Genomic DNA, 57,671 nt, shown 5'->3' with positions numbered 1-57,671 from the left:
TTATGGTAGTAATCCACGTCCACCATGCTGTCGAGACGGGCGATGGCTGGGAACTCGAATTGGGTTCCGTCTTCGCGCGTAGCGACAACCGTCAATTCCTGGCCTGGCTTCACGTCGTTGCTGAGGCCCAGAATATTGAATGTCTCGCGGCCGTTCAGACCGAGGCTCTTCCAGCCGTGACCTTCCTGGAACTGGAGCGGCAGAACGCCCATGCCCACCAGGTTGGAGCGGTGGATACGCTCGAAGCTTTCAGCCAGTACAGCCTTGACGCCGAGGAGATACGTACCTTTTGCCGCCCAGTCGCGGGAGCTTCCCGTACCGTATTCTTTACCTGCGATAACGATCAGGTTCTGTCCGCCTGCTTGATAATTCATCGATGCATCATAGATGGACATCACTTCTTCCGTTGGCAGGTAAGTCGTAACGCCGCCTTCCGTACCTGGAGCTACCTGGTTACGGATCCGGATGTTAGCGAACGTACCGCGCATCATGACTTCGTGGTTACCGCGGCGGGAGCCGTAGGAGTTGAAGTCTTTGCGTTCCACGTTGCGATCGCTCAGATATTTGCCGGCAGGGCTGTTCGTTGCGATGTTGCCCGCTGGAGAGATGTGGTCCGTCGTAACGGAATCGCCCAAGAGAGCCAGCACGCGCGCTTCCTTGATGTCCTGGATGTCGTTCAGGCCGTTGCCCAGGCTTTCGAAGAACGGCGGGTTCTGAATGTAAGTGGATTGATCGTCCCACTCGTACAGCTCGCCTTCAGGCACAGGAATCTTGTTCCAACGCTCATTGGCGGTGAACACGTTCTCGTACTTGGCGCGGAATGCTTCAGCGCTCACGGACAGGCCGATCGCTTCGCGGATTTCCGCGCTCGTTGGCCAGATGTCCTTCAGATACACAGGCTCATTGTTCGGATCGTAACCGATCGGATCGTTCTGAAGATCGATGTTCACCGTGCCTGCCAGGGCGTAAGCAACAACCAGCGGCGGCGAAGCCAGGTAGTTGGCTTTGACTTGAGCATGCACGCGGCCTTCGAAGTTACGGTTACCGGACAATACGGCAGCTACCGTCATGTCGTTGTCGGCAATCGCTTCGCTCACTTCATCCGGCAATGGACCGGAGTTACCGATGCACGTTGCGCAGCCATAGCCTGCCACGTAGAAGCCGAGGGATTCCAGATAGTGCAGGAGTCCGGCTTTCTCCAGGTAGTCGGTTACGACGAGGGAGCCCGGTGTCAAGCTGCTCTTCACGTAGCCAGGCTTTTTCAGGCCGCGTTCAACGGCTTTCTTGGCTAGGAGGCCAGCGCCGAGCATAACGCTTGGGTTCGACGTGTTCGTACAGCTGGTGATGGCCGCGATTACAACCGCCCCCGTACCCATTTCGCTGGTAGAGCCGTCTTTATGGTTAACTTTAACGGTCTCTGCGATTTTCTCGTCGCTGAGTCCATATCCGCCCTTATCGATCGGCGTACGGATGATGTCGTTAAAGTTTTGTTTCATGCTGGTAAGCTCGATACGGTCCTGCGGACGTTTCGGTCCGGCCAAGCTCGGCACAACCGAAGCCAGGTCCAGTTCGATTACGTCGGAGAACTCAGGGTCCGGCGTATCGGCCGTACGGAACATGTTTTGCGCTTTATAGTAGTTCTCCACGAGCTCAACCTGCTCATCGGAGCGGCCCGTGTTGCGAAGATAAGCCAGCGTTTCGTCGTCAACCGGGAAGAAGCCGATCGTAGCGCCATATTCCGGAGCCATGTTGGCAACCGTTGCGCGGTCAGCCAAGCTGATGTTGGCGAGGCCTGGACCGTAGAATTCTACGAATTTGCCTACGACGCCTTTCTTGCGGAGAAGCTCGGTTACCGTGAGGGCAAGGTCAGTCGCGGTAGCGCCTTCTGCCAGGCTGCCTGTCAGTTTGAAGCCGATAACTTCAGGGGTGACAAAGTACAGCGGCTGGCCGAGCATGCCGGCTTCCGCCTCGATGCCGCCGACGCCCCAGCCCACAACGCCAAGACCGTTGATCATGGTTGTATGGGAGTCCGTGCCTACGAGGGAATCAGGGAAGACCAGCGTTTCGCCGTCAACGGTCTTCGTAGCCGCAACGGAAGCCAGGTACTCCAGGTTAACCTGGTGAACGATACCTGTTCCCGGAGGAACCGCGCGGAAGTTGTTGAATGCCGTTTGAGCCCAGCGGAGGAAACGGTAACGCTCCTCGTTGCGCTCAAATTCAAGCTTCATGTTCGTTTCAAGCGCTTGGTCGGTACCAAAAGCGTCGACCATGACGGAGTGGTCGATAACGAGGTCGACCGGAACGAGCGGATTGATCTGTTTAGGATCGCCGCCGGATTTTTTAACGGTGTCGCGCATGGCTGCAAGGTCTACGACAACGGGTACGCCGGTGAAGTCCTGCAGTACGATACGGGCAGGGATAAACGGAATCTCCTTGTTGTTGTCGCGTCCTTCGTTCCACTTGGACAAGAGTTTTACGTGATCTTCGGTAATCGCGCGTCCGTCAAACTGACGAACGGCAGCTTCAAGCAGCACCCGAATGGAGAAAGGAAGCTTGGACACGCTGCCATATCCTTGCTCTTCGAGCGCCTGCAGGCTGAAATAGCGGTAACTTTTACCGCCCACCTCTAGGTTGCGAGAGATGGAGAATTGATCCTTTGCTGGCATTGATGAACCTCCTTAAGTCATTTCATAAATCGAATAAAGACAGTTAGGGTTAAATCCTTTTTGGTTTCACTAGATGAAACCTAATTTCATAAATTAACTACTTTAAGTATAACGTTTTCAACTCCCCGCGTAAAGCATTTTTTATAGAAGAAACGCATTTCAAAAAGGTGAAAACAAGCCTGTTTTCTTACCGGAAAACAGCCGCTGCAATCCCGTGTTTCTGCAATCTCTTGACCGAAGTTCATAGCCTGAAGATTTGCTTCATATAGTTGTGATAGGGAACGGCGTGAATGGCAAGGTTAGAGGAGGAGAGAGGATGAACAGTTTGAAGCAAGCCGAGAAGCCTTGGAAGCAAGCTCTATATATTTACGTCAATCAATATAACCAAAATCGCGTGGACTATTCCTCAGGCCTGAAAGAGCAGATTGTGGCGGACCTGAACTACCTGGTAGAGAGAGGAGAGAGGCAGTTTCGCCTGCAATCGTGGTATGCGGAGCGGGAGGCAACGCCGCTTAAGAGCGAGACCCGTGCCCGTCTTCAGCGCATACTGAGGGAAACGGAGGATGATGTGGTCGCCGACGTGCGGCTCCACAGCGTCTTTTATTATGAAAAAAGAGGGATGACGCATCGGGAAGACACGGTTGTCGGGGAACGGCTGACGCTGATTCGGGACGGGGATGCCTGGCTGATCGTCGGCATCGAACGTCTGCAGGATGAACGCCATCCTTTGCAAAGGGCCGATATTCCGGGAGCAGGCTCGGACGCGGCCGGAAGGGAGCCGTCCACTCCTTTCATGAACGGACGCGTATACGCCGCTGGCAGCAGTCCGCGATCGGGACGTTACGAACGCGAAGCCGCGGCTGCCTATGCCGACCGTTGGTGGGATTCGGGGAATCCGGAGTTTGAGGAATTCGACGTGGATTGCACGAACTATATCTCCCAGTGCCTCTTTGCAGGCAAAGCCCCAATCCACTATACTGGTAAAAGAGAAACGGGATGGTGGTACAAGGGATACGTCAACAAACGGGAGTGGTGGAGCTACAGCTGGGCGGTGTCGAACAGCTTCGCGCATTATCTGAATGCCAGTACCACGGGGCTTCGGGCCGAGCGGGTGGAGCGTCCCGAACAGCTGATGCTGGGGGACGTCATCGTGTACGACTGGGACGGCGACGGCGCGTTTCAGCACAGCACCATCGTGACGGCGTTTGACGCGGGCGGGATGCCGCTGGTTAATGCGCATACGGTGTCGAGCCGCCACCGCTATTGGGACTACCGGGATTCCTATGCTTGGAACGATAACACCGAATACCGGTTTTACCATATTCCCGATTATTTTTAAGATGACAGCATGTCATGCTGCAATACGGACAAGAGAGAGGTTAACATGGGACAGGATAAATTGACGGTTGGTTTAGTATACGGGGGAAAATCCGGCGAGCATGAGGTGTCGCTATCCACGGCATTCGCGGTCATGAACGCTTTTGATTTTGATAAATACGAGATTGTCCCGTTTTATATTTCAAAACAGGGAACCTGGAGAATCGGCAGCAAGATGTCGGCTCCTTTCGCCCGGCAGGAGGAATTGAAGCTGGCTGAAGGGGAAGGCACGCAAACGGCGCTGAACGCCGTGTTCAGCAGACTGTACGGGGAAGAGAATCAGGCGGTCGATATTATGTTCCCGCTGCTTCACGGGACGTTCGGCGAGGACGGGACGATCCAGGGGCTGTTCGAAATGGCGGACATCCCTTACGTGGGAACCGGCGTGCTTGCATCCGCTGCCGGGATGGACAAAGTCGTCATGAAGAAGCTCTTTGCCCAGGCAGGATTGCCGCAATGCGAGTACTGCTATTTCAACCGCACCCAGTGGGAGCGGAGCCAGCATGAAGTGCTCAAGAACATCGAGGACAAACTCGGATTCCCGAGCTTCGTCAAGCCGGCTAACCTCGGCTCGAGCGTCGGGATTTCCAAGGCCAAGAACCGGGAGCAGCTGAAGGCAGCGATTGAATCCGCGCTCCGCTTCGATGACAAGATCATCGTTGAAGAGTTCGTCGATGCGCGCGAAGTGGAGGTCAGCGTGCTCGGCAATGACGAGCCGATGGCGTCCGTTCCGGGTGAAATCGTCTCTTCCAGTGAATACTATGACTACGCGGCCAAATATACGGATGGACAATCGCAGATGCAAATCCCGGCCGAGATCGACCCGGATACGGCGGATCGTCTGCGCGACCTGGCCATTGCCGCCTTCAAAGCGATTGAGGGCGGGGGCATTACCCGCGCCGACTTCTTTGTCCGCCGTTCGGACGGTGCGATACTGATCAACGAAGTGAACACGATGCCGGGCTTTACGCCGTTCAGCATGTACCCGCTCTTGTGGCGGGAGACGGGCGTTTCCTATCGCGAGCTGCTTGACCGGATGATCGAGCTGGGCCTTGAGCGGTACCATCGCAAGCAATCCCTGATTTATGAGAACCAGGCGTAAGCCGTCACAATAGGATATGAAACACCAGGGGGAGTCCGCGCTATTCATTACGGCTCCCCTTGAGTCTAATATTTTGGGATGAAAGGAAGAGACATGATATGGGATTTCAAACCGAGTTCAATTCCGTTTGTAAGTTTAAAAGCGAGCAGGAGCTCTACGAGCTGCTGGAATACGGCCGCGGCAAAATGCTGAAGGACGGGCTCCGGGTGTTTCCGACGGGACAGAAGGTCATTGCCTATACGCCGGATAACCGGGCGGTGGCCATCGTCCTGATCACCGCATGCGTATCGGAGATCAACTTCCAGGGGCGGGAGGTCACTTCAGTCGAGCTGCAGCTCATCCGCAAATTGACGGATGAGGAAGCGCGCGTACAGACCGCGCTCGCGCACGAGATGTTCTTCGGAGACCATGCATGATTGTCCGTTTCGGTTATGTGGCCATGTCCACGGTCGTGCAGAATGCTTCTCCTTCCAAGACGATGACGATGAAGAGTTTCATGAAGCTGAATGACCGTGAGGCCGGCCTGCACAAACTGGAGCGGATCGCGAATGAGAACCTACATAATACCCTTCGGCTTCTGAAGCATAATGCGGCTCACGATATCAAGGTATACCGCTTCTCGTCCAAGCTGATTCCGCTGGCCACGCATAACGACATGCGGGACTGGGACCCGTTCCCGGCTTTGCGGGAAGGCTTTCAGGCCATTGGGGAATTCGTGAAAAAACACGGGATGCGGGTTTCCTTCCATCCGGATCATTTTACGGTGCTGAGCACGCCGCGTCCCGAAGTGCTGGTCAATTCGGTTCGCGACTTGGAGTCGCACGTTCGCATGCTGCAGGCGATGGAACTGCCTGCTTCCATGAAGAATAACATTCACATTGGGGGAGCTTATGGGGACAAGCCTTCGGCAGCGGCCCGATTCGTTGAACATTTTCATGAGCTTGACCCGCACATCAAGGAACGGCTGACCCTTGAAAATGACGATAAAACCTTTACAGCCCAGGAAACGCTGGCAGTATGCCAGCAGACCGGGCTGCCGATGGTGCTGGACATCCATCACCAGTGGGTCAATAACGACGGCGAGGCGTCCTGGGAGCTGTGGCCGGATATCCTTCGCACCTGGGAGACGCCGCTGGCGCAGGCCGATTCGGAGCCGGCTCAGCCGCTCCCGCCGAAGATTCATGTCTCCAGCCCCAAGAGCAAGACCGATATCCGCAGCCATGCGGACGGGGTGGATGTCGTGCCGCTGCTGGCTTTTTTAAGGAATATTGCCGGGGTTACACCGAAAGTGGACGTGATGATTGAAGCGAAGATGAAGGACGGCGCCTTGTTTGACCTGATGAGGGATCTGGGAAATTATACGGAAGAGGGCATTACCATACTCGACGGTGCTTCCATCGAAGTGAACCCTTAACCGATAAGTTGAGCTTGTTAACACTTGCAAGTTGATGGGTTTTGGGTTACGTTGGAAGTAGCCAAACAGGGATTCCCCTTAAGATAATGACATTGGACTAAAAAGTTCGTTCTCGCCAAGCATTCAGGTGCACAGCATAGGACGGACTTTTATTGAAATAGGCGGAATTTTCGCGTGGCTGCCCTTTCGGCTACCGTAATGACGGAATAGGATGTAGAGATTTCCAAGATTACTAGATTTATATAGAAAGTAGAGTGAGTGCTTTGAACGAGAATGAAAAGATTCCTTATGTTGTCAGCAGTAAGAGCTATACCGCCGTTGCCATTAATTGCGCCGCGAAAGCGGGAGAATGGATTAAGAGCAAACTGGGCACCGTCAAGCAGCTGAACACCAAGTCTTCGGCACAGGATATCGTAACCGAGGTCGACAAAGGCGCGGAGCAGATGATCCGCAAGCTGATCCTGACGCACTTCCCGGATCATGCGATCCTGGGAGAAGAAGGGGTTGCCCCGGGTACGGATGCCTATGCGAAGGCGCTTGAGGAAGCCAAAGACGAAGAGTATCTTTGGATTATCGATCCTGTGGACGGCACGACGAACTATGTTCACGGATTTCCGTTTTACTCCGTATCCATCGCGCTGGCTCATCATGGAGAAGTGATTGTCGGCGTTATCTACGACCCTTCCCGGGACGAGTTGTTCGTGGCGGAAAAAGGCAAAGGGGCTTACGTTCACGGCAATCCGACCTATGTCTCCACGGAGGAACAATTGTCGGACAGCTTGCTGGCCACGGGCTTCCCGCTGGACAGCAAGGTCAACTTGCCGCTCAACATGGCGGAGCTTCAGGCGCTGCTGCCGATGGTACGCAATGTAAGGGCGGGCGGTTCAGCCGCGCTTCATCTTGCTTATGTGGCGGCCGGCCGGCTGAGCGGGTACTGGGAGCACGGCTTGAGTGCCTGGGACGTTGCCGCAGGCGCGCTGCTGGTTCAGGAGTCCGGCGGCAAAGTAACCGATACGGAAGGACGTCCCTACGATCTGTCGGTGCGTCATTTAGCGGCAACCAACGGGTTGATTCATCAGCGTTTTTTGGATACGCTAAAAGATGCGGGCGAGGCTTTGGTCCGCTAAACGGTCACCATCCGCAGAGAGAATGCCGTTCACTATTAACCGCTTGAAAAAAGGAGTGTGCGTACGATGAATGAGAAGTCGGATCAGGATTTGGAGCGCCAGCTCAGCGAGATGTTAACGGACGGTGAAATGGAGAAGAAGGATCGGGAGAAGGAGGAGCGCAGGCTGCTCTCTCCGAAATATGAGATCCGGATTCAGACGCAGCTCGACCCCATCGTGGAGGAGACGCTCAAATACCGCAGCATGGCAAAGGAATTGGATGACCGCTATGACAAGTATATCGATAAGGCGGTTAAGAAGGAGAAGCCTGAGGATTCAGGCGAAGGCGTGTGATAGCGCTTCAAGGAATATTGCGGTATTGGAGCGTAACATCATCCTAGTTCGGTATCAGGAATGGACAGCATGAAACAGGCTGTCCATTTTTTTGTGCAGCAATCAAGATAAGACTCTTCAAGACGGTGAATGTCGGAGTCAGGATGTGCGACCTTGTCCATATAGGGGGGAGGAGAAACAATGCGGGTTCAGCTGAAGGCTTCTCATTTTTTGGCAGGATTATCAGGTGTGGGTTCCATCCTGTTGTGGTGCATACTTATCATCTTTAATCCGTATACGGACGTTATGAACTGGAGTCCGGCCCTGAATACGTTCATTATGCTCTTTCTGCCAGGCTGCTTGGCGTTGATTGCGATGGTGTATTCGTACAGAATGCTGCTGCTGATTGCTTTTGGATGGTCGATACTGCCAAGCCTGTATATAGCAGGCACGCCAGGGATATTTGCTTGGTTTGGAGTTACCTCCATAGGTTATCTATTCGCTTATCTTCTCATGAAGCCGTCTCGTCCGGCTTGATTCGGTACCATTCGCCTGATGGTGGTGGTAAAATAAGGATGTATCAAGATATTCGACGTTAAGGGAGTGAAGTCATGTTCAAACAATGGAAGAAGGGGCTGGCGGCAGTAACCGGCAGCTTGACGCTCGCGGTGGCGCTAGTCGGACCGGGCGTTGCGCCGGCTTATGCCGATGAGGCTGCGGCTAAGCATACATATCGTATCGTAACGCTGGGGGATTCGCTGACCGTCGGGTATGAGCCGGGAATGGATCTGAACAGCAAACCGTACGGTTTTGTTGACCGGCTGTATGAGCAGGGGCTGTTCCATGGCCGGACCGAAGTCACGAATCTGGGGATCGGCGGGTTGAAGACCGACGGGCTGAACAACTACGTCAAGGCCGTCCTGGATGAACGGGCGATCACGCCGGAGGAGCTGCAGCCGGGACTCAGCAGCATCGATCCGCGGACCAAGCAGATAGGCGCCGATGCAGCGAAAGCCAAGCCGATTATCGCCGAAGCCGATCTGATCACCATTACGATCGGCGGCAATGACATGATGAGTCTTGTCAGCACCGTGGAAACGTTAAGCGATGAGCAGCTGCAAGCCAAGATGCAGGATCTGTTCCAGATCTATAAGGACAACATGTCATCCGTCATTACAGGCCTGCATTCCCTGAATCCGGATGCCGCGATCGTAGTGGCCGACCAGTATAACCCGGTTCCCAAAATCGCCGATGACGTCGCGTACGCAAAACTGCTTGCGGCATCCGGTGAGTTCACGAAGCTGGTGGACGGGGTGGCCGGCGGTTTTGCAACCCAGGGCGTAGACATCAAGGTAGCGCATGTCGCGAAGAAATTCGTGGGCTCCGAGCTGACGATGACCCATATCCTGAAGGATGACATCCATCCGAACCAATACGGATACGAAACGATGGCCAGCGTGTTTGCCGAGACGATCTGGGGCAGCTATCAGAAACCTCCTGTTCAAAATGAGGGGCAGCCGATGCGCATCGTCGTGAAAGGGCAGGAGCTGAATACGCCATACAAGCCGATCCTCCGCGACAACCTGAATTACGTAGCCATACAAGATATCGTGAACGCGGTGGGGGCGACTACCAAATGGGAGAATAAAACATCCAGCGCAACGATTACCTTTGGAGACCAGACGGTCGTGGTGAAGATCGGCGCCAAAACCGTTCAAGTCAACGGAACGGCCGTACCGATCGATACGCCGGCTTTCCTGCACAAGGTAGGAAAAGAGGATAAAACCTACGTGCCGCTCGCCGTGATTGCATCCGGCCTGGGATTTGACGTTCAGTACAGTTCCAAATTGCGTACCGCATTCATCAATTTGTAATTCCATGAGCAAGCTGCACCGGCTGGAAGGAGCCGATGCAGCTTTTTTTGTGATTCCCCCGTGACGGCCTACGAGAGAAGTTCTTTGTTTACCCCTCGTTATGGTCGACGGTTCGATAGAGGATCGGATGGGGATATCGCCTAAAGATTTGCACACAGGGTTGTGACGTTTTTAACATGAGATGCTCCCGGCAGGTGTTACAATACTACATCATTTCCCTTGAATGGGTGGTGTGACGTTGGCGCAGATTGGCCGCCCGCTCCGGACCGGAAAGTGGCAGATCCGTGAAATGGGCAGGGAAAGGTTTATCGAATGTCGAATCTTGGAAGAAACATAGATATGGCATTATAGGGGGATCAAGGAATGAATGGACCGATGATCATTACGTTGTCTGTTTTGGCCGTGGCATCCGTATTGTTCATGTCGGGAAAAGTGCGGTCGGATTTGGTCGCGATCGGCGTGTTGATGGTACTTATGCTAACGGACATTTTAAGTCCGGCTGAAGCCCTGTCGGGCTTTTCCAATTCGGTTGTCATCATGATGATCGGTTTGTTTGTTGTGGGGGGCGGGATTTTCCAGACCGGGCTGGCCAAGATGGCCAGCGGGAAGCTGCTGAAGCTGGGCGGAGGAAGCGAGACCCGGCTCTTGATCATGATCATGCTGGTGACGTCGCTCATCGGCGGATTCGTAAGTAATACGGGCACGGTAGCGGTGATGCTGCCCATCGTTGTCAGCCTGGCATACAGCGCGGAGATCAATCCGGGGCGGCTGCTGATGCCCCTTGCGTTTGCAAGCAGCTTGGGCGGCATGCTCACCTTGATCGGAACGCCGCCGAACCTTGTGATTCAGGAGACGCTGATTAACGCAGGGTACGAACGGTTGTCGTTTTTTGCTTTTCTGCCGATCGGCCTGGTGTGTCTGGCAACCGGGATTCTCGCGATATTGTTCCTTCGCCGTTATCTTCCCAGCAATGAAGAAGGAAGAACGGGGAACCAGGGCGGACGCTCGCTCAGGGAGCTGGCCAAGCAGTATCGGCTGACCCAGAACCTGTATCGGATTCAGGTCGGAGCCGATTCCTCCATTCGCTCCAAGACGCTGCGGGAGCTGGATATTCCGGCACAGTTCGAAATCAACATCATTGAAATCCGCCGTAAAATGTCGGCCAAGAATCAATTCTTCAAAACGATCAACCAGGAGATCGCAGGTCCCGGGACCGTGATAGAGGAAGAGGATATTCTGTACGTGAATGGTCCATTCGAGCGGGCATCGGAGTTTGCGGAGACATACGGGCTTGTCATGCTGGACCAGGGTGTGCCCGAGCATCGTAAACATGACGAAGAGTCGCAGTACGCCACAAGCGACGTCGGCATTGCGGAGGTGATGCTGACGCCGTCCTCGCGTCTGATCGGCCGGCTCGTCAAGCATTCGGGATTCCGCGAGAAGTATCGGGTGAACATTCTGGGCATACAGCGTAAAGAACAGTATTTGCTGCATCATCTGAAGGAAGAGAAAATGCGCTTTGGCGACGCGCTGCTCGTGCAGGGCACGTGGAAGGACATTGCCCTGCTGGCAGCGGAGCAGACGGATGTCGTGGTGGTGGGGCAGCCTGCAGAGGAGTCGCGCAAATTGACGATGGATCACAAAGCGCCGATCGCGGCGGGGATCATGCTGCTGATGGTGATCTTGCTCGTGACGGAATGGATTCCGGCGGTGGCCTCCGTGATGATTGCCGCGGTGTTGATGGTGGTGTTCGGCTGCGTGCGCAACATGGAGGAAGCCTATAAGACGGTCAACTGGGAGAGCATCGTCCTTATTGGAGGGATGATCCCGATGTCCATTGCCATCGAGAAGACGGGAGCCGCCACGCTGATCTCGGATATGCTGGTTCATTCCCTGGGCAGCTATGGATCGCTTGCCCTGCTGGCAGGGGTGTATTTCACCACTTCGCTGCTAACGCTGTTTATCAGCAATACCGCCTGCGCGGTATTATTCGCGCCGATTGCGTTATCGGCTGCGATCCAGATGGGAGCCAGTCCGTATCCGTTTCTGTTCGCCGTTTCGATTGGAGCGAGCATGTGTTTTGCGTCCCCGTTCTCCACGCCGCCCAACGCGCTCGTCATGTCGGCAGGACGTTATAAATTCAGCCATTACGTGAAGGTCGGCCTGCCGCTTCAACTGACGATCGGGCTCGTCATGATGGCGGTACTGCCGCTGTTCTTTCCGTTTTAAAAAAGGGAACCGCCACCTAACACCCGCATGTTCAATCCGATGAGGATCGCGCATGCGGGTGTTATTCCATTTTGAGGGTAGATAGCGTGGAAGACGGGCGGTCAATACTCCCTCATACCTCGACAGATCGACTCCCGCCAGACGCTCCTGCCCCTTTTGCAGGAAATCGCCAGCCGCAGGGCTAATACATCCACTTAGGGCATCCTGCCTAATCGTAAAAATGCGCATTATTTCCGTAGAAATGACTACGCAGATCCCGCTGGATTGTTGCTATGCTTGAGAAAGCCGGAGGTGCAAGGGCCGATGAAGAACCGCTTCAAAAATCCGCTGGGCCGCATGAACATCAAACAGCAGATGATTCTGCTGTTCCTGGTGCTGGTCATTCCGTTATTCGGGCTGAACGCCTACGGGAATTCCATGGCCGGGCAAATCCTGAAGCGCCATGTGACTAATGCTTATATCGAACTGAACAAACAAAATTTCAAGCTGATTAACCGGGACATTGAAACCGTCAACAAAGTAACCTCCACGGTCATCCAGAACTCGCAGATCCAGCAGCTGGATCCTTTTGCCGAGGTTACCGTACTGGAACGCGTCAAAAATTACGAGCGGCTCGAAAAGATGCTGATTTCCTTCTCCCAAGAGACGGATGAGCGTGAACCGGTCTATTACTCGCTTTATGTGTACGACCCGGACAACAGCTACTTCTTTGCCCCGTATTACCCAGACCGCAGAAAAGCAGGGGTATATTTTTTCTCCGACGAGAAGGAGAAGCCCGCTTGGTTCGATGAAGCCGTGGCGATGAAGGGGAACGGGTACCTGAAGCGCATGGCCAATCTGTCGCCGCCGGTGCAAGGACGACAGGATCAAGAGACTTTAAGCTATGTGCGGGCCGTTAACAATATCTATCGGGGCGGTACCATCGGCGTACTGCTGGTCACCAATTTGGACGCGCGGATCGGCGAGTCGTTATCGACGGTCTCGATTCCCGATGGGGAGCTGTATTTTACGGATTGGGACGATAATATCCTGACCTCGTCGGTACAGGGCATGGCGGGCAAGCTGGAATTGCCGCCCGAAGCGGATCCGGGCCATTCCACGATCGGCGTCATGGACGTGATCACGTCGGATTTCATCTATGTCATCGATTACAATTACGTGCTCCAGCAGAAGCTGGTCTACAAGGTGCCCGTCAAAACGCTGCTTGCCCAGCAAAGCGAGATGAAGCGCGTCATACAGGTCATTTCCGTCGCTTATTTTGCCGTGGGCCTCATTATCGTCTTTTACTTCTGGCAGTCGCTGATGACGCCGCTCCAGAAGCTGGCGCATTTCGTGAGGAGGTACGAACCGGGAAACGTCGTGCCGGAAACTCCTTATCGGCGCAGAAAAGACGAAGTCAGCGTCCTGATCTCCACGATCTATGACATGGCCCGCCGACTGAATGACCTGATCCATTACAAATACAATATGGATTTGAAGCAGAAGGAAGCGCAGCTGCAGCTGCTCTATCAGCAGATCAATCCCCACTTGCTGTACAACACCCTGGAGAGCATTTACTGGAAGAGCACGATGGAGGGCAATACCGAGTCCGCCGAAATGATCAAGGATTTATCCAAATTGATGAAGATCAGTCTCAGCCGGGGCCGGGATCTTATCACGCTTGGGGAAGAGCTTGAGCATGCGGGGGCTTATATGAATCTCCAGCTGAACCGTTATGATTATCAGTTTACGATCCGATGGGACGTTCCCGAGGCATTGCTGGCGAATCATGTGCCGAAGATCACGCTCCAGCCGCTGCTGGAGAACGCGATCATTCATGGCATTAAAAATATGGGCGAGGACGGAATGATCCGCGTATCGGGTCATCTGGAGGGTGATCGATGCCGGATCGTCATTGAGGATAACGGCTTCCGCCCCGTGAACTACGAATCCATTCACCGGCTGCTCCATGATGATGCACCCGATCATTCGCTGGGCTACGGCATCCGCAATATCCAGGAGCGGATCCGGCTGCATTTCGGCAGCCGCTACGGGCTGCAGTATGAACCCGGGGAAGAAGGGGGAACCCGCGTGACGATCACGATACCGCGAACAGAAGCAGCAACCATTACAGCAACCGGACAGGAGGTTTCCTGATGTACAACATTTTGGTGGTAGATGACGAACCTTTGATATGCAAGGGCTTGGCAGGGCTGTTAACGTCCTCGGGCCTTGCCATCGATGGCATAACCACGGCTTACAGCGGGCAGGAAGCGCTGGACTACATACGGATGGGGGACATCGACCTGCTGGTCACCGATATCCAGATGGGCGAGATGAACGGCATTGAGCTGATGCAGCAGGCGAAGATCGTGAAGCCTTGGGTACAGACGATCATTATTTCAGCCCATGAAACATTTCAATACGCGCAGCGGGCGCTTCAGCTCGGAGCCAAGGATTATTTGATCAAACCGCTGAACAGCGAGCAGTTTCTGGATTCGGTACGCAGCGTGCTGCTCAAGATGGACCGGCCGGCGCCCCAGGTCGAGCCGCTTCTCATGGCCGATAATGAGCATTTCCGGATGGAGGAGCCGCCGTCCGAAAGAATAGAGCGGCTGAACGAGCGGCTCTCCATGGAGCCGGATCCATCGGCCACTGCTGGTCCCGACGAGTCGGAGCTGGGCCTGGTCGGCCCCTATTTTGCCGTTATCAAAATGAAACTGGGCTTGGCGGAAGAGCGCAGCGCTTCTTTTTCCAGTCATGATATAAACCTGATTCAATATGCCGCGCTGAATATCGCCAAGGAGCTGCTGGAGCAGGAGCCGCACACCTTAGTGTTCTATTCGCCGAAACGGGACGTCAACATCATCCTTCAATGGAGCGAGCAGGAAATGGAGGAGAACGCCAGCGGGAAAATCCATCACCTGGAGATGATCGGCCGGAGTCTGCACCACCATGTGGAGCTGCACCTGAAATGGAGCTGTACCGTGGGCATCAGCCAAATATTGAGGGGCCGGGAATTTTTGAGCGTGCTCAGCCGCCAGGCGGACAAAGCGATGCTGTGGAGCGAGCAGCTGCATGATTTCCATGTCTTTTATTACGGGGATTTCAATTGGCACAATTATGCCCAGGAGACGTCGCAGGAGGTGCTTTCGAGCCAGAGCAACCGGATCGTGGAGAATACGAGGCAATATATCGATGAGCATTACCGCCAGAAGGGATTGACCATTCACGATGTAGCGAAGAACAATCACGTGAGCCCCAACTATTTGAGTTACCTGTTCAAAAAATATACCGGCAGCAGCCTATGGGAGTATGTGGTGAAGCTGCGAATGGAGGAGAGCAGGGCATTGATCCTGAACACGGATCTCCGCCGGTACGAGATAGCCGAGCGGGTGGGCTATGAATCCCCGGAACATTTCAGCAAAATCTTCAAAAAATACTACGGCGTCAGCCCAAGCGAGCTAAAGAAGTAAGATCCGTCATACTTCACATAGTTTTAGACATGTTCGAAGGCTCCCCGGCTTTTTTACAATAAAAGCTAGACATTGAATAAAGGAATGAGGGAGTCGGATGGAAGAAACGATCATGTCACAAGGCCAGGCTCTGATCGAGCCCGGCCGCCGCGCCCGGAAGGAGCATAAGCGCAAGCCGCTGTGGAGGAAGTATGTATGGGGGTATTTGTTCCTTGTCCCAGCCATAGCGATCTTTATCGTCTTTTTATGGGTGCCGATTTTCAAAGGGATCTTTTACAGCTTTTTTCATATCGATTTCGTAAAAGGCAATACCTTCGTCGGTTTGGATAATTACGCCAACGTTCTGAGCAATCCCGACCTGCTGCTATCGGTCAGAAATACGTTGTTTTTCATGCTGTTAACGCTTGTCATCGGCTTCTGGGTGCCCATCGCCGCATCCATTGCCATCTCGGAGCTGAAGCTGTTCCAAGGGTTCGCCCGGATTGCCGCTTATCTCCCGTTTGTCGTGCCCGGGGTCGTGCTCTACGGCATGTGGCGATGGATGTACGATCCGGTGGGTCCGGTCAATGCGTTGTTCGGCTTCTTCGGGGCAGAGCCGGTATCGTTCATATCGGATAGCCGCTTCTCGATGGTGTCGCTGGTCGTCATGGAGACATGGCAGCAATTCGGCTCGGCGATGCTGATCTATCTGGCCGGAGTACTGAGCATACCGAAGGATTGGTATGAAGCCGCCGAAATCGACGGTGCCGGCGTGTGGGCCCGGATTAAATACATCACGCTTCCCTCGATGCGCAATCTGATTGTGCTCATGCTGATTCTGCAGCTGATCGGCACGTCACAGGCGTATCAATCGCAGCTGGCGATGCTGGACGGCGGACCGAACAAGGCCACGCTCACCTATGCGCTCCTGACCGTAAAATATGCGTTTAACCAACTGGATTACGGGGCCGGAACCGCGATGGGCATCTTGATGTTCCTTGTGCTGAGTTTGCTGGGCATCCTGCAATTCAAGATGAACAGGGAGGAGTACTAGGATGAAAGAGAGAGGCATTCTGTCCGCTTCGGATTTGAGAAAACCGTGGAATAAGGCGGTTTACGGATTTATGGTGCTGTGCATTGCCGTGATGACCTTCACGATGCTGTACCCGATCGGCATGACGATGTTCAACGGATTGAAGAGCAATCAGGAAATCAACACGTTTCCGCCGCGCTTTTTCCCGTCGGAATGGCATTGGGAGAACTTCCCGAAGGGGTGGGCATACATCGATCTGCCGATGTTTCTGAAGAATACGCTGCTGATTTTCGGCGGTAATCTGTTGGTCACGATTCTGGTGCTGGGCATGGCGGCATTCAGCATTTCCCGCATCAGGGTTCCGTATCATCGGGCCATCTATTTCTTCATTCTGATGACCTTGTTCATTCCGGCGTCGAGTTACATGATTCCGAATTTCGTCAATTTGAAGGAGCTCGGCCTGCTGAATTCCTATTGGGCCTTCTGGCTGCCGGCCGGAGCGAACGCGTACTTCTTCCTGCTGATCAAAAACTTCTTCGACGGCATTCACCCGGAGATCTTCGAGGCGGCGCGCATCGACGGCGCTTCGGAGATGAGCAGCTTCCTGCGGATCGCCATACCGCTATCCGTTCCGATCTTCGCGACGCTGGCGATTTTTACATTCTCCACGGCATGGAACGACTGGTTCTGGCCGTCGCTCGTCATGCAGACCCAGGACAAATATACGCTGGCTACGGCCATTTACAAGTATGTCATCAACGCAAGGAGCCTGGACAGCAGCGTTAAATTTTCGATCCTGTTCATGGTGATGGTGCCGCCGATCTTCGTATTTCTGGCGTTCCAGAAATTCATCATGCGCAGCGTCAGCCTCTCGGCCGTCAAAGGGTAGGGCAGTAGCGGTACACATCGTAGCCCTGCACACGATCGTCATATGAATGCACATCGTCCTTTCCGGATTTGGCTTTTATGATGGAGAGAGGAAAGGACATCATTATTTCAATAAGGAAAAGGGGAGTATCCATGCGCAAGTTCCCAGCATTACTGATCTGCCTTATGCTGTTCAGCTCCTTGCTCGCCGCATGCGGCGGCGGCAAAGCAGCGCCGGAGGTCACGAATACAGAGGGAGGGACCGCCAATTCGGGCGGGACGGCCACGACGCAAACGGAGGAGCCGAAGGAGGATATCGCGGATCAAAAGATCACGATCAAGATTCACTATCCGCTGCCGGATGATACAACGCTGCGTCAGCAGGAGGATGATAAAATCGCCCGCTTCCAGGCGAAATATCCGAACGTGACCATCGTGAAGGACGACTGGCAGTACAGCGTCAACGAAATTGGGGTGAAGATGGCTTCGAACGAAGCGCCGACATTTTATAACACTTGGGCCACGGAGGCACAGCTGCTCGTGGAGCGGGGCTGGGTGGCCGACATTACGGAGTTCTGGAACGAATGGGAGTACAAGGACGACATGAATCCCGTGCTGCAGGATCAATTCATCGTGGACGGCAAGGTGTACGGCGTCACGCAGAACGGTTATATCACGTCTACGATCGTGAACAAGAAGCTGCTGGACGCGAAGGGCGTGCCCGTACCGCCGATGGATTGGACATGGGACGACATGTACAACACGGCGAAAGGCGCTGCGGACCCGAAGGCCGGCATCTCCGGAATCGCGCCGATGGGCAAGGGCAATGAGGCAGGCTGGAACTGGACCAACTTCCTGTTCGAAGCCGGCGGGGATATCGAAGTGAACGAGGACGGCAAAGTGAAAGCGGTGTTTAACTCGGAAGCCGGCGTGAAGGCGCTGGATTTCTACAAGAAGCTGAGATGGGAAGCAAACGCCATTCCGCAGGACTGGGCCCTCGGCTGGGGCGATGCCGTCAGCTCGTTCCAGCAAGGACGGACGGCGATGGTCATTGCAGGCGCATTTGACGTGATCCAGCCGGCATTGAACGAGGGCGGCATGAAGCCTGAGGACGTGCTTGCGTATCCGATGCCTGCGATGGAGAAAGGCGGAGCGCACCACGGCATTTTGGGCGGCAACTATCTGGTCATCAATCCGAATGCCACGAAGGAAGAACAGGAAATGGCATTCCGCTATATCACGTTTGATTATTTTACGGATGATGCGCTGAAATCGGTGGAAGATACGATCAATGCCCGCAAAGCCGAGGGCAAATATTTTGTGCCGACGCCGCTGGAATATTTCAGCGACGATTCGGAGTATGCGGCGAAGGTGAAGGCGATCTACGATAAGTACGACAACGTCTATGAATACGATCCGCAGCTCTTCAGCCTGTTGGAAGGAAAGCCTGAAGCGCAATTTGGCACGCAGGATTATTATGCCGCGATGTCCAACGTCGTGCAGGAATCGTTCTCGAAGGAAGGCACGGATTCCAAGAAGCAGCTGGACGAAACGGCCAAGCTGGTTCAGGAGAATTTCTTCGATAAGATCGAACAGAAGTAGGAAAGAGGCCATTTGATGTCCCGTGAATCTAGTAAATAAACGTAATAGAATAACCCGCCCAAGGATTATCCTTGGGCGGGTTGTTTCTGTTTCATAGGGATGACCGTGGAATCGATTAGTAGATCTCGCTCGCATCCGCCGGCAGCTGCCGGACATGCTGCAGGAAGCCCGTTACGCGCTGATCCTGCCCCATATCGTATTCAAAGCCCAGCTGCTTGGCGACATCCAGCGCGGTTCTGCGGAACATCGCTCCCATCGTAAACAGCGCCTTCCACACCTCTTCGTAGGTTCCGCGAGGGTAGGTGGACATCAGCTCGTTCCAGCTGTCCGCAGACATATAGTTTTTCAGGTACTTGCCGTTCTTGCCCACGCTGAGCGAGAAATCGGTCTGTGTGCCCACCTGCCACTCCAGCATTTTCATCAGCATCGGACGCATGATGTTGTGAAGATGGTCCTGGGCATACAGGATTTCTTCCCGCCACAAGCCTTTGGCGACATACGTGGATACCCACCAGAACTCGTTGCAGCAATCCTCGAAAAAGGCCGCCGACGGACGCTGTACCCAGAAATCCTCGTCGGACGGAGAAGGAACCTTGGGAAAGGTTTGATCTTTATCCATTAAGATCTGGATCAGTTTGTCTTCCTTGCAGTATTTCTCCTTCTCCTCGATGGGGATCAAGGTCATGTCAATCCGGTTCCCGTCGGTAAATAACATCAGGTATGAGAACCAGCCTCCGAGGTCGGGAGGGAACAGGTCCATATCTTCCGGCGTCTGCAGAATCAACCGTTCCCCGAAGACGTCAATCCAGTTTGGATCCTGGATAAAGCTCTCCATATCCGTAACATGAAAGCTGATGTCGTAATCCTGAAAAATATCCTTAGGCACGTTGGGATTCGTTCGGGAGCCTTCCAGGGTCACGGCCCGAACCCGCTCATCGCGGGCTGCATAGCCCAATACCAAATCCATCATTTCTTGCTCGCTTCTCATATGTTCGTAGCCTCCGTATTCGTATTTGGACTACCGACGATTCGAATCGAACAGGTCAGGAGGTCCACGGATCCGGATCGTAGAAGCATGGCATGGATGTGGAGCAGGTTATAACTTGTTCAACAGCTTTTTCATGAGGAAATCTCCTTTCGCGTTCTTTGAATTTATCTAGGTTAATTCTTCATGGCCTTAAAAGATTCCTCCGCGGCCTCAAGCGTTGCCTCGATGTCCGCATCCGTATGGGCCGTGGTCATGAACCAGGCTTCGTATTTGGAAGGGGCCAGGTTCACGCCGCGGTCCAGCATGTGGCGGAAGAAGGCCGCAAAGGCTTCGCCGTCGGTATCCTGCGCTTCGTCATAGTTCGTTACCGGATGATCGCAGAAGTGCGTGGAGAAGGAGCCCCGGATGCGGTTGATCGTGAGCGGAACGCCATGGCGGTCTGCGGACGCTTGCAGGCCTTCCGTCAATTTGATGGTCAAGCGCTCCATCTCCTCATACACGCCTTCGCCCTGCAATACCTCCAAGCAGGCGATTCCGGCCGCGATGGAGGCCGGATTGCCAGCCATGGTTCCCGCCTGATAAGCCGGGCCGAGCGGAGCAACCTGCTCCATCACGTGCTTCCGGCCGCCGTAAGCGCCGATTGGCAGTCCGCCGCCGATGATTTTGCCCAGAGCCGTAAGATCCGGCTGAATCGCCTCGTGATTGGCCAGACCCGCATAGGTTTGGGTGGATCCGTAATGGAAGCGGAAGGCGCTGATAACCTCGTCATAGATGACCAGCGACCCGTTGTCGTGCGTCATCTGGCACAGTCCTTCGAGGAATCCCGGCTTCGGCATGACCATTCCGAAGTTGCCGACGATCGGCTCGACCATCACGGCGGCCACATCTTCGCCCCATGCTTCGAGGGCAGCGCGCAGGCCTTCCAGATCGTTGAAAGGAACGGTAATGACTTCCGTGGCAATGCTGGCCGGGATGCCGGCGCTGTCCGGAATGCCGAGCGTGGAAGGCCCGGAGCCCGCAGCCACGAGGACCAGATCGGAGTGGCCATGGTAGCAGCCGGCGAACTTGATGATTTTGTTGCGCTTGGTGTAAGCGCGGGCGACCCGAATCGTGGTCATGACGGCCTCGGTGCCGGAATTGACGAAACGTACCTTGTCCATGGACGGGATGGCTTCCTTCAGCATTTTGGCCAAGGTAATTTCAAGCTCCGTCGGCGTTCCGTATAGGGTGCCGTTTTGGGCAGCCGCCGTGATCGCCGCCGTAATATGCGGATGGGCGTGTCCGGTAATGATCGGGCCGTAAGCCGCCAAGTAATCGATATATCGGTTGCCGTCCTCGTCCCAGAAGTGGGCTCCGCTTGCGCGTTTCATGAAGACGGGGGCACCGCCGCCTACGGCTTTAAACGAACGGGAGGGGCTGTTTACGCCGCCTACGATATGCTGCAGCGCTTCTTGATACAGGGCTTCGGAACGATTTCTTGAGGTTGACATGATAGTAAAACTTCCTTTCTTCATGAAGCAGGACAGGAAGCTAGATTGACGTAGCGCCCTGTCCTGATTGCTGTAAGTGTATTAGTTGCGATCCGTTGTCGCAGATGGTGTTGCGGAGCTTTCAGAGTCGCTGTTCTCGGAGTCGATATTCCCGGAATCGGTGTTCCCGGAATCACCTTCCGTGCCTTCGCCGCCTTCGGTCTCGGGGTCTGGCGTCGGCGGGTTCATGATGTCCTGGATATACTGCTTCAGCGTATCCGGATTGCCGACCGTTAAGACGGCGGCGCCGCCGATATGTTCTTCCTTCAGGAGTTTCATCGGTGGTACCTGCTCGCTGCCGCTCATTTTGCTCTTGTAGGCGACGTTCGCAAGCTTCCACATATCCTCGACATCGAGATTCGTATCAATATAAGGGCTGACGGACTTCAGGATGTCCGGAAGCTTCATGATGGAAGTGGTGGTCTGCATTTTCTTGGCTACGGCCTTCAGGAGCTCGCGCTGCCGCTCGGTGCGGGTGAAGTCGCCCATCGCATCATAGCGGAACCGGACGTATTGCAGTGCCGCATTGCCGTCCAGATGCTGCATGCCTTGCTTCAAATCAATGTCGTACTCGTTCTTGTCGGCTTTACTTGAATAACTCATGTCCTTCTCCACGTAGAAGTCCACCCCGCCGACGGAATCAACCAGCTTCATGAAGCCCTGGAAGTCCGTATAGACGTAGTATTGAATCGGTATGCCCAGCAGATCGCCTACCGCCTTCATGGCCGTGTTCGGGCCGTGCGTGATGGCCGTATTGATACGGTTTCTGTCATACCCGGGTATTTCTACGTAAGTATCGCGCAGAATAGAGAATAAGTGCATTTTCTTTTTTACGGGATCAATCGAGGCAACAAGCATACTGTCGGAACGAGGAATTTCCCCTTCCTCGAAACCGCGCGCATCGACGCCCATCAGCAGAATGTTAACCGTCTCCTTGCCTTCCCACTCCGGCGGGGCAGGGACTTTGGCATCCACCTTCTCGATTTCCCGAAAAGGGGAGGCTTCGCCAGTTTTCTGAAGACTTTGCAAGCCGTCATAAAACGAGGCCGCATAATAGATGCCGTAACCGATGACGGCGGCCAGTATGATGCTGACACTCCATATAATCGTCTTCTTTGTTTTTTTGGTCATTGGGTTCTTCCTTTCGGATTACGCTGATGAATAAATTCGATAGAACATTTGAACATTCGACATTCATTCTATTATAATTTTTTTCGAAAAGACAATCAATTTTACGGGCCTAAAGTCCGTATAGCAGGAGTTGAGCCTTATCGCAGACCAAAAGCAGTTGAAGATTGGAAGCAAGGTGCCGGATTTTTCACTTCCGGCTTCGAACGGGGAGAAGGTAGCATTAAGCGATTTTCGTGGGCGCAAAGTCGTGCTGTTCTTCTATCCGAAAAATATGACCCCAACCTGCACTGAGGAGGCTTGCAGCTTCCGGGACAACTATGGTGCGTTGGAGCAAGCCGGCGCAGTCGTGATCGGGATCAGCCCCGATCCGCTGAAATCCCACGCCAAATTCATCGATAAGCATAGCCTGCCCTATTTGCTCTTGTCTGATGAGGAGCATAAGGTAAGCGAAATGTTCGGCGTATGGCAGATGAAGAAGATGTTCGGCCGTGAATATATGGGTATTGTACGCTCAACCTTCTTGATTGATGAGAAGGGGAAGCTGGCCGGCGAGTGGCGGAAGGTGAAAGTGAAAGGCCATGTCGAAGCGGTTCTCGCAGCCGTGCTGTCATAGCTATATATGAAGAACGGTCCCTCGGCATGCCTGAACAGGCATGGTAAGGGACCGTTTTTTTTGAATATATCTTGCAAGCAGGGAGCCTCGAATGAGGGGCTTATCACCTAAATCAGAGGATTTGGCCAACCTGAATGAATCAGAACTTCAAGAACGTACCCGTCCGATATTCGCGGAAGGCTTCGTTCACTTCTTCCTCCGTGTTCATGACGAAGGGACCGCGGGCCGCCACGGGCTCCCGCAACGGCTCGCCTGCGTACAGAACAAAGCGAAGAGGCTCCGCAGCCGCTGCCCGTATTTCGCTAGGTTTTCCGTCGATTCCAGCGCCCAGCCACAACACCTGGCTTTTAGCCGCGTTTACGCCATTGCCTCCGAAGGTTCCGCTGCCCTCAAGGATGTAGATGAAGCCGTTATAACTGCCGGGCAGGTCCTGCGCGATGGAAGCGCCGGGCTCCAGCAGCACCTCGACCATCGTGACCGGAACATGATTTTCGGTGGCGGATACGACATCGCCGGAAGAACCGGAGAAGACTCGCACAACCGCGCCATCCTCTTGTCGGATCGGCATATCCGGGCCTTTCAGGTTCTGGTAGCGGGGAGTCGTCATCTTCTGCTCGCGGGGCAGATTGATCCAGAGCTGCAGGACGTGGGCCGTTATGCCTTCTGACGGCACTTCGTTGTGGATGACGCCGCTTCCCGCCGTCATCCACTGCACGTCTCCAGGCCCTAGCACGCCGCCCTTGGAGAGGCTGTCATAGTGTTCGACGGTTCCATCGATGACAAAAGTAACGGTTTCGATTCCCCGATGGGGATGGTCGTCGAATGAACCGGCCTGGAACTTGTCCTCCATCATCCCGAGAAACGGATCGGCTTTGCTCCAGTTTCCAAATTCGATGACGGGTCCTGAGGCATGGATGGAGCTGTGCCGCCGAAGAACGACATCCCGGACTTCCGTAATATCACGCTGAATGACCGCTTGGTGATTCATATGTCTATCATCCCTTCCGAGTTCTGGATTTGAATTCAGTTTACTAGTAATGTGAATAGGAATCAAGGGACGTAAGAAAATATCAGATTCTAGTCTTTTTTTGAATCGCCCTCCATATAATCTATCAGGAAGCCGAACTCATAGAAACGATGGAGGTAGAGTTGATAATGAAAAATATGGTGCGGGTTACATCGATAGCGGTATTCTTCGGCGTTGTGGCAGTGCTGATCATGATCGGCATGGGACTTGAGGTTCAGGCGCCGATGGCAGACTATGCGGAGCAGGCCCCTTTAGCAGCGGCACCCCTGACAACAGTGCCAGAGCAGAATGTTCAAGCAAAGACCCGGGAGGCAAGCAAGCCGGTCGTCACCACTGCAATCAAGAAACCATCGGCTGTGAACGCCGCACCTGTTCAATATAAGAAGAAGCCAAGCGACAAAACGGTATACCTGACATTTGATGACGGACCATCGGATTTAACGCTCGACGTGCTGGATATTTTGAAGCGGGAAGGAATCAAAGGCACGTTTTTTGTACTGGGCAAGGAGGCGGAGACCCGTCCCGAAATTATCAACCGCATCTATGAGGAAGGCCATGTGATCGGGAATCATACATATGATCATCGTTATGACGAGCTCTACGGGCATTTTCAGGATTTCTGGGGACAGATTAAGAAAACCGAGGAAATCATCCGTTTGATTACAGGGGAACGGCCGCAGCTGGTCAGAGCTCCCGGGGGGACGGCCGGACATTTCGACGAAGCTTATTTTCAATACATGAAGCAGGGGGGATATCATGTATTCGATTGGAATGTCGACAGCGGCGATTCCAGGTATAGGGGCGTCCCGGCTAAAGACATCGTAAAGGGGGCGACCACGAAAGTGAACGGCAAGGAGGCGATCGTGCTTCTCCATGACGGTAAAGGCCATGGCGAAAGCGTCAAGGCTCTGCCTGACATTATTTCTTATTATAAAAAGCAGGGCTATGCCTTTGACGTGCTGTCTCCGGAAACCGAGCCCGTTCAATTTCGTGCTCAGCAGACCGCCCGCAAGGCTTCACAGCCTTCACAGCAGTGGGTTCGCGAGCACGTCGCCGTCAACGCCGCCTTATTCGGGACCGGGCGAACGCTGGCCGTGGAATTCGGAGGGCTTGAAACCGCGTTTGCGGCAGGCGAATACAAGCTGGTCGACGGCCGGCTGATGGTTCCGCTGCGCGCTTTGGTGGAGCGGCTTGGCGGAAGCGTATCCTGGAAGTCTCACAACAAGACCGTGCAGGTGACGCTGGCAGGGAATCGCTGGGAAGCCGATCCGGTGGGAGGCTTGCTGTTCCCCATGCAAACCGGCGGCAAACCGGTGTCCTCCGATGTTCATTTAATCGGCGGCACCGCTTGGATTCCGCTTCGGGAAGCGCTTGACTTTTCCGGCCGACCTGTTACAAGAGTGACATATGAAGAAGGCGAGTATCGCGTTCTAACTTTGTAGTCGAAAATTGTATTTTATGTTTGTAATTATGCTTCACAAGTTATAGACTAGTACTTAGAGATATTTATCACAATCCCTAAGATTGTTTCAGATAAAGGAGGGGGAAGTTTCCCCCTGCTTTATTTTTGGCGATAGTGAGTCACCCATAAGTTCGCACTTTTGTAAGTGATGCATAATAGATACCGGTTATCCCAAAATTAAAGCTAGCCGGTACGATCGTCGCCAAGTTCATCTTGGGAATTCACTTAAAGAAAAGGAGGCAATTCATTATGACAGAAACATCTTCTCCACAGCCGTCCGAAACTCCGGAAAATGTTGTAGGAAACCAAGAAGCTGCGGCGTCCAGCCGTCCTGATGTGCTGCTCGAACAACTGCTCAAGCCCGAGGTTCAGGAATCCCTCACAACTCTCGTGGACAATCTTCCAAAACTTACGGAAATGCTGACCGTCATGACTAAGGCGTATGACTTCGGTAAATCCGTAGCTACGGATCCCGTGCTAGCGGAAGACACCATGGCTTCCCTGAGCGGATTCGCGAAGCCGATCACGACAACAGCAAAAAGCGTTGCATCTGCAGCCATCGAAGCCGGAGACCGCGTACACGCTCAAGGCGACCAAGCTCAGATCGGCGTATTTGGTCTGATGAAAATGCTGAAAGATCCTCAGGTTCAAAAGGGTCTTCGCTATGCTCAGGCTTTTTTGGACGTTCTTAACGAGCGCGACCAACAAAACAAGCGTTAATCCATAAATCATACGAAGAACGGAGGATGGTCATGTCTAAACATATTTTAATTTTGGGCGGAGGCTATGGCGGCTTGCTTAGTGCGCTTTCTGCACGCGAGCATTTTGGTGCTGCCGCAAAAATCACGCTGATCAACCGTTTCCCAACCCATCAGATCATTACGGAATTGCACCGTCTGGCAGCAGGCAACATCGCAGAGAAGGCAGTAGCTTTGCCGCTCGACAAGCTTCTGCGCGGCGCGAACGTTGACCTGCGCATCGGCAACGTTAAGGAAATCAAGCCGGATGAGCGTTCGGTTTCCCTCGACGACGGCGGAAACTTTACCTATGATGCCCTGGTTATCGCACTGGGCAGCGAAACGGCATTCTTCGGCATTCCGGGACTGCAAGAGAACAGCTTTATTCTGAAGTCCGTGAACGATGCTAACCGTCTGCGTGCTCATGTGGAGTCCCGCATTGCGGAATACAGCAAAACCAAAAACAAAGCGGACGCTACCATCGTGGTTGGCGGCGGCGGCTTGACAGGCGTTGAGCTTGTTGGCGAATATGCCGATATGAGAAGCGAGCTGGCTCGCAAATACGGTATCGACCCACAAGAAATCACGCTTTATTGTGTTGAAGCAGCTCCTTCCATTCTGCCGGGCTTCCCTGCAGAACTGGTTGACCGTGCGACAACAAGCCTGCAAAAACGAGGCGTGAACTTCCTGACCGGATTGCCGATTACCAAAATGGACGGCACGACCGTTGAACTGAAAGACGGCAGCACGATTGAAACCAGCACCTTGGTATGGACTGGCGGCGTACAGGGCAACTCCGTTGTGGCTAACTGCGGCATCGAAGTCAACCGCGGACGTGCGGTTGTCAACGAATTCCTGCAATCCGCTTCCCATCCTGACGTATACGTTGCCGGCGACAGCGCGGTTGTTATGGGACCGGAAGGCCGTCCATACCCGCCAACGGCACAGCTGGCATGGCAAATGGGCGAGCTGATCGGCTACAACATCTTCGCTCAATTGAACGGCGGCGCACCAGCTTCCTTCAACCCGGTATTCTCCGGTACGCTCGGCAGCTTGGGACGTAAAGACGCCATCGGCACCATCGGCGCCAACAAAACCCAATTGAAAGGTCTGCCTGCAACCTTGATGAAGGAAGCAAGTAACATGCGTTACCTGTCCCACATCAACGGTTTGTTCACGCTGGCTTACTAAGCCTGGAAGGCGACATTATATCCAAATACAAGAGATGGACCCGGAATGATTCGGGTCCATCTTTTTTTATTGCGCAGCCCAAACATAAGCGCATGGACTTAGGGACAACGTCAGGAAAACATAATACGATGGATACACCCGAAGCGAGGATGCAAGCAGGGAAGGGATTCCCGGGCGCCGCTCCCGACGGGATGTGGGAGAAGGAGGTAAGAAAGGGCAGAATGGATGAGCGTCCAGAGCGAAGAAGAAAGAAGGTCAGATAGTTATGTAAGCGCTATCTCAAATGTTCGCAATTTTCATTTCATGAAACAGGAGGGAGCATGTATGCGGGGATACCGTCGTCTTCATTCGATCGTGATTCAACTGTTTTTGTTTTTTTTCATCGGCACAACACTCCCGGTTCTCATCATGGGTTTCCTTTCGTATCACAAATCGGCCTCGATCGTGGAGGAGCAGGTCAGTAAAGTGGCTTCCCTCACGATCACCCAAGTCAGCGACAAGCTGAACATGTTCTTCAAGAAACTGGACGACTCCTCGATGATGGTGCTGAACAGTAAAGTGGTTCACGGCATACTGGAGGATCAGGATATCAGTAAATACGACCTGACGTTGAAGGTGAAGGAGGGGAAGGACCTGCTGACGTCCATCATGATTAATTCGCCGGAGATCTTGGATGTATACGTGTTTGACGTGCAGCGGAACAATTCGGTCCTGAGCGCGGATTCCTTGATGTCCATCCCGGACCAGTGGGATTCGCCTTGGTATCGGGCGATATTGGAGGCGAACGGGCAGGCGGTATGGTTCGGCTTGTCGGATACCTCCTACCTGAAGCAAACGGGAATGGGATTTCCCGTGTTCGGGCTGGGCCGGGCAATCCGGAGCTGGGATACGGGGGAGATCGTCGGGGTGATGTTCATCGAAATTATGGGGGATGTCCTGATCGATGAATTAAACCATGTCCAATTCGGCGACACGGGGTATATGTACGTGGCGAATGACGAGAATCGCTACTTTTACCATCCCGATCCATCGATGTACGGGAAGCAGTCCAGGATCAAGCTGCCCTCGGGTTTGACGGAATACAACCTGAATAACAACAAAACGCTGATGATCCCCTCGCGCCTGAACAACGGCTGGCATGTGGTCGGCATGGTGCCGCTTAAGGAGCTGACGGCCGATTCCGCCAGCATCCGGAGTTTCACGGTCTGGATCGTATTCGGATCGATTCTGGCCGCGATCGGCATCGGATATTTCATGACGAGGAGAATCGGCAATCCGCTCGTTCAGCTGAGCCGCTTGATGCGCAGAAGCGAGGCGGGCGATTTATCGGTCCGCAGCAAGAACGTAGGTCCCAGCGAGATCGGTCAGCTGGGCCGAAGCTTCAACAAAATGATAGAGCAGATCGACCTGCTCATCAGGCGGATCGCCGCGGAGGAGTCCGAGAAGAAAAAAGCCGAAATCCGCGCGCTGCGGTATCAGATCAATCCCCATTTTCTCTACAATACGCTGAACTCGATCCGCTGGATGGCCAAGCTGAATCGAACGAATGACGTGGACCGATCGGTCACGGCCCTGGTTCATCTGCTGGAGGGGAGCCTGGAGCGCAACGGTGTGTTTATAAGGCTTGGAGATGAATTGGAGCTGCTTCGGAAATATATGATCATCCAGAATTACCGTTATGACCACCCAATCGAGCTGCGGATCGATTGCCCCGAGGAAATGGAGGACCTCCACGTTCCCCGGATGCTGCTGCAGCCGATCGTGGAGAATGCGATCTTTCACGGAATTGCCCCGCTTGATGAAGGGGGCGTCATTCAGATCCGGATAACATTGCAGCAGCAGGATGTCATGGTGCGGATCGAAGACAACGGAATCGGCATTAAGCCTGAACGGATCAAGGGACTGCTGTCGTATGAGCAGGATCATTCCAAGCATGGCATGACCCATATCGGCCTGCGTCATGTTCACCAAACGGTCCAGCTGTATTACGGCAGCAGGTACGGGGTATGGGTGGAAAGCACGGAAGGCGGAGGCACGAGGGTCACGGTCACGTTTGCGAAACAAAGGGGGGACGATTATGTACAGAGTGCTGCTCGTGGATGACGAAGCGATCGCGCGTACGGGACTGCGCTCGACCTTCGATTGGGAGAAATACGGTTACCGGCTTGTCGGGGAGGCCTCCAATGGACAACGGGCCATGAAATGGATCGTAAACGGGGATCTGGACATTCTGATCACGGATATCGCGATGCCGGTCATGGACGGCCTGGAATTGACCCGCCGGACAAGGGAGCTTTGTCCATGGGTGAAGGTACTGCTGCTCAGCTGTCACAGCGATTTCGAATTCGTGCGGGAAGGCATCAGGCTTGGCGCATCGGATTATATCCTTAAGCCGACGCTGGACGCGGACTCCCTGGTCGCCGTCCTTGATCACATGCGATTGAAGCTGGAAGAGGAGAAGCAGATGCAGCGGATTCTGACCGAGCATGAGCAGCAGCAGCGGCTGAATAAGAAGAAGGCTGCCGGAAAAATGCTCTTTCAGGCGCTGTCCGGTGAGCCGGACGCGCTCGCGAAGCTGGAAGCATGGAACCGTAACGGCCCGTACCTGCTGGCCGTGCTCCAGCTAGATTCGGACCTGGGCGGTGCCGCGGCCGGGGGACAGCCAAAGGATTGGCAGGAGGAGATCGAACGGTTCATGGGACAGTTATACGACCAGGCGCCGGAGGCGCTGGCAGCTCGACTGGAAACGGACCGGATCGCAGTCTGCTTACCGTTAAGGGATGAAGCAAACGGGCAGGCTTCAGAGCACGAAGGAGCTATCCGCCTGCCGATCCGGAGCACGATGGGGCTCAGCAGGAGATATAACAGCATGGATAAGCTGCAAGAAGCGTTTATAGAAGCCGCTGAAAGCCTGGAGGGCCTCTTCTTTCATCGAGATCAACAGATATTGCGGGCAGAGGAGCTTCCCCTGACCGATGCCGATTCGGCTCAGGAGAGGCCGGCTGCCGAGCTGCATGCCCTAAGGGCCGCGCTGACCGTCGGAAACATGGACATAAGCGAGGAACGTCTGCAGTCCATTATGCAGCGCTGGCGTCCCGGACGGATGAAGAAGCCGGCGGTCCTACGGGAAGCGGAGGAGCTTCTGAGCTTGCTTGCTATGTTTCATCTTCCCGGCGGCCCGCAGCTTCCGCAGATCGGGGAGGTGGGCAAGCTTCGCTCGGTGGAGGAAGTGAAGAAGCTGGTGCTCCAAGGCTTCCATGCGCTGCGGGAGGAAGCCATGCGCCACCCTGTACCGGAATCCACGCTGCATGAGCGGATCGTGCTGCAGGCCGTCCGATATATTAAGGCGCGCTTTACCGAGCCGATCTCCCTGCAGGAGGTGGCGGACGAAGTGGCCGTCAGCCGCAACTATTTTAGCGAGTTGTTTAAGCGCGTCACGGGACACAACTTCATTGACTATGTCATTGATCTCCGCTTGAAACGGGCCAAGGAGCTGCTTTCCACAACATCGCTGCGTGTGTATGAAGTGGCGGATCGTTCCGGATTCAATGACGTCAAATACTTCAGCAAGCTGTTCAAGAAAATGGTAGGCATGACGCCAGCTGAGTACCAGGGACAGCATCGAAAATAAGCGGGATTTCATAGGATCGGAAAAGAAACCACTTTTTCGGAACATAATCCGTTCAAAAGCTTTTTGCCAAAATTTTATAATTAAAGCGTTTACAAAAGCTATGCCAGCGAGTCCAAATCTGGTTTGAATGGAGGAAATGAAATGACAAGGAAACAGGTGAGAGGGTCATTGCTTGCAATCATTCTTCTACTATCATCCATACTCCAAGCGTGTGGAGGCGGCGGAACATCAGAAGGCGGGGAGTCCGGAAGCGGCGAGAAGGTCAAGATCAAATGGGCGACCTGGGGAAATCCCGGCGAGCTTAGCCGCTTTCAGGAGCTGACGAAGGAATTTAATAAGAATCACTCGGACATTGAGGTCGAATTTATTCCGATTCCGGGCGAGTATGATCAGAAAATATTAACCCAATTAACAGGCGGGACGGCTCCGGATATCTTCTATGCAGGCGACGCCCTGGTCGTGAAACTGATCGAGAATCAGAGCATTGAGAATTTGACGACGTATATGGAAGCTCCGGAAAGCGTGATCAAGAAAGAGGATTATTTCGAAGGCTTGTGGGGCGCAGCCGTGCGGGATGACCAGATCTTCGGGGTACCGGTGGATTGTAACCCGATGGTGCTGTGGTACAACAAGAAGGTGCTGAAGGAAGCAGGGATAACCGAGATGCCGGCCGATCTTCAGGCGAACGGACAGTGGACCTGGGACAAATTCAAGGAGATGGCGGACAAGATCAGGGACAGTAAAAAGTACGGCTACGTGCTGGATAACTCCTGGAACAGCTACCACAGCTGGGTTACTTCCAACGGCGGCCGGGTGTACGACGACGAAGGGAATTTCGTAGCGGCTTCGGATCCGAAGGCGATGGAGGCTTTCCGCTTCCTGTACGACAACGTGAAATCCAAAAACATCACCTTCTCCGGCACGCTTCCGAAAGGGCAAGGCGGGGACGCCATGTTCATGTCCAACCAGGTCGGATTCGTTGCTGCAGGCCGCTGGTACCTGCCGCTGTTCAAGAAGAATCAAGGGCTAGAATATGACGTGGTCACATGGCCAACCAATACCGGCAATAAGATCGAGCCTGCCGGTATTCCGACCGCCTACATGGTGATGAACAAGGCATCGAAGAATAAGGAAGCGGCATACACCTTCTTCTCCGAGTACGTAAGCAAAGAGGGCCAACGCTTCCGCCTGCAGGGCGGCGGCAATGCCGTCCCGTCGGTACAGGGAACGGATGAGGTGGTGCTGGAAGGGAATCTGCCGGAGCACGCCCAGTTATTCCTGGACGCGCGCGAGATCGGGTATTCCCTGACTCCGTTCGAGGCAGGCATTCCCGGGCTAAGCCAGGATATAACGTCCAAGTTCGAGGCGCTGTGGCTGAAAGATCAGGAGCTTGAAAGCTCCTTGAAGGATATACAGGATATGGCCAACAAGAAAATTCAGGATTACAAGAGCGGCAATAATTGATCCTGCTCTGGGGAGGAACGGTGAGATGAAATGAACACGCAGCCTGCAGGAAGCTCCGGAGCCGCTCCTTCTCCGGAGCGGTTTCCGGAGAGGAGAACAACCTTAAAGAGCAAGACGTCCGACGGTTTGTGGGGGTACTTTTTTATCTTTCCCCAGATGATCGGTTTGATCGCTTTTTCATTGGTTCCGCTCATCTCGGCTTTTGTCATCAGCATGATGAACTGGGACGGCATGGGGGCGAAGAAGTTTATCGGACTCCAAAATTTCGTGTCCCAGCTTCAGGATGAGGAGTTCCACATCGCTTTGGTGAACACGGTGTATTACACGATTCTGTCGGTACCGACCGGCATCGTTCTCGCCATGCTGGTGGCGGTGGGCTTAAACCGGGTTCGCGGAAAGATTCTGTACCGGCTGATCTACTTCATGCCGAACATTACGATGTCCGTCGCCGTGGCCGTCGTGTTTATGTGGCTGTTCAACGCCGACTTCGGCCTCATTAACATGTACCTGCAGCAGTGGTTCGGGATAACGGGCCCCTCCTGGCTGACGGATTCCAGGTACGTGATGCCTTCGATTGCCCTGCTGAGCGTCTGGATGGGGCTGGGAGGCAACATGGTGCTGTTCCTGGCCGGACTTCAGGGCATATCGAGAAGCTATTACGAGGCGGCCGAGATTGACGGCGCCGGCAAATGGCAGCAGTTGATCCATATTACGATTCCGCTGCTGTCCCCGACGACCTTTTTCGTGACGATCATGTCCATCATCGGTTCCTTTCAGGTGTTCGACCAGTCGTTTGTCATGACCTCCGGCGGACCGGCGAAGGCCAGTTATACGCTTGTCTATCACATCTACGAGACGGCCTTTGCGGACTTTACCTTTGGCAAGAGCACGGCGTCGGCGGTCATCCTGTTCGTGATGATCCTGTCGCTCACCTTGTTCCAGATGAAGATGTCCAAGCGGTGGGTGCATTACGAAGACTGACGATTCGAACCTAGGAAGGAGGAAAACGAATGATACATCGGGGATTGAGGATGTCCACCGTGGTGCTGCATATCGTGCTGATTTTAGGCGCCTGCCTGATGGCCCTGCCGTTTGTGTGGATGGTGCTCAGCTCGCTCAAGGATTTGTCGCAAGTATTCGTCGTGCCGCCCAAATGGATTCCGGATCCGTTCATCTGGTCCAATTATAAGGATTCGCTGACGGCCCTGCCGTTCGGGCGCGCGTATTTCAACAGCTTCTACATCAATATAATCGTGGTGGTTTCACAGCTGGTTACCTGCTCCATGGCGGCTTATGCTTTTGCCAAAATCACGTTCCCGTTCCGGGAGCCGCTGTTCGTCCTGTTTCTGGCAACGATGATGGTGCCGGGACAGGTGACCATTATTCCGCTCTATCTGATCATGAAAAATATCGGATGGCTGGATACGCATCTGGCGATTATCGTCCCTTCTGCGCTGCTGAACGCCTTCGGGGTATTTTTGCTCCGGCAATTCTTCAGGGGCATTCCGAAGGAAATGGAAGAGGCGGCCATCGTGGACGGCGCGAATCGCTGGACGATCTACGCCCGGATCATGATTCCTCTAATCAAGCCGGCTTTATCGGCACTCGGGATATTTACCTTCCTCGGGATGTGGAACAACTTCTTTAACCCGCTGATTTTTCTCAGCAGCACGGATAAGTTTACCGTGCCGATGATGCTGAATTTGTACCGGGGCATGTATGCAACGGATTGGACGCTGATGATGGCGGGGGCTTCCATTGCGCTCGTCCCGGTGCTCATCGTGTATATCATCGGGCAGAAATATATTATTGAAGGCGTTACGTTATCCGGGATTAAGGGATAGGCCAGCTTGAGCAGACCGTAAGCGGGGTTCCTTTGTACAAAGGAACCCCGCTTACGGTTATTTGTGTTTGTGTTCCTGTAGTATATTCTCATAGATATACTAGTATGGTAGTATAAGTAAAAATGAGTACGCTTACATTATTCGCTTGGTAAAGGAGGACGAGGGCGATGTTCAATGTGCTTCTGGTGGACGACGAACCATGGGTCTTGGAGGGATTGAGAACGATGATCGACTGGGAACGGTTCGGATTCCAAATATGCGGGGAAGCCCTGAGCGCTCCCGAAGCGCTAAAGCTAATGGAACAATGGAAGCCTGAACTGGTGATGACGGATATCCATATGCCTGTCCTGAACGGCCTGGAATTGATTGAGCACAGCAATCGGACAATGCCTCTTCCTCCTAAATTCGTTATTTTGAGCGGATATGATGATTTTGGATACGCGCATCAAGCCATGCGCCAACGGGTTGCCGAGTATTTGCTGAAACCGATTGATGACGAGGAGATCGAGGCAGTGCTTGCCAAGCTCAGCCATGAGATCCAGGACGAACGAGACGCTGAACGCAGCAACCGGAAGAAAGCCGGCCTTGCCGTCCATTATTTGTTGAACCGGCTCATTCGGGAAGAGTTGAGTCCTGATTTGGCCGAGCAAGCCAGCAATGCGATGCAAATCCAGGGCGAGCCGCTGCTGCAGTGCCTATTGATTGAAACAGGGATTACTGAAACGGGAGTGGATTGGATCGAATGGATGACCGATTACGGGCCCCCGAGCTTACTGGGATGCTTCCAGGACAATAGCGGGAGCATAGGAGTGGTGCTGCATGTCGAGCATTCGACTCCGGATGAGGTCATGGAGACTGCGCTGCTGTTGCAGTCTGCTCTGGCCCGGGAGCTTGAAGGGCCGGTTATCGTGGCGTTAAGCGGCACAGGGGAGGGAATCCAGGCGATCGGAAAGCTTTACAGGCAAAGCGCGGAGGTGCGCGACGATAAGCGAAGCCAAGGCCGAAGCGGCGTGTTTTGTTGCCAAGAACCGAGAGGAGCGGAGCGGCTCCGGGGACTTCCCTGCGGATGGATGGACGAATTGCTTTCCATGATTATGGCGGGGGAGCATGCGTCCATCGAGTCATGCTTGGCGCGGATTTTTACGGCCATGCCCGATCATCTCCTCCACCTGAGGGCTTTTCAAGCCGATGTGGCCGATCTGGAATTGAAGCTGTGTCGAAGAATCGCGGAAATGAATGGAGATCCGGATCTATTCATGAACCGGCTGCAAAGGAAGCTTGGTCATCTGAGTGATGCTTGCCATAAAGCGCCGTTGAAGAATTATATGCGGTTGCTCGCGTTTGAGGCCGCTTCGCAGCTGGAAGAGTTAAGCAAGCTTAACGAGCACAACACCATTTTTCAAGTGATTCAGTATGTCGACCGGGAGTACCGGAGCAGGCTTCAGCTTCAGGATTTGGCACGGCATTTCCATATGAACGCCACCTATTTGGGGCAGCTGTTCAAGAAGCATGCTGGCAAGCCGTTCAAGGAATACCTGAATGACAAGCGGATCGAGGAGGCCAAGCTGCTGCTGAAACGGAGCGGAATGAAGGTTTCCGAGATTGCGCTCCATGTCGGGTTCCCGAACGCGGACTATTTTATCCATAAGTTTAAGTTGACAACCGGGATTCTGCCCTCGAATTACAAGAATCATGTTGAAAGCAAGCAGCGCTAAACCGGGAGGGTGCCTTCATGAAGAGAATGTTCAGGCTGGGGAATTTCGTGAACGATATTCCGTTGAAAACTAAATTTTTTCTTATTTTTGTCATTGGTGTACTGCTGCCTATTCTGGTGGTCAACCTCATCTTTATGGATCGGATGTCGGAGCTGATCCGGGAGAGAGAGGAGCAGAACCTCGATATCTCGATGGAGCGGGCTAGGAAGGATATTCATAATTTCATCGACGGCGGGGTGGCTGTAAGTCATGCGCTGAGTACGGATAAGACCCTTTACGAAATGCTCGATCGCGAGTATGAGTCCCAGCTGGACTTCTACGAAACCTTTGATGAGCAGCTCCGGAATCGGGTAACGAGCTACATACCGGTTAACAACCAGATTCAGCGGATTAGCATCTTCACCGAAAATTCCACCATTGTGTCCGGCGGCAATTATCATGTGATCAACGATAATGTGCTCGAGAGCGACTGGTATGCATTATGGAGCAGCTCGGCCCATCCGGTGCTGGTGGCGGCGTACAGGGCGGCAGAAGCGAACAACTCGGCATCGACGGTTCCGTACTTAAGCGTGATTGAGAAGATGGATTACTACGATACCTATGACACCTATGAGAAGCTGCTTCGAATCGATATCGATTTAAGCAAGATTTATGACGTCATTGTACGGGAACGCGATTATCTGGATATGTATTTGGTGAACGAGAACAATGAGATTATTATGTCGGCCAGCAGCGGTTATGAAAGAGGGAAGTACAGCGCATATTCGAAGCTTGACCTGGAGCAATACGACGAAGAGGATCGGCATGTGTTCTCGATCGGAACGGCCAGGTACGTGAAGGGGTGGAAGCTGATCGGCATCAACCGGGGGAGCCGGATTACTAGCGCCATGCTGGATATGCAGCTGTTTACCGTTGTATTGGCAGCGGTTGTTACGCTGGTTGCGGCGGTCTTTATTACGGTCATGCTGAGATCCTACAATTACCGGGTGAAGCGTTTGGCGCGTCATATGCAGAAGGTGAGCAACGAGAAATTCGACTTGATTGAACTGGACGAAGGCCGGGACGAAATCGGCGGACTCATCCGGAATTTCAATCAGATGACAGCGAAGATGAACTCCCTGATCAACAATGTGTACAAGCTGGAGATTCAGAAGAAAAGCCTGGAGATGGAGCGGGTTCGGGCTGAATTGAACTTTTTGCAGAGCCAGATGAATCCCCATTTCCTGTTCAATACCCTGAATGCGATATTGGTGGTCTGCACGAAGAATCGATACACGGATGTGACGGATATTATCAAAAGCTTGTCCAAGCTGCTTCGCAGACTCCTGAGCTGGAGAGAGGATTTGGTCTCCGTGGAGGAGGAAATCAGATTTATCGAAATGTATCTCAAAATCGAAAAATTCCGCTTTCGGGATAAATTCGAATATCAATTCAACATCGATATGGAAGCGCTTCATTATAAAATTCCGAAAATGAGCATTCAGCCGCTCGTTGAGAATGCATGCAAATATGGCTTGCAGGCGATGGATGGAGCGGGTCTGGTGACCATAAGCGCTTCGGTTGCCCGTGATTATCTTCGCATCGTCATTACGGATAGCGGTAAGGGCATTGAGCAAAGCAAGCTACGGGACATTATTCTCTCGGTTCGCAACGAGCAGTTCTCGGGCAACAGCTTCGGCATTCGAAACGTATATCGGCGGCTGGAGCTGTACTACGACGATCATGTCATTTTCAACATTGCCAGCACCCCGAATCAAGGGACAACCGTTTCATTCGAGATTCCGATCCGGCTGTTGGAGTCTCGGGAGCATGAAGGCGGAGAGGGGGAGAACCATGCCTTTCAAAGTGCTGTTGATCGATGACGAACCGGGTGCGCTGGAAGGGCTGGCGCTGTGGATCGATTGGGAACGCTTGGGGTTTAGCGTCTGCGGAACCGCGGGCAACGGAGTGGAAGGCTTGAAGATGATTCATGGGCTTGCGCCGGATTTGGTCATTACCGATGTAAACATGCCGCTAATGGACGGGCTTCATATGATTGAAACCTGGCAGCAGCATCACCGGGATAGCAGTGTGAAATTTGCCATCATGAGCGGCTACAGTGAATTTGAATATGCAAGGAAGGCATTGCGGCACGGCATCCATCACTACATGCTGAAGCCTATTATTGCAGAGGAAGCCGAGGAGGAGCTCGGCAAGATTCATGCTGAGCTGATGCAGGAGCATCGCAGATTAAGCCTGAGTGCGATTGCTAAGAGGGAAGAGGATGTTTCGCTGATCATGCAAACGCTCTTGGAGATGCCGCTTAGGGCTAGCGGCCTGTCGAGGCTTCAGGTTTTATCCTCCGCCCATCAAGAGTGGAACGTATGTCTGATTCAAGCAGAGTCTGCCTTGTTTCCTGACGTCAAGGAAACCGTCGCCCGCTTGTCAGCCCACGCGAATTCGGAGTATGTCATCGATCTGGAATCGAACCGGCTTGGTTTGGTGAACGGTTATTCCCCTGACAACGGGAGCGTACCCTCAGGCACGATCCGCGAGCTGGTCCGCCATTATGCAGGACAGCGGCTGTTTATGGCTGTAGGAGAAGGCCAGCAGTCTCTGGTGCATATCCGTCGCTGCTACGAAACCGCCAAGGAAGCCATCGAGCATCAATTTTACGATCCGGCGTACGGAGGGATGATTTCATATGAAGAGGTACGGGATCGGCCGTTTCATTATCGTTACCCCACGAACCTGTTGGATGATGTCATCAGGTCCGTGGAACTCCTCGACAAGAAGGGATACCGCGAGGCTGCCGGATTGGCTGCATCCAGGTTTGCGGAGCAGCGAATCGCGCCGGGGATCGTGAAGAAAATGGTGATCCATGTTTTGTATAAAATCATGGATTTGGTGAGGGAGGCAGAAGGCGCGGAAGCTCGAATCCTTGCAGCCAAATCCAATGCAGCTGGATTAACGGACGGAACCTTCCATTTGAACGACTTGATGGGAGAGCTGCTGCGCTTCGGGGAAGAGTGCATCGAGCTTCTTCTCAAGGAGCAGGCCCGGCATTCGCAAGGCATAATCCAGGAGATTAACGATTATATTCGGCAGCACTACCGGGAGAATCTGACCATTAAGCGATTGGCGGAGCTTTTTTATCTGCATCCCGTCTATCTCGGCCAGCTGCTGATGCGTAAGAATGGGATTGGCTTCAACGAACTCATACATAATTTGCGGATTGAGGAAGCGGCCGCGCTGTTGAAGCAGAACAAGCTGAAGAACAGCGAAATCGCCGAAAGGGTCGGCTATACCCACTACAACCAATTCCTTAAGCATTTCGAAAAAAGATGGGGCATGGCACCGAATGAGTTCAAGAAGAGGATGTTCTAAAGTTTTTAAGGTTAATGCTTTAATTATAGTATAGTCCGCCTTTGAAAGCGCTTTTAAAATAAAGGAAGGTTACATGAAGAGGCGTATCGACCAACGATGTAACCACATTATGACGGAGGTGCTTTTATGGGGGGTAAGACAAAATCATGGCTTCGGCTCAGCACGGTGTTGCTGTTATCGCTTTGCATCGGCCTTACGGGCTGCGGGGGCGGAAACGGGAATAGCGGGGCCCAGCCGGAAGCAAAGGACTCCGCAGAACAAACAACACCCGGGACGGACGGGGATAAGATCGAACCATTTGAGGTGAGTGTTTTTATCGGTCAGCCCGACCAGCAACCAACACCTGACAACAAGATTTATAAATTAATCAGGGAAAAGACAGGAGCATCCTTCAAATTCGAGTTCCTGGCAGGCGATATTGACCAGAAGCTCGGCGTTATGATTGCAGGCGGCGATTATCCGGACATGATGACAGCGAATCAAAAGCTGACAGCTGCCGGTGCCTTTATCCCGCTCGAGGATTTGATTGAAGAACATGCGCCAAACTTGAAGAAGCATTATGAGAAGTACTGGAACATGATGAAAGACCCGAATGACGGTCATATTTACAATCTTCCAAACTACGGTGTAACGAATGCTGATGTTACCTCGTCTTATTATTCGGGCCCAGCCTTCTGGATTCAGAAGGACGTATTGGCAGAGGCAGGATATCCAGAGGTTAAAACCTTGGATCAATATTTTGACATCATTAAACAATACAAGGAAAAGCATCCGACCATCGACGGTACCCCGACGATCGGCTTTGAAATTCTGAACTATGACTGGAAAAACTGGGGCCTGTTCAATGCTCCTCAGCATTTGATCGGTCATCCGAATGACGGCGGTGTAGTTGTTAAAGACGGCAAGGCGGAAATTTTTGCCGATAAGGACTATGCCAAACGTTATTATAAAAAGCTGAACGAAATGAATGCCCTGGGTATCATCGATAAGGAAACGTTCACCCAGAACTTTGACCAGTATATGGCGAAAATCTCCAGCGGTGCAGTTCTTGGCATGTTTGACCAGCACTGGAACTTCCAAAGCGCAGAGGACGCGCTGATTACTCAGAAGAAAGATGAAAGAACGTATGTCGGTCTTCCGCTTGTATTTGATGAAAGTATCAAGGATCATTACAAAGATCGTCCGGCTCTGAACCTCAACAACGGTTTCGGGATCACGGTCAACGCATCCGAAGAGCAGGCAATCAGAATTATCAAATTGTTGGATACGCTGATTCAAGAAGATTGGCAAAAAATCTTGTCCTGGGGGATCGAAGGGGAAGATTACATTGTCAAGGACGGCCGCTTCATGAAAACGCAAGAGCAGCGCGATCTGTTTACCGATGCAACCTGGAAGCTCGCGAATAAAGCCGATTCTTTCCACGGTCAAGCACCAAAAATGGAAGGTTTATTCTCGGACGGCAACGCTACGGACGGCGCTGCACAGCCTGAAGAAATGGTAGCCGCTTTGAGAGAGTATGACAAGAACTTCCTTGCCCAATACGGTTTCAACAGCTATGTTGACTTCTTCAGTCCAGCCCCTGAGAACGAGATTGCTTACCCGGCATGGTCGGTCGACCTGGTAGACGGATCTGAGGCGAAAATCGTGAATACGAAGCAAAATGAGTTGTCCACGAAGTACTTGCCAAAAGCCATTCTTGCTAAACCGGAAGAATTCGACAGCGTCTGGGATGAGTACGTCACTGATATCCGCAAGCTCAACATCAAGGCTTATGAGGATCGGATTAATGAAGTGCTGCAATGGAGAAGAGACACTTGGTCTGTTAAGTAAAGCAGCGGAAGGTACATGAATCGGAAACGGGAAGGCTTCTTGCCTTCCTTGTTTACGAAATATGGGGTTTTGGGGAGAACAAACTTATGGAAGAGACCGTAGTCAAAGACTCTGCCGTCCGCAAGCCTAAGACAAACAAGAAAATCACCTGGGCCGTACTCAAAGAACAGAGACAGTTGATCTATATGTCGGTGCCTCTGATGGCTTACATCATCTTGTTTGCCTACGTTCCTATTTGGGGATGGACCATGGCTTTCCAAGACTACAAGCCGGCTAGAGACTTTAGTGAACAGAAGTGGGTAGGCTTTAAACATTTTGAATTCCTTTTTAAGGACGATAGTTTCCTGCAAGTGCTTCGCAATACGCTCGCAATGAGTGTTATCAATATGATTCTCGGCTTTACGACTGCAATTATCCTTGCATTGTTACTGAATGAAATCCGGAAAGTATTTTGGAAAAGAACCGTACAGACGATCTCCTATCTTCCGCACTTTCTATCCTGGATCATCGTAACCGGGATTGTGGCGACGAGCTTGGCTTCGGACGGAATCATCAATGATGTCCTTATGAAGCTGCATCTCATCAAGGAGCCGATCCAATGGCTCAGTGAAGGCAAATACTTCTGGGGAATCGTCGGAGCGTCGCATGTTTGGAAAGAAGTCGGCTGGAATACGATTATATATTTGGCTGCGATGGCATCCATCGACCCGGCGCTTTATGAGGCTGCCGATATGGACGGGGCAAGCCGCTATCGGAAAATGTTCCATGTTACTTTGCCGGGCATTAAGCCAACGATCATTATTCTGTTGATCATGCAGGTCGGTCACATTCTGGAAGCAGGCTTCGAGGTTCAATACTTGCTGGGCAACGGTCTTGTTGTCGACTGGTCGCAAACGATTGACATTTTCGTGCTGAAGTACGGGCTTGCCCAAGGCAATTACTCATTAGCAACGGCTGCCGGTATATTTAAAACGGTCGTTAGTGTGACGCTGTTATTGATTGCAAACGGAGTCGCGAAACGGCTAGGGGAAGAGAGGCTGCTATAGTGGACAATCAAACAATCAGCCCTGGGCCAGCAACTGCTGCCGCAGCGACTAAACCTGTCAGAAAAAAAAGCGTAGAGCCGATCCTTTTTAATACATTCAATACCTTGTTTATGATTGGTCTTGTCGTTGTCACATTATATCCTTTCTTGAATACGATCGTCGTTTCCCTGAATGCGGGGAATGATACGATCCGAGGCGGAATCTATCTCTGGCCAAGGGAATTTACCTGGCAGAATTACAAGGCGGTATTCGCTTCTGGAACGATATATGACGCGTTCTGGATTTCCGTGGCAAGAACGGTGCTGTCGACGCTGCTGAATCTGGGTCTGACCACGATGCTGGCATATACGCTGAGCCGCCGGGAATATGTATTTCGTAAGCCGATTACCTTGATCTTTATTCTGACGATGTACTTTAACGCAGGTTTGATTCCTGGATACTTTCTGATGAAGGACTTGAATCTGATTAATTCGTTCTGGGTATATGTGATCCCGTCGATGATCAGCGCATTCAATATGATCGTTATCCGGACGTATATCGGAACGATTCCGGAAAGCTTGGTCGAATCGGCAAGAATCGACGGAGCCGGAGATTTCAAAATCTTCATCCGGATCATCTTCCCGCTGTGTAAACCGGTGCTGGCAACCATTGCACTGTTCGTGGCCGTGGGGGCTTGGAACTCCTGGTTCGATGCATTCATCTATACCTCCTCCCGCCAAGAGCTGAGCACTTTGCAGTATGAGCTGATGAAGCTGCTGTCATCCAGTATGAACGCGAACAGCAACCCGGCAGTAGCTGCCGGCGCAGGGATGACGAAGGACTCTGCGGTGAACATGGTAACGCCGATTTCGATTCGCGCTGCCGTAACGGTCGTGGCATCGGTTCCGATTCTGCTGGTTTATCCGTTCATGCAGAAATATTTTGTCGTTGGGTTGAACGTAGGCAGCGTCAAAGAATGACCAGGATTTTGCTAGTGGACAGATCATACATGCAACCGATGAGGAGGCAAGCATTCCGTGTCTAAGAGAACGATCTTTAGAAAGATCAGCCTGATGCTGATCGGGTTCATGCTGCTCATTCCGCCCAGCTGGAGTGCGGCGGCACATACGCCCGCCGATCAGGATCTTGTGATACACCATCATTTCGATGGCGGGACGGAGGGGTGGTTTAAGCGGGGGACGGAGACGGTGACTTCCGCGACCTATGCCTATGAAGGGACAGGGAGTTTATTGACGGAGGGAAGGACGGCGACATGGAACGGACCGGGGTTTAATCTAGCCGCCACGAATCGGCTGGACAAGGGAGCGACATATGAAATTTCCGCTTATGTCCATCTGAAGGAGGGCACCCAAGGGTCTCAGAAGCTTCAGCTTGCCATGCAGCAAACCGGAGCCGAGCCGGAATACGTGAACTTCAGCAGCCCGGTCGATGTAACCGCCGACGGGTGGGTGGAGGTAAAAGGCCGTTATAAATACGATGCCAATGCATCAGCCCTGCAGGTGTATCTGCAGAGTCCGAGCAGTCCGGACGTCGCTTATTATATGGACGAATTCAAAGTCCGGCTGATTGAGCCGGCACCGGACCCGGGCAATGGGGTGCCGGGAGGAGAGAATACGGTCGTATGGGATTTTGAAGACGGAACGACGATGGATTGGGGACCTCGCGATTCGGAGACCGTAGAAGCTGTGCCAGAAGCAGCCCGTAGCGGCGGCTACGGCTTAAAGGTCCATGATCGGACGAACAGCTGGAACGGGCCCATCCAGGACGTCAAAGACATCATGATGAGCCAAAAAACGTATACGATCTCAGCCTATGCCAGGCTTGAGCAGGCTCCTGCCGCTGCGGTCAAACTATCGCTTTCGATGGAGAATAAAGCGGCGGGCGCAGCAGAGACGTCCTATACGACCCTCGCCTCAGCTTCCGCGAGCGGCACGGAGTGGGTGGAACTGAAAGGAACCTTCGGCTTCAGCTCGGATATGGAAACATTGAAGCTGTACGTGGAAACCTCGGATCTTTCCAATTTCTATGTCGATGACATTAAGCTCGCTCTGCCGGGCTCCATTCAGACGGATATTCCCGCCCTGAAGGATGTGTATCGGGAGTATTTCGAGATCGGGGCAGCCGTGGAGCCCAAGCATCTGTCCGGCGTGCACAAGGAGCTTCTGGATTATCATTACAACTCGCTTGTTGCCGAGAACGTGATGAAACCGGAATCTCTCAATCCGAGAGAGGGAACCTATAACTTTACCAACGCGGATCTGATCAGGGATTATGCCAGGGATCATGATATGAACCTCCGGTTCCATACGCTGCTGTGGCATCAGCAGGGCGCCGAATGGATGCTGAAGGACGACAAGGGCCAATATCTTGAAGCCACGCCGGAGAACAAAGCGCTCGTCCTTCAGAGGCTGGAAGCTTATATCCATGAGGTGGCCGGCCGTTACAAGGGAGATGTCCGCGATTGGGACGTCGTGAATGAGGTCATTGACGAAGGGCGTCCGGACGGCATGCGGGACAGCCAGTGGTACCGGATAACGGGACTCGACTATATCCGGACCGCATTTCATGCGGCGCGAGACGCAGCCGGACCCGAGGCCAAGCTGTACATCAACGATTACAGCACGCACAACCCGAAGAAACGCGATTATTTGCTGAATCTCGTAAAACAGCTGAAGGCGGAAGGCGTTCCGATCGATGGCGTGGGCCATCAAACGCATATCAATATCAGCGGGCCCTCCATCCAGCAAATCTCGGATTCCATCCGGATGTTCGGCGAGGCGGGATTTGATAATCAGCTTACCGAGCTGGACGTTTCGGTGTACACGAACAATACCGACGCCTTCCAGACCGTTCCTCAGGAATTGCTCGACAAGCAAGGCTATCGGTACAAAGAGCTGTTTGAAGAATTGAAGCGGCTGGACCAAATGGGCGTTGATGCAGGCGTGGAGGGTGGCTGGATCAGCAATGTCACCCTGTGGGGGATTGCAGACGACCATACCTGGCTGCATGACCGTCCCGCGGGGACGGGCCGCCAGGATGCCCCGTTTCCTTTTGACAAGCAATATCAGGCCAAGCCAGCTTATTGGGGAATGGTCGATCCCTCCAGGCTAACGATTGTGAGAAAAACCGGAATGGCTGTGGAGGGTAAGGCCGTCATCGACGGACAACCGGATGCTTCCTGGAATCTGGTTCCGGCATTTAAGACGGAGAAGCTGGGATCGTTGTCTGCCGAATTTAAGACGCTATGGGACAAGGACCATATCTATGTCAGGGTTGACGTGAAAGACGGATCGATAGCCCCGGGGGATCAGGTTGATATCTTCGCGGTGGTGAACGGTACCCTGCAAGAATCCCGGATTCAGCGCGGAGCCGCCAACACGGCAGAGACCGCGGGAGGTTACGCGGGGGAGGCTCTTCTCCAGCTACGCGGAACAGGGGCATTGGGCAGCGACATTTATTTCGATGTCAGGGTAACGGATTCCGGTTCGGATGACGGTTCCGAGCATGGCAAGAACGGAGCGGTGGTGTCCTGGAGCGATCCAAGGCATGCCCAGGAGAGCGATCAAGACGGACTCGGCATACTTACGCTCGCTGCTGCGCCGAAATCGGCCCAGGCCCGCTACGGCACCCCGAAGGTGGACGGAGAGCTGGACGACGTCTGGAAGGACGCCGCGGAACTGGCAACCGACGTGTGGGTCGAGGGTAACAGTGGCGCAACCGCAACATTCCGGACGCTATGGGATGAGAATTACCTGTATGTTTACGCCGTGGTTAGCGACGGCTTGTTGTCGGATGCGAGCCCCAACGTATGGGAGCAGGATTCGGTAGAGATTTTTGTGGATCAGAATAATGGAAAGACGGATGCTTACCAAGAAGATGATGGACAGTACCGGATGAACTTCAATAATCTGCGCTCCTTTGGCGGTTATGCGGGCGAGGATAACTTCACTTCGGCAGCGAAGGTGACCGACGGGGGATATGTCGTTGAAGCAGCGATCCGCCTCGACAAGATCAAGCCTGAGAAAGGGACGGTCATCGGATTCGATTTGCAGGTGAACAACGATGAAGACGGCCAGGGCACAAGAGACAGCGTGGCCATCTGGTCGGATCCGACGGGCCAGTCCTATCAAAACACGTCCAGGTTCGGCGTGCTGGAATTCACGAAGAGCTCCGCTCCTGGCGGAGGAGACGGAAACGGCGGAGAACATAACGGCGGCGGTGACGGAGGAAGCGGTGCAAACGCGGGCGGTGGCGGAAGCAGTACAAGTCCAGCTCCGAACACGCCTTCACTCGAAATCCGGAACAATGACGGGCGGATTCTCGCTGTAGTCTCGAGCCAAGTCCTTCAGCAGGCATTGGACAGGGCGGCAGCCGGCGTGGAAGGACCGAAGCGAGCAATCGTGGCTATCCCGGCTCAAACAGAGGCCCAGTCCTACGAAATTCAATTGCCGGGCAAGTGGCTGCTGGGGAACTCGGAGGTTGTGTTGATCCTCCAAACGGAGTTCGGCGCACTGGAGCTGCCAAGCGCATGGGTTCGGGGAGCCGGAGTAAAGGATACGGAAACCGTCGCGCTGCGTCTGGCGAAAGCTTCGGGCAGCAATCTGGGTGCAACCCTTCGCGAGGAGATCGGTGATCGTCCGGTGTTCCGGGTAGAGGCTCTTGCCGGCGACCGGGCCCTGTCGTGGAGATCGGGCAAAGCTCGCTTGATCTGGTCGGTGCCTTACACACCAACCAAGGAAGAGCTGGCACAACCGGACCATATCTTTGTCAGGGAGATCGATGCCAACGGGCAAGGCGGGCCTCTTCCTAACAGCCGTTATGATGCGAAACAGGGGATCGTTCGCGCAGCGCTGCCGCATGGCGGCACGTTTGCAGTCGCTTCCGCATTCAAGACGTTTCATGACCTGAAGCATGTGCCGTGGGCGATCGATGCGATCGAAACGATGGCATCCCGCGGATTTATCCAAGGGGTAAGCGAAACGATGTTCGATCCCCAGAACGAAATCACCCGGGCCGAATTCCTCGTTATGCTCGTACGCGTGCTGGAACTGGAAGGTTCGGGCGAAGGCCGGGCAGCATTCGGAGATGTTACGTCTTCGGCCTATTATTACAAACACGTGCAAATCGCCTCAGAGCTTGGGCTCGTTCAAGGCGTCGGCGGAAATCGTTTCTCGCCGGACACGCCGATGACGCGCCAGGACATGATGCTGATCACGCAGCGTGCCCTGGAGGCGGCAGGCAGGAAGCTGGAGGGCGAAGGGGCGCTGGATGCTTTTGCCGATGGGGATGAGGTTGCCGAATATGCCAAATCGAGTGCAGCTCTGCTTGCAGGGTCGGGCATCGTGAACGGCATGAACGGCAAAATCGCGCCGAAGGCTTACTTTACGCGTGCCCAGGCAGCCGTGATTCTGGACCGGATTTGGAATTGGGAACTGATTAAGGCCGTGAATCGTTAATGCGATGATCGGACGTGAACGATGAAAAGCAGCATGTACGTATGAATGAGATGGAGGCCACCCGTTGCAACGGGCTGGCCTTTTTCGTGCAGTTCCTCCAGGCCAGGCGGGCGGCGCGCTATGAATCATGCGGGACAGGCGAATCCTTTTCTAGCAAAAGACGTCTATCTTCGTGCTTTCTTGGAAAACCTATTCATAGATTCAAGATTCTAAGCTAGCGCTATTAAATAATCTATGAATATAGGTTGGAGGTTGATGTACTTGTATCGTTCATCCGTTCATGCTGAAGAAGCCGATCATCCGGAGTGGGCGCCAGATCTTCTGGGGAGGGTTACCAAACGGATCGGCAGCGTTATCGTCGGACATGAGGAGCAAATTTCGTTAACGATGATTGCCTTGCTGGCCGGGGGCCATGTGCTGCTGGAGGACGTGCCGGGAGTCGGGAAGACCATGCTGGTGAAGTCGGTGGCTGCGTTAATCGGCTGCGATTTCAGCCGCATTCAGTTCACTTATGACCTGATGCCAGGGGACATTACGGGCGCATCGGTCTATTATCCGCACACGGGAGAATTTGTATTTAGGCCCGGACCGGTGATGTCCAATATCGTGTTGGCCGATGAGATTAACCGGGCATCGCCGCGGGCGCAATCCGCGCTGCTGGAGGCGATGGAAGAGGAGCGCGTCACTGTGGACGGCCATACGTATCCGCTGCCTGCCCCGTTCTTCCTGCTGGCAACGCAAAATCCGTACGAATATGAAGGCACAAGCCGCCTGCCGGAGGCGCAGCTGGATCGATTTTTGATGAGATTATCGCTGGGCTATCCCAACATGGAAGGCGAATTGGAGCTGCTGGAGCGGGGAATGGGCAGTTCCAGACTGGAGGATCTGAAGCCGATCATGATGGGCTCCGAGCTCATCCGGATGCAGCAGAGCGTGTCCCGCGTCTTCGTGGATGACACCATCAAACGCTACATGGTCAGTGTGGTCGATGCTTCCCGAAGGCAGCAGGGCGTATCCCTGGGCATCAGTCCGAGAGGGACATTAGCGTGGCTCCGTGCTTCGCAGGCAGCAGCATTTTTGACAGGACGAATGTATGTCATCCCGGATGACTGCCTGCGCGTTGCCGTACCGGTGCTGACCCACCGGATTCACCTCGGTCATGATGCACGAGCAGCCGGCGTGACTCCTTATGAAATGGTAGAATCCATCCTTACGAGGTTTGATCTGCCGCGCCAGCGCAGCCGGAAGGGAAGCACCTCATGAGACGGCGTCTGCTGGAATGGTTGAGAGGCATAGCCATCTGGTCGGTGTCTTTGGGGCTCTATCTTTGGTTAGGCGGGGAATCGCTGCGGCTTGTTTGGTGGGCATCCACGATTCTATTGCTTGGAGGGGCTATGACGAGCTTGCTCGGTCCGACCCGAATCACCATCTCGCACACAAGCTCCCCTTTGTGCATACAGGCTGGAGACTCCGTCCAGATGACGGTTCATGTTGCCTATCGTTGCATTCTTCCCCTGCCATGGCTTATCATCACCGACCGCATCGGCAGCAGGACATATCGCAAACTGCTGTTCCCGGGCATGCGGCGACGACTTGAGTATACCTACCGACTGAACCAGGTTCCCCGCGGAGTCTGGTCTTCGATCTATAGCGAGATGGAATGGGGCGATCTGTTCGGCTGGTTCAGGACAAACCGAAGTCTGCTCAGCGATTCGGGCGGCCTGATCGTGCTGCCAAAGCCCGCGGAGTGGCCTGTGGCCCAGATGCCCATGCATGGAAGCGATATGGATACGGAAGATGAACGCGTACGCTTCAACGTTTGGAATGAAATGAGAGGATCGGGCGTGCGCGATTATGTTCCAGGGGATCCCATGAATCGGATTCATTGGAAGAATTCCGCGAAGCTTGGCCGCTTGCAATCTTTTATGCCTCATGAGGGCTTTGGAGCAAGGCAGGGCGTTGTGCTGGATACATCGCTCCAAGGGTATGAGGGCCATGAAGCCCGGAAACCGCAGGAAGTATTTGAAGAAGCGGTATCGGCTGCAGCGGGAATGGTATCCCGGCTTATACGCTATAGAATCCCCTATCAATTATGCATGGATGGGACGGATTTAGAGGGTTCATCGATTGAACGCAAAGGCGGGTCCAAGGGGCAGCCGGATTCGTTGGTGCCTCTGGCCTCTGTTCAGCTAACCGGGAATGATCCGATGCGGAACCGAAGATTCCAGCAATCCTTCAATCCCTCGCAAAAGAATACGGATTGGGCTATCATCACCGGGTACTTCCATCAGGGTGCCGCTGTCGCCGGCATAAGCCTCCTGAATGCGGGCTGCAGAAAGGTGACCATTTATTGCATTCAAAGCGTAAGCCGGTTGAAATTGGCTGAAAGCACAGCGGCGGCTCCATCGGAGAATCAGGCGCATCCGCCGTGGGCGCAGGAATTTTTCGGCAAAGGCGGGAAGCTGGTGTATGTACATGAAAAACCAGCAGTAGAGGTAGGGCACCCTATCAAGATCGGAGGTGCCGTCCATGACAGGACCGGACAGCTCGCCCGTTAGGGCTGGCGGCAATCGGGCAGCCGGGTCATTCGGATCAAGGAATGTGCCTTCGGTATTCGTTTCCAGATTGTCGCACGGAACGCTGCTTCATCGCATATTAATTACGCTGCCGGTGACGGGACTTCTGTCAGAGTGGCTCTTGCCCCTTCGGAATGCGGGTGAAACAGGCGGCCGGTTTGTGCTGGAAACCTTATTCCTATGGGCTTTGTTTCTGCTGCTTCAAGGGTTGTTTACATGGCGAGGCTGGGTGTGGCTGCCGCTGAATGCCGGGCTGGTGGTCTGGCTTTGTTCCCGGTTGTTTGAATATAGCGATCCGCTCGCATGGCTGTCCGATTACGCTTCGCTGATACTTCCAGGCGACGCTTCGGCTTTCAGAAATGCGTGGGAGTTTACGATCTTAAGCCAGGAAACGAGGACGATCATCCTGCTTGTCGGCTGGGGCATCATGGTATCCGCAGTGCATATGCTGGCTCTGTATCGCCGGACCGTTTGGCTGTTTGGCGGTTCGACGCTGGTTTATTTGGCGGTGCTGGAGTCTGCCATGGAAGAAAGCCTCTATGGGGATATGCTGCGCGCGGTGCTGTACATGTTGCTGGCCCAGGGCATGATGCTTATCCTTAAGCTGAAGCAGGAAACCGTGGAGGGAACCTCTTCGGAAATGGTCCTCCCCGAACCAATGCGAACCGGCCGCTTGTCCGGGCTGCCAGTGCTGCGCTGGAGCCTGTTTGTGCTGCTGGCCTCCGTTCTGATCGCGGGGATTACCCGAGTAGGAGGGGGCTTGGGCGAGCCTTCGCCAGGCATGGGATTGAGTGTGGCGGAAATGGCGGAACGACTGGCGGGATGGGGGGATCGGCTCCGCGGAAATAAGGAACCGTCGATTCCTGCCTCCCAGGTTGCGGGATATGCTTCCCAAGGAGAAGATTTGGGAGGCCCTCTGACGCTCAGCGATGCATTGTATTTTACGGCGCAATCGCCTGTACCGACGTATTGGCGCGGAGACACGTATAATCGATATGACGGCCGGAAATGGGATGCAGATCCCTCCATCCGCAAGCCAGTCAAGCTATTGGAGGACCTGAGCGGTTTCCTGCCGTATTGGGAGCGTCCTTCTGGAGAGACGATCGTGCAGTCGCTGACTTTTGTACGGGAGACCCCCGTCCCATCTTTGCTGTCGGGAGGTATTATTACCCGCGTGAAGGAGATGCATTCTTCCAAAGAGCGAGGTGCGCCAAGGTTGGCCGTCGACAGGCTGTCCGAAACGATTTCCTTGCAAGGCGAGAGGGCGGTGTCCGGTTATACCGTAGAGACTTTATACGCGCAGCCGGAGGAGGAAGCGCTCCGCAGGGCGAGCGGGGACGATCCCGAATATATGGAAGAAATGTATCTGGAGCTTCCCGAGGAACTGCCCTCCAGGGTGAAGGATTTAGCGCGGAAGATTACATCGGACGCCGCGGGCAGGTATGAAACGGCGCAAGCTATCGAATCCTATTTGGAGCAGAACTATACGTATACGCTGCAAACCTCCGTGCCACCGGAGGGCCGGGATTTTACGGATCATTTTTTGTTCGATGCGAAGGAAGGGTACTGCGTTCATTTTGCTACGGCGATGACCGTCTTACTCCGATCCGAGGGCATCCCCGCACGCTATGTGACGGGATTCGCGCCTGGCGATCGGGTGGCCGGCACGATGGATCGTTACGAGGTCGCCCAAAAGAATGCGCATGCGTGGGTGGAAGTGTTTTTCCCGGGAGAGGGGTGGGTCCTGTTTGATCCGACTCCGGGCTTTGGGGTCGAGGGGAGGTCCATGCCTTCGGCTGCCGGCGATTCCGGCTCCGCCGGAATGATGTCATGGCATACCTTGTGGAGTACCATGATCTACGCTGCCGTAAAAGTGCTCCTTGTGATATCCGCCATCGGTCCCGTGATGTTCGGGGTCGCGCTTTTGTTGATCCTCCCTCTTATTGTGGCCGTCATTTGCCGAATTCCGGCCGTACGCCAAAGTTGGGCCTTCATGAGGATGGCCCGGACGATAGCGGTCAGCGGGCGGGAGGGACTCGTATCGGCGGCGGTATGGGTCTGGGACAAGCTGCAGCGCAGGTATGGGGATCTGGAAAGAGGGCAGACCATGCGTCAATACGTCAGCGCCCTGTCGATTGCCGATGCCGAATTCAGGGCGGAGCTGGAGGCATTCGCGTCGCGCTGGGAGCGGGCTGCGTACCAGGATGAACCGTGGTCCCGTACGGAAAAAGTACTCTTTTTGCGCCAATGCATTCGAATTGTCAAAAAACTGGCATGAAAACAAAGGGCCCTCTTTCTTGACGGTATGAATTGGGGTTGCGTATAATTAATTTCATTAATCAAGGGAGGCCCGGTAATGAATAAGCCTAATGAAATCATCGTCGTTTTGGACTTCGGTGGACAGTACAACCAACTTATAGCACGACGCATTCGCGATCTTGGCGTTTATAGTGAGCTTCTGCCATACAATACGCCCGTCGAGAAGATTAAAGATCTCTCCCCGCGCGGCATTGTTTTCTCAGGAGGTCCTTCCAGCGTGTATTCCGAGAATGCACCGCATGTGGATCCTGCCATTTACGATCTGGGACTGCCTATCTTCGGCATTTGCTACGGCATGCAGCTGATGGCTCAGCAGCTGGACGGAAAAGTAGAGCGTGCTTCGAAGCGCGAATACGGTAAGGCCGAATTGGAGTTCGCTCCAAACTCGACGCTTGTCAAAGGGATTGAGCAAAAACAAACCGTATGGATGAGTCATGGCGATCACGTGGTATCGCTGCCTTCCGGCTTCAAGCTGGATGCAGGAACGGAGTCCGCTCCGATCGCCGCGATGAGTAACGAAGACAAGAAGCTGTACGCCGTGCAATTCCATCCGGAGGTTCGCCACTCCGTCCATGGTAACGAAATGATTAAGAATTTCCTGTACGAAGTGTGCGGCTGCGAAGGCAACTGGAGCATGGAGACTTTCATCGAGGATCAGGTTCGCGAAATCCGTGAAGTGGTCGGCGAGCAAAAAGTGCTGTGCGCGTTGAGCGGCGGCGTTGATTCCTCCGTTGTGGCCATGCTGATTCACAGAGCCATCGGCGATCAGCTGACATGCATGTTCATCGATCATGGACTGCTGCGCAAGGGCGAGGCCGAGAGCGTAATGGAGACCTTTGTCGGCAAGTTCGACATGAAGGTCGTCAAGATTGACGCTCAGGAGCGTTTCATGTCCAAGCTGAAGGGCGTGGACGATCCGGAGAAAAAACGTAAAATCATCGGCAACGAGTTCATCTACGTATTCGATGAGGAATCCAGCAAGTTCGATGATTTCGCATTCCTGGCTCAAGGCACGCTGTATACCGACATCGTGGAGAGCGGAACGGACACGGCACATACGATCAAGTCCCACCACAATGTCGGCGGGCTGCCTGAAGACATGAAATTCGAGCTCATCGAGCCGCTCAAAGCCCTCTTTAAGGACGAAGTTCGCAAAGTCGGCGAAGAGCTTGGCTTGCCGGACGAGATCGTTCATCGTCAGCCTTTCCCTGGCCCGGGTCTTGCGATTCGCGTACTGGGCGAAGTAACGGAGGACAAGCTGCAAATCGTCCGCGACTCCGACTACATCCTGCGCGAGGAAATCGCGAAGGCTGGTCTGGATCGCGAAATCTGGCAGTATTTCACGGCGCTTCCGAACATGAAGAGCGTCGGCGTTATGGGTGATGCGCGCACGTATTCCTACACCGTAGGCATCCGCGCCGTAACCTCCATCGACGGCATGACAGCGGACTGGGCGCGCATCCCATGGGATGTGCTGGAGAAAATCTCCGTCCGCATCGTGAACGAAGTCGAGAACGTCAACCGCATCGTGTACGATGTTACTTCCAAGCCGCCAGCAACGATCGAGTGGGAGTAATTTTTATACTGCTGCACTAAACATAAAAACCTTCAAATCCACATCCGTGGGATTGAAGGTTTTTTTGTGTTGGTCAACGAGCTTTCCTCTTTAAACATGGGTGAGCGAGCTTTAGGGAAGTCGAACCAAGACCGAACCTGTGAGGAGGAAAAGAATGAAAGCTATCGTCATTGACCGTTATGGTGGCAAGGAAGAGCTTCAGGAAAGAGAAGTACCTACTCCTGCACCGCAAGCGCATCAGGTCTTAGTCAAAGTGGCCGCCACCTCGATCAACCCAATTGACTGGAAGCTTCGAGAAGGCCATTTAAAACAAATGATGGATTGGGAGTTTCCCATTATTTTAGGATGGGATGTTGCCGGGACCATTTCGGAAATCGGGAGCGAGGTAACGGATTGGAGAGTGGGGGACGAAGTGTTTGCCCGCCCGGAAACGACCCGTTTTGGCACATATGCCGAATTTACTTTGGTGGATGACCACCTGTTGGCACGCAAGCCTGCTGCTATCTCATGGGAGGAAGCGGCATCCGTTCCGCTCGCGGGACTCACTGCTTGGCAGGCGCTGTTTACACATGGTGAACTGACCAAAGAAGAGAAGGTATTGATTCATGCAGGCGCTGGCGGCGTCGGCATGTTCGCTATCCAGTTTGCCAAACAAGCGGGTGCTTACGTCATAACGACCGCCAGCGAACGCAATCATGAACTGCTGGCCTCACTCGGTGCTGATCGGATGGTCGATTATCGGACGACCCGATTTGAAGATGAATTATCGGATGTGGACGTTGTGTTCGATACGATGGGCGGTGACGTGCAGAAGAACAGCTTTAAAGTACTGAAACAGCATACCGGGCGAATCATATCGATTGTCAGCGATTTTGATGAAGAACTGGTAAGAAAATACGACGTGACCGCCAAAAATATATGGCTGGATCCCAATGGCCAGCAGCTTCAGGAAATAGCCGATATGTTAGAGCAAAAAAAGGTAAGAGCCGTCGTGGGAGCTACGTTTCCTTTTTCGCGAAAAGGGCTCTACGATGCCCACGCATTAAGTGAGACCCACCATGCTGTCGGTAAAATAGCCATAAGTTTCTCCTAAGGAGATAGACGATCCGATTTCATCCTGCCTGTCCGGTTTCGACCCGCGTCTGCCACCATCGGATGTAAAACACCTCACCGGGCGGATTTCGATGATCATGTGCGCATCTTCCCAGGTTTTTGGGTTGTTTCTAGTCGTATGTAGGTCAGTTGTCCTAGAGCGGAAAGCTTTTGGAAAGGTAATTCCCGAACGTTTCTTTAAATTGACAAGTTTAATATTCGTTTTTGTTGTTGACAAGGTTGGGCTTCTCGTCCTAGAATATGTGTAGAAACCGACACGACAACTACAAATAACGAGCTTTTTCGTATAATCCCGGGAATGGGCCCGGGAGTCTCTACAGGTCACCGTAATGATCTCGCTACGAAAAGAAGAGCGGCAATATAATGATGCGGACTCGTCCAGCATTCGAGATCGGCCTGCAAGCAGGAGCAACAACGCTCCAATGCAGCAGACCGGTTATTCGATAAGGATGCTGCCCGGCAGCATGCGAAAGATTGTTTTGCGGCTCTTTTTTCAAGCGACGGCCCTAGGGATCTATCCTTAGGGTTTATTTGTATGTTGCCGGTCATTAATTTAAGGGGGATATCTCTACAATGGAGCGTTTCTTTAAACTAAAGGAACACGGAACGAATGTAAGAACCGAGATTATCGCAGGCTTGACGACCTTTATGACCATGGCTTACATCCTGCTGGTCAACAATCTGTTCCTGGGTCCTGACGGCGCGGGCATTCCACAGGAAGGCGTATTCTTCGCTACCGCTGTTGGTGCCGGTCTCGTGACAATGGCCATGGGCTTTTTCGTTAACATTCCGGTTGCGCTGGCACCAGGCATGGGTTTGAATGCGTATTTCATGACAGTTGTATTAAGCTCGAACGGTGCGATTACTTGGCAGGCGGCGCTCGGTGCCGTATTCATCTCCGGTATCGTCTTCATCATTCTTACGGTAACCAAAGTCCGCCAAATGCTGTTGACGGCGGTTCCGAACAACTTGAAGATCGCCATTACCGTTGGTATCGGATTGTTCATCACGATCGTTGGCCTGAAGCTGGGCAATATCGTTACGGCTTCCATCAACCCGGGAACGGATATCTCTCATCCGGTACCAGGCGGTGCCTTCAATCTTGGTCTTGGAAATTTCGTTGAAAACAAGGATACGCTGCTTGCGATCATCGGGCTGTTCCTGATTGCCATCCTGATGGTCCTGAAGCTGAAAGGCGCACTGCTTATCGGTATCGTGCTGACGACGCTGATCGGTATTCCGATGGGCGTTACCGATCTGTCGGGTCTGAGCACCGCGAGCTGGATTCCTTCGTTCGATAATCTGGCTGTCGGTCAGATGGACTTGAAGGGTGCGCTCGGGATTGGTCTTATCGAAGTTATTTTCATCTTCACATTCGTCGAGCTGTTCGATACCTTCGGAACGCTGGTTGGTACGGCCGGTCGTGCCGGACTTCTGAAGAACAAAGAAGAAGGCGAGAAAAAGCTCGGCAAAGCGATGCTCGTGGATGCGGGCGGCGTAAGCGCAGGCGCATTCCTCGGAACTAGTACGATCACGGCCTTCGTAGAAAGTACTTCCGGTGTTGCTGAAGGCGGACGTACAGGCTTGACTGCGGTTACCACAGGCGTACTCTTCATACTGGCATTGTTCCTGGCTCCGATTGCACTGGTTGTTCCTTCGGCCGCTACGGCACCCGCACTTGTCATCGTCGGCGTCCTGATGATGAGCCAGGTACGCGATATCGAGTGGGACGATTTCATGCAAGCTTTCCCGGCATTCTTGACGATCATCCTGATGCCATTCACAGGCGGTATCGCGAACGGGATCTCCGCTGGTATCATTGCATATGTGATTCTTGCGGTATTCGGCAAATTGACTGGCCGCACGGATACCAAGGTGCATTGGCTGATGTGGATCTTGTTTGTGATTATCTTGATCCGATACGCGTTCCTCGGTGCAGAATAGTTAAATTCGAATCTAAATGATATACAAATAAAGCGAAAGCTCTGGGAGTCAGTCCCGAGCTTTCGCTTTTTTCTTA

General features: G+C 53.5%; 41 protein-coding genes and 1 riboswitch (1 of these 42 cut by a window edge). Of the genes, 36 read left to right on the top strand and 5 right to left on the bottom strand.

Features of this window, described 5'->3' with window-relative positions; translation table 11 throughout:
• Positions 1-2,666 carry the 5' portion of an aconitate hydratase AcnA gene (gene acnA, locus JNUCC32_RS20960; RefSeq protein ID WP_192569732.1) on the bottom strand. Its footprint begins 52 nt before the window's first position, so only the first 2,666 of its 2,718 coding nucleotides appear in the window; its start codon is at positions 2,664-2,666; its stop codon lies off the left edge, out of view.
• A gap of 316 nt (positions 2,667-2,982) precedes the next feature.
• Between acnA and JNUCC32_RS20955 the strand changes: the two genes are divergently transcribed.
• From JNUCC32_RS20955 to JNUCC32_RS20890, 14 genes are all read left to right on the top strand, one after another.
• The gene (locus JNUCC32_RS20955; RefSeq protein WP_009591119.1) at positions 2,983-4,005 is read left to right on the top strand and encodes an amidase domain-containing protein; all 1,023 of its coding nucleotides are present in this window, start codon (positions 2,983-2,985) and stop codon (positions 4,003-4,005) included.
• 45 nt (positions 4,006-4,050) lie between these two features.
• Positions 4,051-5,145 (top strand): D-alanine--D-alanine ligase, encoded by a 1,095-nt coding sequence (locus JNUCC32_RS20950; RefSeq protein ID WP_012819030.1) that lies wholly within the window; start codon positions 4,051-4,053, stop codon positions 5,143-5,145.
• Positions 5,146-5,243: 98 nt separating this feature from the next.
• Positions 5,244-5,561 (top strand): hypothetical protein, encoded by a 318-nt coding sequence (locus tag JNUCC32_RS20945; RefSeq protein WP_009591113.1) that lies wholly within the window; start codon positions 5,244-5,246, stop codon positions 5,559-5,561.
• On the top strand, positions 5,558-6,559 hold the full coding sequence (gene uvsE, locus JNUCC32_RS20940; RefSeq protein ID WP_192569731.1) for a UV DNA damage repair endonuclease UvsE: 1,002 nt from the start codon (positions 5,558-5,560) through the stop codon (positions 6,557-6,559). The genes JNUCC32_RS20945 and uvsE overlap by 4 nt, the downstream gene beginning before the upstream one ends.
• Positions 6,560-6,822: 263 nt before the next feature.
• Positions 6,823-7,686 (top strand): inositol monophosphatase family protein, encoded by an 864-nt coding sequence (locus tag JNUCC32_RS20935; RefSeq protein ID WP_192569730.1) that lies wholly within the window; start codon positions 6,823-6,825, stop codon positions 7,684-7,686.
• Between the two features lie 66 nt (positions 7,687-7,752).
• A complete protein-coding gene (locus tag JNUCC32_RS20930) occupies positions 7,753-8,019 on the top strand; it encodes a hypothetical protein (RefSeq protein ID WP_096777002.1) in 267 nt (88 codons plus the stop codon).
• 180 nt (positions 8,020-8,199) lie between these two features.
• The gene (locus tag JNUCC32_RS20925) at positions 8,200-8,535 is read left to right on the top strand and encodes a hypothetical protein (protein ID WP_192569729.1); all 336 of its coding nucleotides are present in this window, start codon (positions 8,200-8,202) and stop codon (positions 8,533-8,535) included.
• Between the two features lie 74 nt (positions 8,536-8,609).
• Positions 8,610-9,872 (top strand): SGNH/GDSL hydrolase family protein, encoded by a 1,263-nt coding sequence (locus JNUCC32_RS20920; protein ID WP_192569728.1) that lies wholly within the window; start codon positions 8,610-8,612, stop codon positions 9,870-9,872.
• Between the two features lie 363 nt (positions 9,873-10,235).
• On the top strand, positions 10,236-12,101 hold the full coding sequence (locus JNUCC32_RS20915; protein ID WP_228468794.1) for an SLC13 family permease: 1,866 nt from the start codon (positions 10,236-10,238) through the stop codon (positions 12,099-12,101).
• A gap of 303 nt (positions 12,102-12,404) precedes the next feature.
• Positions 12,405-14,237, top strand: a complete 1,833-nt coding sequence (locus JNUCC32_RS20910; RefSeq protein ID WP_096776998.1) for a sensor histidine kinase — start codon at positions 12,405-12,407, stop codon at positions 14,235-14,237.
• On the top strand, positions 14,237-15,556 hold the full coding sequence (locus tag JNUCC32_RS20905; RefSeq protein ID WP_192569727.1) for a response regulator: 1,320 nt from the start codon (positions 14,237-14,239) through the stop codon (positions 15,554-15,556). Before JNUCC32_RS20910 ends, JNUCC32_RS20905 begins: the two co-directional genes overlap by 1 nt.
• Before the next feature lie 97 nt (positions 15,557-15,653).
• Positions 15,654-16,589 (top strand): carbohydrate ABC transporter permease, encoded by a 936-nt coding sequence (locus JNUCC32_RS20900; protein ID WP_192569726.1) that lies wholly within the window; start codon positions 15,654-15,656, stop codon positions 16,587-16,589.
• A 1-nt stretch (position 16,590) separates the two neighbouring features.
• Positions 16,591-17,457, top strand: coding sequence for a carbohydrate ABC transporter permease (locus tag JNUCC32_RS20895; protein ID WP_090912776.1), 867 nt, complete (start codon positions 16,591-16,593; stop codon positions 17,455-17,457).
• Positions 17,458-17,588: 131 nt separating this feature from the next.
• Positions 17,589-19,037 (top strand): ABC transporter substrate-binding protein, encoded by a 1,449-nt coding sequence (locus JNUCC32_RS20890; protein WP_096776995.1) that lies wholly within the window; start codon positions 17,589-17,591, stop codon positions 19,035-19,037.
• Positions 19,038-19,152: 115 nt separating this feature from the next.
• Here the strand turns inward: JNUCC32_RS20890 and JNUCC32_RS20885 are convergent, their stop codons facing one another.
• The 3 genes from JNUCC32_RS20885 to JNUCC32_RS20875 all read right to left on the bottom strand — a co-directional run bounded on the left by JNUCC32_RS20885 (position 19,153) and on the right by JNUCC32_RS20875 (position 22,685).
• Positions 19,153-20,025: an aminoglycoside 6-adenylyltransferase gene (locus JNUCC32_RS20885; RefSeq protein ID WP_192569725.1), complete on the bottom strand. Its 873-nt coding sequence runs from the start codon at positions 20,023-20,025 to the stop codon at positions 19,153-19,155.
• Between the two features lie 173 nt (positions 20,026-20,198).
• On the bottom strand, positions 20,199-21,515 hold the full coding sequence (locus JNUCC32_RS20880; RefSeq protein WP_096776993.1) for a glutamate-1-semialdehyde 2,1-aminomutase: 1,317 nt from the start codon (positions 21,513-21,515) through the stop codon (positions 20,199-20,201).
• 81 nt (positions 21,516-21,596) lie between these two features.
• Positions 21,597-22,685: an LCP family protein gene (locus tag JNUCC32_RS20875; RefSeq protein WP_192569724.1), complete on the bottom strand. Its 1,089-nt coding sequence runs from the start codon at positions 22,683-22,685 to the stop codon at positions 21,597-21,599.
• Positions 22,686-22,815: 130 nt separating this feature from the next.
• Here JNUCC32_RS20875 and bcp point away from each other — a divergent pair, with 130 nt between their 5' ends.
• The gene (gene bcp, locus JNUCC32_RS20870; RefSeq protein ID WP_012819045.1) at positions 22,816-23,298 is read left to right on the top strand and encodes a thioredoxin-dependent thiol peroxidase; all 483 of its coding nucleotides are present in this window, start codon (positions 22,816-22,818) and stop codon (positions 23,296-23,298) included.
• Positions 23,299-23,437: 139 nt separating this feature from the next.
• Here the strand turns inward: bcp and JNUCC32_RS20865 are convergent, their stop codons facing one another.
• Positions 23,438-24,286 (bottom strand): pirin family protein, encoded by an 849-nt coding sequence (locus tag JNUCC32_RS20865; protein WP_192569723.1) that lies wholly within the window; start codon positions 24,284-24,286, stop codon positions 23,438-23,440.
• A gap of 167 nt (positions 24,287-24,453) precedes the next feature.
• Here JNUCC32_RS20865 and JNUCC32_RS20860 point away from each other — a divergent pair, with 167 nt between their 5' ends.
• The 21 genes from JNUCC32_RS20860 (at position 24,454) to JNUCC32_RS20760 (ending at position 57,595) form a co-directional block, all read left to right on the top strand.
• Entirely contained in the window at positions 24,454-25,767 is a 1,314-nt protein-coding gene (locus tag JNUCC32_RS20860) for a polysaccharide deacetylase family protein (RefSeq protein WP_192569722.1), read from the top strand.
• A gap of 269 nt (positions 25,768-26,036) precedes the next feature.
• Positions 26,037-26,507 carry a DUF1641 domain-containing protein gene (locus tag JNUCC32_RS20855; protein ID WP_009591098.1) on the top strand — a complete coding sequence of 157 codons (471 nt, stop codon included), beginning with the start codon at positions 26,037-26,039 and terminating at the stop codon, positions 26,505-26,507.
• Positions 26,508-26,539: 32 nt separating this feature from the next.
• Complete coding sequence (locus tag JNUCC32_RS20850) at positions 26,540-27,715, top strand: NAD(P)/FAD-dependent oxidoreductase (RefSeq protein ID WP_009591109.1); 1,176 nt, start codon at positions 26,540-26,542, stop codon at positions 27,713-27,715.
• A gap of 324 nt (positions 27,716-28,039) precedes the next feature.
• The gene (locus tag JNUCC32_RS20845) at positions 28,040-29,818 is read left to right on the top strand and encodes a sensor histidine kinase (protein WP_192569721.1); all 1,779 of its coding nucleotides are present in this window, start codon (positions 28,040-28,042) and stop codon (positions 29,816-29,818) included.
• Positions 29,793-31,346: a response regulator gene (locus JNUCC32_RS20840; RefSeq protein ID WP_192569720.1), complete on the top strand. Its 1,554-nt coding sequence runs from the start codon at positions 29,793-29,795 to the stop codon at positions 31,344-31,346. The genes JNUCC32_RS20845 and JNUCC32_RS20840 overlap by 26 nt, the downstream gene beginning before the upstream one ends.
• A gap of 141 nt (positions 31,347-31,487) precedes the next feature.
• Entirely contained in the window at positions 31,488-32,810 is a 1,323-nt protein-coding gene (locus JNUCC32_RS20835) for an ABC transporter substrate-binding protein (RefSeq protein WP_009591115.1), read from the top strand.
• A 30-nt stretch (positions 32,811-32,840) separates the two neighbouring features.
• On the top strand, positions 32,841-33,791 hold the full coding sequence (locus tag JNUCC32_RS20830; protein WP_036664374.1) for a carbohydrate ABC transporter permease: 951 nt from the start codon (positions 32,841-32,843) through the stop codon (positions 33,789-33,791).
• A 29-nt stretch (positions 33,792-33,820) separates the two neighbouring features.
• Positions 33,821-34,654, top strand: a complete 834-nt coding sequence (locus tag JNUCC32_RS20825; RefSeq protein WP_012819052.1) for a carbohydrate ABC transporter permease — start codon at positions 33,821-33,823, stop codon at positions 34,652-34,654.
• Between the two features lie 167 nt (positions 34,655-34,821).
• Positions 34,822-36,369 (top strand): helix-turn-helix domain-containing protein, encoded by a 1,548-nt coding sequence (locus JNUCC32_RS20820; RefSeq protein WP_192569719.1) that lies wholly within the window; start codon positions 34,822-34,824, stop codon positions 36,367-36,369.
• Positions 36,370-36,386: 17 nt separating this feature from the next.
• Positions 36,387-38,231, top strand: a complete 1,845-nt coding sequence (locus tag JNUCC32_RS20815) for a sensor histidine kinase (protein WP_012819054.1) — start codon at positions 36,387-36,389, stop codon at positions 38,229-38,231.
• The gene (locus JNUCC32_RS20810; protein ID WP_192569718.1) at positions 38,203-39,735 is read left to right on the top strand and encodes a response regulator transcription factor; all 1,533 of its coding nucleotides are present in this window, start codon (positions 38,203-38,205) and stop codon (positions 39,733-39,735) included. Before JNUCC32_RS20815 ends, JNUCC32_RS20810 begins: the two co-directional genes overlap by 29 nt.
• 126 nt (positions 39,736-39,861) lie before the next feature.
• Positions 39,862-41,565 carry an extracellular solute-binding protein gene (locus JNUCC32_RS20805; RefSeq protein WP_192569717.1) on the top strand — a complete coding sequence of 568 codons (1,704 nt, stop codon included), beginning with the start codon at positions 39,862-39,864 and terminating at the stop codon, positions 41,563-41,565.
• Positions 41,566-41,651: 86 nt separating this feature from the next.
• Positions 41,652-42,611 carry an ABC transporter permease gene (locus tag JNUCC32_RS20800; protein ID WP_036664362.1) on the top strand — a complete coding sequence of 320 codons (960 nt, stop codon included), beginning with the start codon at positions 41,652-41,654 and terminating at the stop codon, positions 42,609-42,611.
• Entirely contained in the window at positions 42,611-43,570 is a 960-nt protein-coding gene (locus tag JNUCC32_RS20795) for a carbohydrate ABC transporter permease (protein ID WP_192569716.1), read from the top strand. The genes JNUCC32_RS20800 and JNUCC32_RS20795 overlap by 1 nt, the downstream gene beginning before the upstream one ends.
• A gap of 57 nt (positions 43,571-43,627) precedes the next feature.
• Entirely contained in the window at positions 43,628-48,067 is a 4,440-nt protein-coding gene (locus tag JNUCC32_RS20790) for an endo-1,4-beta-xylanase (RefSeq protein WP_228468793.1), read from the top strand.
• A gap of 255 nt (positions 48,068-48,322) precedes the next feature.
• Entirely contained in the window at positions 48,323-49,330 is a 1,008-nt protein-coding gene (locus JNUCC32_RS20785; protein WP_192569715.1) for an AAA family ATPase, read from the top strand.
• Complete coding sequence (locus tag JNUCC32_RS20780; RefSeq protein ID WP_192569714.1) at positions 49,327-50,625, top strand: DUF58 domain-containing protein; 1,299 nt, start codon at positions 49,327-49,329, stop codon at positions 50,623-50,625. The genes JNUCC32_RS20785 and JNUCC32_RS20780 overlap by 4 nt, the downstream gene beginning before the upstream one ends.
• Positions 50,597-52,921: a transglutaminase-like domain-containing protein gene (locus JNUCC32_RS20775; RefSeq protein WP_192569713.1), complete on the top strand. Its 2,325-nt coding sequence runs from the start codon at positions 50,597-50,599 to the stop codon at positions 52,919-52,921. Before JNUCC32_RS20780 ends, JNUCC32_RS20775 begins: the two co-directional genes overlap by 29 nt.
• A 78-nt stretch (positions 52,922-52,999) precedes the next feature.
• The gene (gene guaA / locus JNUCC32_RS20770) at positions 53,000-54,538 is read left to right on the top strand and encodes a glutamine-hydrolyzing GMP synthase (protein WP_096776979.1); all 1,539 of its coding nucleotides are present in this window, start codon (positions 53,000-53,002) and stop codon (positions 54,536-54,538) included.
• Positions 54,539-54,692: 154 nt separating this feature from the next.
• Entirely contained in the window at positions 54,693-55,631 is a 939-nt protein-coding gene (locus JNUCC32_RS20765; RefSeq protein ID WP_192569712.1) for an NADP-dependent oxidoreductase, read from the top strand.
• A gap of 282 nt (positions 55,632-55,913) precedes the next feature.
• A riboswitch (purine riboswitch) is annotated at positions 55,914-56,012 on the top strand.
• Between the two features lie 212 nt (positions 56,013-56,224).
• Positions 56,225-57,595 (top strand): NCS2 family permease, encoded by a 1,371-nt coding sequence (locus JNUCC32_RS20760; RefSeq protein WP_192569711.1) that lies wholly within the window; start codon positions 56,225-56,227, stop codon positions 57,593-57,595.
• The last annotated feature ends 76 nt before the right edge of the window (positions 57,596-57,671 follow it).

The organism is Paenibacillus sp. JNUCC32 (assembly GCF_014863545.1).
GTDB classification, from domain to species: domain Bacteria; phylum Bacillota; class Bacilli; order Paenibacillales; family Paenibacillaceae; genus Paenibacillus_AQ; species Paenibacillus_AQ lautus_A.
The sequence above is the reverse complement of the archived record's forward strand: the minus strand, read 5'-3'. Positions and strand labels throughout refer to the sequence as shown.

Excerpts from the sequence above, each read along its gene's own strand:
- JNUCC32_RS20865 (WP_192569723.1), bottom strand. The coding sequence starts at position 24,286 with ATGAATCACCAAGCGGTCATTCAGCGTGATATTACGGAAGTCCGGGAT.
- JNUCC32_RS20955 (WP_009591119.1), top strand. The coding sequence starts at position 2,983 with ATGAACAGTTTGAAGCAAGCCGAGAAGCCTTGGAAGCAAGCTCTATAT.
- JNUCC32_RS20805 (WP_192569717.1), top strand. The coding sequence starts at position 39,862 with ATGGGGGGTAAGACAAAATCATGGCTTCGGCTCAGCACGGTGTTGCTG.
- JNUCC32_RS20825 (WP_012819052.1), top strand. The coding sequence starts at position 33,821 with ATGATACATCGGGGATTGAGGATGTCCACCGTGGTGCTGCATATCGTG.
- JNUCC32_RS20760 (WP_192569711.1), top strand. The coding sequence starts at position 56,225 with ATGGAGCGTTTCTTTAAACTAAAGGAACACGGAACGAATGTAAGAACC.
- JNUCC32_RS20885 (WP_192569725.1), bottom strand. The coding sequence starts at position 20,025 with ATGAGAAGCGAGCAAGAAATGATGGATTTGGTATTGGGCTATGCAGCC.
- JNUCC32_RS20810 (WP_192569718.1), top strand. The coding sequence starts at position 38,203 with ATGCCTTTCAAAGTGCTGTTGATCGATGACGAACCGGGTGCGCTGGAA.
- JNUCC32_RS20785 (WP_192569715.1), top strand. The coding sequence starts at position 48,323 with ATGTACTTGTATCGTTCATCCGTTCATGCTGAAGAAGCCGATCATCCG.
- JNUCC32_RS20910 (WP_096776998.1), top strand. The coding sequence starts at position 12,405 with ATGAAGAACCGCTTCAAAAATCCGCTGGGCCGCATGAACATCAAACAG.
- JNUCC32_RS20895 (WP_090912776.1), top strand. The coding sequence starts at position 16,591 with ATGAAAGAGAGAGGCATTCTGTCCGCTTCGGATTTGAGAAAACCGTGG.
- JNUCC32_RS20860 (WP_192569722.1), top strand. The coding sequence starts at position 24,454 with ATGAAAAATATGGTGCGGGTTACATCGATAGCGGTATTCTTCGGCGTT.
- JNUCC32_RS20820 (WP_192569719.1), top strand. The coding sequence starts at position 34,822 with ATGTTCAATGTGCTTCTGGTGGACGACGAACCATGGGTCTTGGAGGGA.
- JNUCC32_RS20905 (WP_192569727.1), top strand. The coding sequence starts at position 14,237 with ATGTACAACATTTTGGTGGTAGATGACGAACCTTTGATATGCAAGGGC.
- JNUCC32_RS20920 (WP_192569728.1), top strand. The coding sequence starts at position 8,610 with ATGTTCAAACAATGGAAGAAGGGGCTGGCGGCAGTAACCGGCAGCTTG.
- JNUCC32_RS20900 (WP_192569726.1), top strand. The coding sequence starts at position 15,654 with ATGGAAGAAACGATCATGTCACAAGGCCAGGCTCTGATCGAGCCCGGC.
- JNUCC32_RS20915 (WP_228468794.1), top strand. The coding sequence starts at position 10,236 with ATGAATGGACCGATGATCATTACGTTGTCTGTTTTGGCCGTGGCATCC.
- JNUCC32_RS20855 (WP_009591098.1), top strand. The coding sequence starts at position 26,037 with ATGACAGAAACATCTTCTCCACAGCCGTCCGAAACTCCGGAAAATGTT.
- JNUCC32_RS20850 (WP_009591109.1), top strand. The coding sequence starts at position 26,540 with ATGTCTAAACATATTTTAATTTTGGGCGGAGGCTATGGCGGCTTGCTT.
- JNUCC32_RS20945 (WP_009591113.1), top strand. The coding sequence starts at position 5,244 with ATGGGATTTCAAACCGAGTTCAATTCCGTTTGTAAGTTTAAAAGCGAG.
- JNUCC32_RS20925 (WP_192569729.1), top strand. The coding sequence starts at position 8,200 with ATGCGGGTTCAGCTGAAGGCTTCTCATTTTTTGGCAGGATTATCAGGT.
- JNUCC32_RS20830 (WP_036664374.1), top strand. The coding sequence starts at position 32,841 with ATGAACACGCAGCCTGCAGGAAGCTCCGGAGCCGCTCCTTCTCCGGAG.
- JNUCC32_RS20930 (WP_096777002.1), top strand. The coding sequence starts at position 7,753 with ATGAATGAGAAGTCGGATCAGGATTTGGAGCGCCAGCTCAGCGAGATG.
- JNUCC32_RS20835 (WP_009591115.1), top strand. The coding sequence starts at position 31,488 with ATGACAAGGAAACAGGTGAGAGGGTCATTGCTTGCAATCATTCTTCTA.
- JNUCC32_RS20950 (WP_012819030.1), top strand. The coding sequence starts at position 4,051 with ATGGGACAGGATAAATTGACGGTTGGTTTAGTATACGGGGGAAAATCC.
- JNUCC32_RS20880 (WP_096776993.1), bottom strand. The coding sequence starts at position 21,515 with ATGTCAACCTCAAGAAATCGTTCCGAAGCCCTGTATCAAGAAGCGCTG.
- JNUCC32_RS20890 (WP_096776995.1), top strand. The coding sequence starts at position 17,589 with ATGCGCAAGTTCCCAGCATTACTGATCTGCCTTATGCTGTTCAGCTCC.
- JNUCC32_RS20775 (WP_192569713.1), top strand. The coding sequence starts at position 50,597 with ATGACAGGACCGGACAGCTCGCCCGTTAGGGCTGGCGGCAATCGGGCA.
- JNUCC32_RS20800 (WP_036664362.1), top strand. The coding sequence starts at position 41,652 with ATGGAAGAGACCGTAGTCAAAGACTCTGCCGTCCGCAAGCCTAAGACA.
- guaA (WP_096776979.1), top strand. The coding sequence starts at position 53,000 with ATGAATAAGCCTAATGAAATCATCGTCGTTTTGGACTTCGGTGGACAG.
- JNUCC32_RS20815 (WP_012819054.1), top strand. The coding sequence starts at position 36,387 with ATGAAGAGAATGTTCAGGCTGGGGAATTTCGTGAACGATATTCCGTTG.
- JNUCC32_RS20780 (WP_192569714.1), top strand. The coding sequence starts at position 49,327 with ATGAGACGGCGTCTGCTGGAATGGTTGAGAGGCATAGCCATCTGGTCG.
- JNUCC32_RS20875 (WP_192569724.1), bottom strand. The coding sequence starts at position 22,685 with ATGACCAAAAAAACAAAGAAGACGATTATATGGAGTGTCAGCATCATA.
- JNUCC32_RS20765 (WP_192569712.1), top strand. The coding sequence starts at position 54,693 with ATGAAAGCTATCGTCATTGACCGTTATGGTGGCAAGGAAGAGCTTCAG.
- uvsE (WP_192569731.1), top strand. The coding sequence starts at position 5,558 with ATGATTGTCCGTTTCGGTTATGTGGCCATGTCCACGGTCGTGCAGAAT.
- JNUCC32_RS20845 (WP_192569721.1), top strand. The coding sequence starts at position 28,040 with ATGCGGGGATACCGTCGTCTTCATTCGATCGTGATTCAACTGTTTTTG.
- JNUCC32_RS20840 (WP_192569720.1), top strand. The coding sequence starts at position 29,793 with ATGTACAGAGTGCTGCTCGTGGATGACGAAGCGATCGCGCGTACGGGA.